Annotated in this window: 48 protein-coding genes, 1 pseudogene and 1 riboswitch (1 of these 50 running past the window's edge); of the genes and pseudogenes, 27 read left to right on the top strand and 22 right to left on the bottom strand. The window is 60.2% G+C overall.

Going from position 1 to position 57,671, the window contains the following annotated elements; translation table 11 throughout:
• The 4 genes from MLC59_RS11495 to MLC59_RS11480 all read right to left on the bottom strand — a co-directional run.
• Window positions 1–3,109 carry the 5' portion of an efflux RND transporter permease subunit gene (locus tag MLC59_RS11495; RefSeq protein WP_248234398.1) on the bottom strand. 113 nt of this gene lie to the left of the window's left edge, so 3,109 of the gene's 3,222 nt are visible here — the first part of the coding sequence; its start codon is at window positions 3,107–3,109; its stop codon lies beyond the left edge, outside the window.
• Between the two features lie 10 nt (window positions 3,110–3,119).
• Complete coding sequence (locus MLC59_RS11490; RefSeq protein WP_248234396.1) at window positions 3,120–4,454, bottom strand: efflux RND transporter periplasmic adaptor subunit; 1,335 nt, start codon at window positions 4,452–4,454, stop codon at window positions 3,120–3,122.
• A gap of 18 nt (window positions 4,455–4,472) precedes the next feature.
• Complete coding sequence (locus MLC59_RS11485; RefSeq protein WP_248234394.1) at window positions 4,473–5,735, bottom strand: TolC family protein; 1,263 nt, start codon at window positions 5,733–5,735, stop codon at window positions 4,473–4,475.
• 537 nt (window positions 5,736–6,272) lie between these two features.
• Window positions 6,273–7,181, bottom strand: a complete 909-nt coding sequence (locus MLC59_RS11480; protein WP_248234392.1) for a cation diffusion facilitator family transporter — start codon at window positions 7,179–7,181, stop codon at window positions 6,273–6,275.
• A gap of 194 nt (window positions 7,182–7,375) precedes the next feature.
• Between MLC59_RS11480 and MLC59_RS11475 the strand changes: the two genes are divergently transcribed.
• Complete coding sequence (locus MLC59_RS11475) at window positions 7,376–8,242, top strand: CYTH domain-containing protein (protein ID WP_248234390.1); 867 nt, start codon at window positions 7,376–7,378, stop codon at window positions 8,240–8,242.
• A 27-nt stretch (window positions 8,243–8,269) separates the two neighbouring features.
• On the opposite strand, the gene mgtE is transcribed toward MLC59_RS11475, so the two are convergent.
• On the bottom strand, window positions 8,270–9,640 hold the full coding sequence (gene mgtE / locus MLC59_RS11470) for a magnesium transporter (RefSeq protein WP_248234388.1): 1,371 nt from the start codon (window positions 9,638–9,640) through the stop codon (window positions 8,270–8,272).
• 31 nt (window positions 9,641–9,671) lie between these two features.
• Window positions 9,672–10,829, bottom strand: a complete 1,158-nt coding sequence (locus MLC59_RS11465; protein ID WP_248234387.1) for a potassium channel family protein — start codon at window positions 10,827–10,829, stop codon at window positions 9,672–9,674.
• A 193-nt stretch (window positions 10,830–11,022) separates the two neighbouring features.
• Here MLC59_RS11465 and glnE point away from each other — a divergent pair, with 193 nt between their 5' ends.
• The 3 genes from glnE to MLC59_RS11450 all read left to right on the top strand — a co-directional run bounded on the left by glnE (window position 11,023) and on the right by MLC59_RS11450 (window position 15,423).
• Window positions 11,023–13,920 carry a bifunctional [glutamate--ammonia ligase]-adenylyl-L-tyrosine phosphorylase/[glutamate--ammonia-ligase] adenylyltransferase gene (gene glnE / locus MLC59_RS11460; RefSeq protein WP_248234385.1) on the top strand — a complete coding sequence of 966 codons (2,898 nt, stop codon included), beginning with the start codon at window positions 11,023–11,025 and terminating at the stop codon, window positions 13,918–13,920.
• 77 nt (window positions 13,921–13,997) lie between these two features.
• Window positions 13,998–14,924, top strand: a complete 927-nt coding sequence (locus MLC59_RS11455) for a branched-chain amino acid transaminase (RefSeq protein WP_248234384.1) — start codon at window positions 13,998–14,000, stop codon at window positions 14,922–14,924.
• A gap of 91 nt (window positions 14,925–15,015) precedes the next feature.
• Window positions 15,016–15,423, top strand: a complete 408-nt coding sequence (locus MLC59_RS11450) for a DUF6165 family protein (protein ID WP_248234382.1) — start codon at window positions 15,016–15,018, stop codon at window positions 15,421–15,423.
• A gap of 194 nt (window positions 15,424–15,617) precedes the next feature.
• Here the strand turns inward: MLC59_RS11450 and MLC59_RS11445 are convergent, their stop codons facing one another.
• A complete protein-coding gene (locus tag MLC59_RS11445) occupies window positions 15,618–16,625 on the bottom strand; it encodes a glycosyltransferase family 9 protein (RefSeq protein WP_248234427.1) in 1,008 nt (335 codons plus the stop codon).
• A gap of 200 nt (window positions 16,626–16,825) precedes the next feature.
• Here MLC59_RS11445 and MLC59_RS11440 point away from each other — a divergent pair, with 200 nt between their 5' ends.
• The 12 genes from MLC59_RS11440 to MLC59_RS11385 are packed head-to-tail and all read left to right on the top strand — an operon-like array spanning window position 16,826 to window position 30,158.
• On the top strand, window positions 16,826–17,497 hold the full coding sequence (locus tag MLC59_RS11440; RefSeq protein ID WP_248234380.1) for a 3-deoxy-D-manno-octulosonic acid kinase: 672 nt from the start codon (window positions 16,826–16,828) through the stop codon (window positions 17,495–17,497).
• Window positions 17,494–18,849, top strand: coding sequence for an O-antigen ligase family protein (locus MLC59_RS11435; protein ID WP_248234379.1), 1,356 nt, complete (start codon window positions 17,494–17,496; stop codon window positions 18,847–18,849). Before MLC59_RS11440 ends, MLC59_RS11435 begins: the two co-directional genes overlap by 4 nt.
• On the top strand, window positions 18,846–19,532 hold the full coding sequence (locus MLC59_RS11430) for an acylneuraminate cytidylyltransferase family protein (protein WP_282450960.1): 687 nt from the start codon (window positions 18,846–18,848) through the stop codon (window positions 19,530–19,532). Before MLC59_RS11435 ends, MLC59_RS11430 begins: the two co-directional genes overlap by 4 nt.
• Window positions 19,532–21,145, top strand: coding sequence for an aldolase catalytic domain-containing protein (locus MLC59_RS11425; protein WP_248234377.1), 1,614 nt, complete (start codon window positions 19,532–19,534; stop codon window positions 21,143–21,145). The genes MLC59_RS11430 and MLC59_RS11425 overlap by 1 nt, the downstream gene beginning before the upstream one ends.
• A 50-nt stretch (window positions 21,146–21,195) precedes the next feature.
• Complete coding sequence (locus MLC59_RS11420; protein ID WP_248234376.1) at window positions 21,196–22,464, top strand: hypothetical protein; 1,269 nt, start codon at window positions 21,196–21,198, stop codon at window positions 22,462–22,464.
• On the top strand, window positions 22,464–23,204 hold the full coding sequence (locus tag MLC59_RS11415; RefSeq protein ID WP_248234375.1) for a protein kinase family protein: 741 nt from the start codon (window positions 22,464–22,466) through the stop codon (window positions 23,202–23,204). The genes MLC59_RS11420 and MLC59_RS11415 overlap by 1 nt, the downstream gene beginning before the upstream one ends.
• Entirely contained in the window at window positions 23,201–24,277 is a 1,077-nt protein-coding gene (locus MLC59_RS11410) for a glycosyltransferase (protein ID WP_248234373.1), read from the top strand. The genes MLC59_RS11415 and MLC59_RS11410 overlap by 4 nt, the downstream gene beginning before the upstream one ends.
• A 28-nt stretch (window positions 24,278–24,305) precedes the next feature.
• Entirely contained in the window at window positions 24,306–24,944 is a 639-nt protein-coding gene (locus tag MLC59_RS11405) for a hypothetical protein (RefSeq protein ID WP_248234372.1), read from the top strand.
• 40 nt (window positions 24,945–24,984) lie between these two features.
• Window positions 24,985–25,650 carry an HAD family hydrolase gene (locus MLC59_RS11400; protein WP_248234371.1) on the top strand — a complete coding sequence of 222 codons (666 nt, stop codon included), beginning with the start codon at window positions 24,985–24,987 and terminating at the stop codon, window positions 25,648–25,650.
• On the top strand, window positions 25,631–28,747 hold the full coding sequence (locus MLC59_RS11395) for a PEP/pyruvate-binding domain-containing protein (protein ID WP_248234370.1): 3,117 nt from the start codon (window positions 25,631–25,633) through the stop codon (window positions 28,745–28,747). The genes MLC59_RS11400 and MLC59_RS11395 overlap by 20 nt, the downstream gene beginning before the upstream one ends.
• On the top strand, window positions 28,747–29,391 hold the full coding sequence (locus tag MLC59_RS11390) for a gamma-glutamyl-gamma-aminobutyrate hydrolase family protein (RefSeq protein WP_248234369.1): 645 nt from the start codon (window positions 28,747–28,749) through the stop codon (window positions 29,389–29,391). The genes MLC59_RS11395 and MLC59_RS11390 overlap by 1 nt, the downstream gene beginning before the upstream one ends.
• Window positions 29,379–30,158: a phosphocholine cytidylyltransferase family protein gene (locus MLC59_RS11385; protein WP_248234367.1), complete on the top strand. Its 780-nt coding sequence runs from the start codon at window positions 29,379–29,381 to the stop codon at window positions 30,156–30,158. The genes MLC59_RS11390 and MLC59_RS11385 overlap by 13 nt, the downstream gene beginning before the upstream one ends.
• A 16-nt stretch (window positions 30,159–30,174) precedes the next feature.
• Here the strand turns inward: MLC59_RS11385 and MLC59_RS11380 are convergent, their stop codons facing one another.
• The 7 genes from MLC59_RS11380 to lpxL all read right to left on the bottom strand — a co-directional run bounded on the left by MLC59_RS11380 (window position 30,175) and on the right by lpxL (window position 36,867).
• A complete protein-coding gene (locus MLC59_RS11380) occupies window positions 30,175–31,104 on the bottom strand; it encodes a sulfotransferase (protein ID WP_248234366.1) in 930 nt (309 codons plus the stop codon).
• On the bottom strand, window positions 31,101–32,258 hold the full coding sequence (locus MLC59_RS11375) for a glycosyltransferase (RefSeq protein WP_248234364.1): 1,158 nt from the start codon (window positions 32,256–32,258) through the stop codon (window positions 31,101–31,103). The genes MLC59_RS11380 and MLC59_RS11375 overlap by 4 nt, the downstream gene beginning before the upstream one ends.
• 3 nt (window positions 32,259–32,261) lie before the next feature.
• Complete coding sequence (locus MLC59_RS11370; protein WP_248234363.1) at window positions 32,262–33,119, bottom strand: glycosyltransferase family 2 protein; 858 nt, start codon at window positions 33,117–33,119, stop codon at window positions 32,262–32,264.
• A 109-nt stretch (window positions 33,120–33,228) separates the two neighbouring features.
• Entirely contained in the window at window positions 33,229–34,140 is a 912-nt protein-coding gene (locus MLC59_RS11365; RefSeq protein ID WP_248234362.1) for a lysophospholipid acyltransferase family protein, read from the bottom strand.
• Window positions 34,141–34,218: 78 nt separating this feature from the next.
• The gene (locus tag MLC59_RS11360) at window positions 34,219–34,887 is read right to left on the bottom strand and encodes a YrbL family protein (protein ID WP_248234361.1); all 669 of its coding nucleotides are present in this window, start codon (window positions 34,885–34,887) and stop codon (window positions 34,219–34,221) included.
• The gene (locus tag MLC59_RS11355) at window positions 34,884–35,891 is read right to left on the bottom strand and encodes an ELM1/GtrOC1 family putative glycosyltransferase (RefSeq protein WP_248234360.1); all 1,008 of its coding nucleotides are present in this window, start codon (window positions 35,889–35,891) and stop codon (window positions 34,884–34,886) included. The genes MLC59_RS11360 and MLC59_RS11355 overlap by 4 nt, the downstream gene beginning before the upstream one ends.
• A complete protein-coding gene (gene lpxL / locus MLC59_RS11350) occupies window positions 35,884–36,867 on the bottom strand; it encodes an LpxL/LpxP family Kdo(2)-lipid IV(A) lauroyl/palmitoleoyl acyltransferase (protein WP_248234359.1) in 984 nt (327 codons plus the stop codon). The genes MLC59_RS11355 and lpxL overlap by 8 nt, the downstream gene beginning before the upstream one ends.
• A 130-nt stretch (window positions 36,868–36,997) precedes the next feature.
• Here lpxL and waaA point away from each other — a divergent pair, with 130 nt between their 5' ends.
• Window positions 36,998–38,290: a lipid IV(A) 3-deoxy-D-manno-octulosonic acid transferase gene (waaA, locus tag MLC59_RS11345; RefSeq protein WP_248234358.1), complete on the top strand. Its 1,293-nt coding sequence runs from the start codon at window positions 36,998–37,000 to the stop codon at window positions 38,288–38,290.
• 6 nt (window positions 38,291–38,296) lie between these two features.
• On the opposite strand, the gene MLC59_RS11340 is transcribed toward waaA, so the two are convergent.
• The gene (locus MLC59_RS11340) at window positions 38,297–39,700 is read right to left on the bottom strand and encodes a TolC family outer membrane protein (RefSeq protein ID WP_248234355.1); all 1,404 of its coding nucleotides are present in this window, start codon (window positions 39,698–39,700) and stop codon (window positions 38,297–38,299) included.
• 137 nt (window positions 39,701–39,837) lie between these two features.
• Window positions 39,838–39,951, top strand: a riboswitch (TPP riboswitch).
• Window positions 39,952–40,031: 80 nt separating this feature from the next.
• Between MLC59_RS11340 and thiC the strand changes: the two genes are divergently transcribed.
• The 7 genes from thiC to MLC59_RS11305 all read left to right on the top strand — a co-directional run bounded on the left by thiC (window position 40,032) and on the right by MLC59_RS11305 (window position 46,855).
• Window positions 40,032–41,909, top strand: coding sequence for a phosphomethylpyrimidine synthase ThiC (gene thiC, locus MLC59_RS11335; protein ID WP_248234354.1), 1,878 nt, complete (start codon window positions 40,032–40,034; stop codon window positions 41,907–41,909).
• A gap of 534 nt (window positions 41,910–42,443) precedes the next feature.
• Window positions 42,444–43,079 (top strand): NUDIX domain-containing protein, encoded by a 636-nt coding sequence (locus MLC59_RS11330; RefSeq protein WP_248234353.1) that lies wholly within the window; start codon window positions 42,444–42,446, stop codon window positions 43,077–43,079.
• On the top strand, window positions 43,076–43,579 hold the full coding sequence (locus MLC59_RS11325; protein WP_248234352.1) for a DUF1249 domain-containing protein: 504 nt from the start codon (window positions 43,076–43,078) through the stop codon (window positions 43,577–43,579). The genes MLC59_RS11330 and MLC59_RS11325 overlap by 4 nt, the downstream gene beginning before the upstream one ends.
• A gap of 147 nt (window positions 43,580–43,726) precedes the next feature.
• A complete protein-coding gene (gene cpdA, locus MLC59_RS11320; RefSeq protein WP_248234351.1) occupies window positions 43,727–44,563 on the top strand; it encodes a 3',5'-cyclic-AMP phosphodiesterase in 837 nt (278 codons plus the stop codon).
• Window positions 44,564–44,618: 55 nt separating this feature from the next.
• Entirely contained in the window at window positions 44,619–45,221 is a 603-nt protein-coding gene (locus MLC59_RS11315; protein WP_248234350.1) for a YqiA/YcfP family alpha/beta fold hydrolase, read from the top strand.
• A gap of 35 nt (window positions 45,222–45,256) precedes the next feature.
• Entirely contained in the window at window positions 45,257–45,646 is a 390-nt protein-coding gene (gene gcvH / locus MLC59_RS11310; RefSeq protein WP_248234349.1) for a glycine cleavage system protein GcvH, read from the top strand.
• 12 nt (window positions 45,647–45,658) lie between these two features.
• Window positions 45,659–46,855, top strand: a complete 1,197-nt coding sequence (locus tag MLC59_RS11305; RefSeq protein WP_248234348.1) for a class I SAM-dependent rRNA methyltransferase — start codon at window positions 45,659–45,661, stop codon at window positions 46,853–46,855.
• A gap of 7 nt (window positions 46,856–46,862) precedes the next feature.
• Here the strand turns inward: MLC59_RS11305 and MLC59_RS11300 are convergent, their stop codons facing one another.
• Window positions 46,863–47,519: a histidinol-phosphatase gene (locus MLC59_RS11300; protein ID WP_248234347.1), complete on the bottom strand. Its 657-nt coding sequence runs from the start codon at window positions 47,517–47,519 to the stop codon at window positions 46,863–46,865.
• A gap of 165 nt (window positions 47,520–47,684) precedes the next feature.
• Here MLC59_RS11300 and MLC59_RS11295 point away from each other — a divergent pair, with 165 nt between their 5' ends.
• The 3 genes from MLC59_RS11295 to MLC59_RS11285 all read left to right on the top strand — a co-directional run bounded on the left by MLC59_RS11295 (window position 47,685) and on the right by MLC59_RS11285 (window position 51,869).
• Window positions 47,685–48,215, top strand: coding sequence for an RNA pyrophosphohydrolase (locus MLC59_RS11295; protein ID WP_248234345.1), 531 nt, complete (start codon window positions 47,685–47,687; stop codon window positions 48,213–48,215).
• Between the two features lie 16 nt (window positions 48,216–48,231).
• A complete protein-coding gene (gene ptsP / locus MLC59_RS11290; protein ID WP_248234344.1) occupies window positions 48,232–50,541 on the top strand; it encodes a phosphoenolpyruvate--protein phosphotransferase in 2,310 nt (769 codons plus the stop codon).
• Between the two features lie 98 nt (window positions 50,542–50,639).
• Entirely contained in the window at window positions 50,640–51,869 is a 1,230-nt protein-coding gene (locus tag MLC59_RS11285) for a patatin-like phospholipase family protein (RefSeq protein ID WP_248234343.1), read from the top strand.
• Window positions 51,870–51,882: 13 nt separating this feature from the next.
• On the opposite strand, the gene MLC59_RS11280 is transcribed toward MLC59_RS11285, so the two are convergent.
• The 6 genes and pseudogenes from MLC59_RS11280 to MLC59_RS11255 form a co-directional block, all read right to left on the bottom strand.
• On the bottom strand, window positions 51,883–52,275 hold the full coding sequence (locus tag MLC59_RS11280) for a gamma-butyrobetaine hydroxylase family protein (protein WP_248234342.1): 393 nt from the start codon (window positions 52,273–52,275) through the stop codon (window positions 51,883–51,885).
• Window positions 52,276–52,335: 60 nt separating this feature from the next.
• Window positions 52,336–53,664: an ATP-dependent protease ATPase subunit HslU gene (hslU, locus tag MLC59_RS11275; protein ID WP_248234341.1), complete on the bottom strand. Its 1,329-nt coding sequence runs from the start codon at window positions 53,662–53,664 to the stop codon at window positions 52,336–52,338.
• 13 nt (window positions 53,665–53,677) lie between these two features.
• Window positions 53,678–54,208 (bottom strand): ATP-dependent protease subunit HslV, encoded by a 531-nt coding sequence (gene hslV / locus MLC59_RS11270; RefSeq protein ID WP_248234340.1) that lies wholly within the window; start codon window positions 54,206–54,208, stop codon window positions 53,678–53,680.
• Between the two features lie 86 nt (window positions 54,209–54,294).
• A complete protein-coding gene (locus MLC59_RS11265) occupies window positions 54,295–54,942 on the bottom strand; it encodes an SPOR domain-containing protein (protein WP_248234337.1) in 648 nt (215 codons plus the stop codon).
• 18 nt (window positions 54,943–54,960) lie between these two features.
• Window positions 54,961–56,649 (bottom strand): arginine--tRNA ligase, encoded by a 1,689-nt coding sequence (gene argS / locus MLC59_RS11260; protein WP_248234336.1) that lies wholly within the window; start codon window positions 56,647–56,649, stop codon window positions 54,961–54,963.
• 601 nt (window positions 56,650–57,250) lie between these two features.
• Window positions 57,251–57,592 (bottom strand): annotated as a pseudogene (locus MLC59_RS11255) (mercury(II) reductase); the annotation flags it as partial.
• Between the last annotated feature and the right edge of the window lie 79 nt (window positions 57,593–57,671).

Raw genomic sequence — 57,671 nt, 5'->3', positions numbered from 1 at the left:
ATGCCAGCGGGCGCTGAACGTCAGAGCCAATCCCTGACGCCATCAGCATCGGTATCAGGCCCAGTGCAGAGGTGAAGGCTGTCATCATCACCGGCCGTAACCTTGTAAGGGCTCCCTCAAAGGCAGCTTCCGCTGGAGGTAACCCTCCCTCGACTCGCTGGTTGATCGCGCTGATCATGACCACGCCATTGAGTACAGCCAGGCCGAAAAGCGTGATGAAGCCGATAGAGCTCGGTACAGACAGGTACTGCCCCGTTATCCAGAGGCTCACCACCCCGCCGATCAGGGCAAGGGGTACGTTTAGCATGATCAGTAGCGCCTGCCCCACTGAGCCGAAGGCAAAGTAGAGGAACAGGAAAATCAGCGCCAGTGAAATGGGAACAACAATCATCAATGTCTGCTGAGCCCGACGCTGGTTCTCGAACTGACCGCCGAACACCACCGAGTAGCCCGCCGGCAGGTCCACCTCTTCCGCAATCCGGCGGTCAAGTTCGGCTACCACGCCGCCCATGTCACGACCCTCGATATTTGCCTGAACGACTACCCGGCGCTGAACGTCATCCCTGCGGATCTGCGGCGGACCTTCCTCAATCGCCACTTCAGCGACGTCTTCCAGCCTGACCCAGGCACCGTTGGGTGCCTGAAGGATCAGTGAGCGAATGCTCTCCGCACTGTTTCGGTACTGCTCAGCCAGGCGCACGTAGATGTCGTACCGTTCATTGCCCTTGATCACCTGGCCGGCACTCTGGCCACCGATCGCGTCAGACACCAGTTCCATGACCTGTGCGACTGAAATGCCATAGCGGGCGAGGCGATCCCGGTCCGGGCGGACGATCAGTTGAGCCTCCCCGGCGATCTGTTCCATCTGAACATCGCGGGTGCCTTCAACGGACTTGGCAAGGGTTTCGATGGCCTGGCCCTTCTCGGCAAGAATGTCCAGGTCGGGCCCGAACAGCTTGATGGCCAGCTGCGCCTTTACGCCAGAGAGCAGTTCGTCCACGCGGTTGGCAATGGGCTGGGAAAAGTTAAGGATAAGACCCGGATGAACTGAGAGCTCCTCCTGTATCAGTGCCTGGAGCCCTTCCCGGTCCTCGGCCGACTCCCACTGTTCCGCGGGCTTTAACCCGATATACATCGCGATGTTGGATACGGGTTCGGGGTCACCGCCCAACTCGGCACGACCAATGCGGCTGGTCACATAGGTCACCTCCGGGAATTTCATGATTCGCTTTTCCAGCTTGGGCGCAATTTCCACCGCGGCATCGACGTTGACCGAGGGAGCAAGCGTCACCCGCACCATCATGGTGCCTTCCTCCATCTCCGGCATGAATTCGGTACCGAGCCTGGGAATGAGGAAGATGGCAAACGCCAGCATGACGATTGCTGTACCTGCGACAATGCTCCGAAACCGTATGGCGCGGTCCAGCAACCAGCGATAACCGGCTTCCAGCGGCTTCAATATCGGACTCGGACGATAATGGATGCCCCGGCGGAAGAAGTAGCTGGCCAGTGCCGGCACAACCACCAGCGCTGTACCCAGTGCGGCGAGCTCCGCGAGTACAATGCTGATTGCCATCGGCGTGAACATTTTCCCTTCCACTCCCTGGAGGGTAAACAGTGGCAGGAACACCACGACGATAATCATGACGGCGAAAAACACCGATCTGGCGACCTCCTTGGTGGCTTCCGCGATACGTAGCGATACACCTTGCGGATCGTCCTGCTCAGCCTGGTCGTGGTCGATTTCCGTTCCGCTGTCGTCAGGGGTGAGCTCTCGCCTCCGTTCGGAGTCGTGGAACCGGTCCGGGCGGGATATATGGCTGAAGATGTTTTCCATGACCACGATGGAGCCATCCACCATCATACCGATGGCAATGGCCAGCCCTCCGAGGGACATGAGGTTCGCCGACATGCCGAAATAGCTCATGACCATCAGTGCCAGACCTACCGAAATGGGAATCGATAGCAGCACCAGCAGAGAGGCCCGAAGATTCAGCAGGAACAGGGCCAGGATGATGACGATAAAGACGAATGCCTGCAGCAGTGCATCCACCACGGTGTCAACGGCACTGAACACCAGATCCGATTGGTTGTAGTAGGGCTCGATCCTGACACCTTCGGGCAGTGCCTTCTGGATGGTGGGAAGCAGTTCTTCAATATCGGTAATCGTTTCCGCGGTGTTGGCCCCGAAACGTTTGAGCACGATGCCGGCGACCACTTCGCCCATGGCCTGAACCTCGCCATCGGCGGTTCTCTTGGTCATGGTGACAGCGCCCTGACGTATCTCACCGCCGTAGGCCACCTCGGCAACGTCCCCGACGGTGATGGCTGTACCATCAACTTCCTTGACCGGTACGTTTGAGATATCCCGCAGGCCATCTTTACCGCTCCGGACCCAGCCAACGCCGCGAATGACCAACTGCTCGCTGCCGCGGTTGACATACCAGCCGCCGGCATTGCGGTTACCCGCATTGATGGCTTCGGTGACGTCATCAGCGGTCAGGTCGTAGGAAAGCAGCTTGGCCGGATTCAGCTTGACCTGGTACTGGCGGACTTCTCCACCGTATGAAAGCAGCCCCGTGACACCTTCGACCGGCATCATCAGCAGTTTCACCACCCAGTCATTGAGGCTTCTCAGTTCCATGGGGCCGTACTTTTCCGGATTCTCGCTGGTCAGCACATACTCATAGACCTGGCTGAGGCCACTGGTATTCGGGCCCATCTCGGGCTGTCCCACGCCTTCGGGAATCTGCTCCCGGGCAGCCTGAAGCTGTTCAAAGACAAGCTGTCGGGCGAAGTAGATGTCGGTGCCTTCCTCGAAGACAACGGTGATCACTGACAGCCCCGTACGTGAGATCGACCGGACCTCCTCGACGCTTGGCAGCGAGTAGATGGTCGCTTCGATGGGGAAGCTGATAAGCTGCTCCACCTCCTCGGCGGCCAGCCCCGGCGCCTCCGTGTTTATGACGACCTGGACATTGGATACGTCCGGGAATGCATCCAGGTTAAGTCGGGGGATGGTGAAAACAGCTACTATGACGGCCGCGAACAGGCCGATCACAACCAACAGGCGGCTTCTCACCGCCCAGTCGACAATGGCGTTAAGCATGAGGTCCCCTTTAGTGGTTGTGTACGGAGAAACCGCCCTTGGCAATTTCGGAATTAAGGTAGAACGAACCGTCAGTCACGACGGTGGTGCCAGGTTCAACGCCAGCGATCTGTACTTTTCCGGAGAGCTCTTTCAATCTCCGGATATCGACCTGCCGATACTTGCCCGGAGCTTCCTGTACGAATACCACCCATTCACCGGCGCTGTTACGATTCAGTGCCCGTTCAGGAACCAGCAGGCCGGGTTCACCCTGATCCGCTTCTATGGCCACTTCAACAAATTCACCAGGGTGGGGTGAGTGCTCCTCGTCAAGCTCAAGCTCAATGCGCACGCCCATGGTGCGGGTGCTTTCGTCCAGTCGATGATGTTTCTGAACCACCTTACCCTGATGCCACTCTCCCCCTATGCGGACCCTTGCCGGTTCGCCGGGTTCGATGGCACGCGCGGCCAATGACTGAACCGTTGCCTCTACCCAGACGCTGGATTCGTCAGTGATCATGAAGAGCGGTGTTCCGGTCTCCACATACTGGCCCACCACGAAATCATCCTCGATAATGGTGCCCGCCACTGACGCAAGCAGCCTGAACTGACCAAGTTGAAGCTCGTCTTCGCCGCGCAAAAACTGAGTAACCTGGGTTTCGGTCATGCCGTAGGCCTGGAGTCTGGACTGTGCCTGCTGGAACGCGACACGGGCCTCTATATAGCGCGCCTCTCCGACCACGGACTTGCCGAGTTCGCGAACTCGGTACCACTCTCGGGCGGCGATCTGAAGCTTGCCTTGGGCTTCGGCCATTTCAACACTGGTCAAAAGTACAAGGGGGGCGCCTTTTTCGACCACGTCGCCCAGTTCCGCCATCCGTGAAACGACTTGAGCCGGAATCCTTGTACTCACGCGGGCGGAACGATAGTCATTCAGCTGGACTTCGCCGGGGGCCGTGACGATTTCCGGCACTGGCTGAAGTTCAAGCTTTCTGGTCTCGATATTGGCCATGCGCTGCGATTCGCTGCTCAGCTCCACCACGCCCGGGGGGGCCTCATTGTGGCCTTCTTCGGCATGTCCTTCCTCTTTATGTTCTTCTTCATGTCCATCGGCGTCATGCCCTTCTTCTGAGGCCCTTTGCTCGTGCCCCTCACCTTCGTGTTCGCCCTCCTCTTCGTGGCCTGACCCCTCATGGCCGGGCTCCTCATGGGTTTCTTCGGACATTTGGGCGCTAGCCTGGCGCTGGCCCTCCTCGGCGGCATGATCGTGCTCGCCGTTTTCTTCGTGATTGGTTTGAGCCCCGACTGGAGCGCCTGCAAGCATTGCTACGAGTGTCAATGTAAAAAACTGAAACGGCATGTTCATGCAAATCTCCGTTAAACGTTAAAGCCCAAGTTCGCTCAATCCGGCCTGCCAGTCGCCACTGACAACAAGCCAGTTGGTCCAGCTGCTCCAGGTCTGTGCCTGCAGGCGTAAACCGGAGGCGCGGGTATCCAGGCGTTGTTGAATCTGCAACAGGTACTCGGTGGCATTGAGCTCACCCACCTGCCAGAGCCGCTCCAGAAGATCCAGACCTTCGTCCAGGCGTCCACTGACGGCCTGGTTCCAGTCCTGCAGAGCATTTCGGCTGCCCTGGTAGTTTTCCAGCGCTGTTTTCAGCTGGGCCTGCAGACGTTCGTATTCGGCGTGCATCCGGGCTTCCACCGCGAGGGCGTTACTGGCGGCACTGTCCACTTCGTCGCTGTAGTCATTGCGAACGTACAGGGGGATGCTGAAATTGAGGCCCACGATGTCGTTCTCGCCGTCTCTCGAGACACTGGCGCCAATAACCGGGTCAGCGTTACGGTTGCTTTTGGCAACATCGATTTCTGCCTGAGCAGCGGCTAGCTTGCTGCGCAGGGCAGCGATGCGGGGGTGGCGCTTGGCGAGCTCGTCCAGCCCGGCGCTTTCTATCGGTGGTGGCAGATCTTCGGGTAATCCGGGCCAGCCCCGCGGCGTACCGCTCGCAAGTTCTCGAACGGACTGCAATGCTTCGTTGGCCTGAACTCTCTGCTCGGCCAGGGTGCTTTGGCCTTCCGCCAGTGCAAGGCGTGCCAGGTCGAGATCCGTCTGGCCAATATCGCCCGCCCGCTTGCGGTCCTCAGACAGATCGACAAAACGTTGCAGTACGTCAACCCGGTTCTGGGCAAGGTCGACAAGTTGCTGGGATGTGCGGTAGCTAATCAGCGCCTTCAGTGCCTTAGCCGCAATCTGCTGTTCTACCAGAGAAAGCTCCGCCTTTGCGCTCAGAACAGCGCCTTGAGCGGCCAGAGCACGAACCTCGCGTTTGTCGCTCCAGTCAATGGTTTGGCTGATACCGACGCCCAGTTTGCTGACTTCGTCACCGAAAGCCGCCTGTTCGCCTCCGCTTTCGGCCTCGAAGTTTAGCTCGGGGTTGTAGAGAGGCTGGGAAGCCGCGTTTTGTCGGCTGATGGCGGCGTCTACCTCTTCGCGTGCGGCACGGACATCGAAGTGTTCTGCCGTCACCGATTCGGCAAATTCGAGCAGGGTTGTTTCCGGGCTTGTAGTCTGGGAAGCGACCGCAGACCATGGGCTTGCCATTCCGCAGGCGAGGCCTATGGTTGCGAGCCATGTTCGATATGACATGGATGACTCCTGGGTGTATTACCTGAGACGTAGTTTTGGAATGCTGTGCAGAGAGAGCGCGTCAGGCTCTGGGAGGCCGTTCGGGGGGCGCTATGAAGCGTGAGAAAAGAGAGCTGGTGTAAATCGCGGGGGGGGGGGGCGCACCGCGACACGTTGTCGTCAGCCTGGACGAGGGGAGTGCAAGACCATGAATCACTGAATGGCAGTTCTGGTCGTGTCCGGTTTTGGCTTTCGAGTAATCTGTATTGTCGGCGTTTTCGCTCAACTCAATACTTGAGTGCTCAACAGGAGACACGTGTCCTGACGCCAAGTCAGTTGCCCAGCCCATGGCTGACACCAGCAAGAAGAAACATAAGAGGATTACTGGGAGTCTGTGTCGCACGGTCAAACGTATCCTGTTTGCGTTTCGGCGCTATGAGCGAAAAGCATGGTATTGCAACCTTTCGGCCTATGCAACCTCGACCCTGATTTTACGGTTCCGGACAGGGGGGAATTGTCCCGGACCGCTAGCGTCCACCGCAGGTGGTGTTGGGGCGGTCAGCCGTGGCCATAGATTCTCGCGCCCTTGTGAGTATGGTCGGGATGTTCAAACTCCAGTGTTGAATGGTTTATGTCGAACTCCTGCTCAAGTACCCGCTTTATCCGGTATTTGGTGTTCTCGAGCTGGTCCCACAGGCTGTCTTCCACGACCACATGGGCCTCCAGCGAGGAATCATGTTCTCCCATCTGCCAGAAGTGTACATGGTGGAGGTCGATGACACCCTCAATGTCCAAGAGCGTCTGGATCACCGCATCGGTATCAATGTTCGTGGGACTGGCCAGCATAAGCGTTCTGATCGTGCCTCCGATTTCCGTCAGACCGAGATAGAGAATATAGCCGGCGATTCCTATGGTGATGGCAGGATCAACCCATCTCATGTCATAGAGCAGGATAAGGACCCCGGCAATAACCACGGCAACCGAGGCGAGAGCATCCGAGAGGTTGTGGAGGAACAGCGCCCGGATATTGATGCTGTCCTTCTGCATGGAATAAGTCAGCAAGGCGGTCAGTGTGTCCACCACCAGAGCGACACAGCCGAGCCAGACGACCCACCAGCCCTTGATATCCGGTGGGTCGATGATGCGCATGCCGCCTTCGTAGACCAGGTAGAGTCCGATAATGATCAATGACGTGTAGTTGATGAGGGCCGCGACGATCTCGATCCGACCGTATCCGAAGGTCATGCGTGCGTCAGCCGGACGGCGTGCGATTTTCCGGGCGGCATAGGCGATCACGAGCGATGCCATGTCGGAAAAATTATGCAGGGCGTCGGCAATCAAAGCCAAGCTGCCGGCAAAGATACCGCCAGCGATCTGTGCCAGAGTCAGGGTGGCGTTCGCCCAGATGGCCAGCGCAACCCGTTTGTCTCGGGAAGACGGATCAATGTGGGTGTGATCATGACTCATTACGTCAGGCTCCGAAAAAAATATCGTTAGACTATAGATGTTTGTTGGTCGATCTGCCAATGCATGGTTGGTAGGTCCGGCATGCCTTTAATGTTTGATTGACACCTCTCCTCCAAATTCAGGTCGTGGCTTGCCTTCTCTGGTAGTCTGGCGATCGGCGATAGACTTCGGTTTTCTCTTGAGTGGTGGAAAAGATGGCAGAAGAACTGGAAATCAAGCTGAGTCTTACCCCGGTTGCCCTGAACCAGGCCGCAGAGTGGCTGTCGGCCCAGACCGGTGTCAGTATAGGCGCTGAGAAGACGCTGATTAACCGTTACTACGATACCCCGGCCGGAGACCTCAACCACCAGAAAGTGGCCCTGCGCGTTCGTCAGGCAGGTGACAAGTATATCCAGACCCTGAAAACCAAGGGTGAGTTCGTGGATGGTGCTCATCGGCGTCAGGAGTGGGAGTGGCCCCTGACCGGCACAGAACTGAACCTCGGGCTGATTGCCGATACCCCGGTGGGGGAGGGAATTAACCTGGCCGAGCTGACACCGGTGTTCGAAACCAACTTCCGGCGCCGGGTGGTGATGCTTGAGAACGCTAAGGCCACCATTGAGTGCGCCCTCGATCAGGGCACCATAGAGGTTGGCGGCCGAAGCCGGGACCTGTGTGAACTGGAGCTGGAGCTGAAAGAAGGTAGCCCCGATGCGCTGCTGGCCTGGGCGCGGGAGCTGGCGGCCCAGGTGCCGGTGTTCCTGAACCTGATCAGCAAGGCGGAGCAGGGCTATGCCCTTGCCGGCCTGTACCAGCCGTCTGCCCTGCCGGATAGCGAGCCACTGGTAAACCGGGTGTTCCATGGCCTGGCCCGGGCCTGGCTTTCCGGCTCCACGGACCGTGAACTGGAAGCGGACCTTGATACCCTGGCTGCCCGTCCGGGGTTCCCGGCCAGCCTGGCCAGGGATGTGACGTGGCTGCGAGATCAGCTACAGGCCGGAGAGAGTGTTGCAGGGCTGGCCAGGAAGTCCGTACGCCTGGGTCAGTTCCAGTTAGCTCTGTTGGCCAAGGGTGAGGAGTGATAGCAGGGCTGGCTGTGGTCGGACGTCTCAGGGGCCGGCACCAAGGCCAAGTACGGCGGTGGCAATACTGAAGTAAATCAGCACACCGCTCACGTCCGCAATGGTGGTAATCAGCGGTGTGCTGGCGGTTGCCGGGTCGAACTTCAGCTTGTCCAGCAGGAAGGGCAGCAACATGCCCACAATGCTGCCGATCAGCACCACCAGGACCATGGAAATGGCCACCACCATGGCAATGGCCGGCCCGGCCCGGAACAGGCCAACCACCATGACGGCAATCGCCATGGTTACCCCCAGGGCCGTTGCCACCAGGATATCCTTGCCCAGCAACATCCCCCAGTCCCTTGTGGATACGTCGCCGGTGGCCATGCCCCGCACCATCAGGGTGGCGGACTGGGCGCCCGCATTACCTGCGCTGGCCACCAGCAGGGGCATAAAGAACAACAGCGCGATGTGTTCGGATATGGTCTGCTCGAAATAGGCGATGCCGGCCCCGGTAAAGATATTGGCGAACACCAGGATCACCAGCCACTGCACCCGGGACCGGTACAGGGAAAAGGGCGAGGCGGTTTTCAGGCCGGTTTCCAGCTTGCCTACCGTTGCCCCCTTGTGAATGTCTTCGGTGGCCTCGGCTTCCGCTACGTCCATGGCGTCATCGTAGGTCACAATGCCCACCAGGCGTCCGTCGTCGTCGGTGATGGGCAGGGCAATCAGGTCGTAGCGGGAAATGAGCCGCGCGACTTCCTCCTGCCCGGTTTGGGTCTGGGCAGATACCAGGCCCGTGGCCATCAGGGAGTCCACCAAGGCACCGGGTGCGCTGGTGATCAGGTTACGCAGGGAAATAGCGCCCAGCAGGCAGTGGTCCTTGTCCACCACATAGGCCTGGTAGATGGTTTCCTTGTCCGGCGCGGTGTTGCGCAGCAGGGCGAGGGCAGAGGCGACGGTCATGCCTGAGCTGACCACTGCATAGTCCGAGGTCATCAGTGCCCCGGCGGTGCCTTCCTCGAAGCTCGCCAGGCGCCGTAGGTCTTCCCGTTCGCGGCTGGCCAGGGACTGGAACAGGGCGTGCTGCTGGTTCTCGTCGAGGATGTTGAAGAAGTCGGCCCGTTCGTCCGCCGACATGTCGGTAACGATCCCGGCCAGTTCCCGGTTCGGGATCAGGCGCGCGAAGATGCGCTGCATGTCCGGGCCGATGTAGCCGAATACCTTGGCCTGCAATTCCAGGGGCAGGCTTTGCAGCAGCTTCAGGCCGTGGTCGCCGTCCTCGTCATGGGTGTGTTCGATGAACTCGGCCAGGTCAGCCGCGTTGAACGCCGACGCCGCAGCACGAATGGTCTCCGGCTCGCCGGAAACCAGGGCGCTGTGGAGCGGTTGAAAAAAGTCCGAGTCCAGGAATGCCACGCTGCACTGCCTCTGCTGAAGCCCGAAGGCGTTATCGGGGAGGTGCCGGGTTCGCGGGCGGCTCGTGCATCGCGTGCCACTTTTCCAGGAACTGCCGGTATCGGGCGAGGGCTTCCTCCACCACCGACACGTCCGGGGTTTCGCTGGATTTGACGAGTACGATCAGGCCCTGGCCTTCCACCTCTTCATTGGGTTCGGGGTGGCAGACGACGTTATCGTCGTTGTCGATATAGGCCAGCGCAGTGCCGATGCCATGGCGAATCAGGGCGCTGACTATATCAGACCAGATCAGGTCGTCCAGTGTCAGGTTATACCTATGTGGATGATCCTGCTCGTAATTGAACATGTCCTCGAGCACCTTCTCGGTACCCGGGGACACCACGCCCCGAACCATGATTTCCGGGTAGGTACGTACCGGGCGGATGGTCGAGCGCACACCGATGGCCCGGAAGCGCTGACGGTTGTCATCCCGCACACATTCCACGGTGGTCTTGCCGGCCAGGTTGAGCTCGCTCAGGCGGTGGGCGATATCAAAGGTATAGCTGTCAGACGCCGGGTCTGTTTCATCCAGCGCCAGCACCAGGATATGACGGGCCAGGCCGGCATGGGCTGCCTTCAGGTCGGTTTCGCTGGCGCCGGTGCCATGGTAGTGCACCAGTCCAATATCGCGGAGTTCCGGCGGCAGCCCGGAGGGGTACTCCTGGGTCAGTATCATGATGGGAACGCTCTCGTACCCCGGCACGGCACGAAGCTGGGTGGCGATGCGCATGAAATACTGCTCGCCGCCGCGTCTGGGGGTGTTGATAATCAGCACGTGGTTTTTCATGTCGTATCTCCAGCGGCCGGTCAGGATTCGCTCCCGGCGGTAGAATCGGTATTCAATATAGTCACTGATAATCAGTGTCAGCAGGGTAATGGCGGTTACATACATCAGCGCGATGGTGCTGATACGACCGATCAGTGTAGACGGCGCCACGTCCCCGAAGCCCACGGTAGTGAGGGTTGTCATGGCCAGCCAGATGGATTCGGCCAGGCTCAGGGGCTCCGCAGCCCACAGGATAAGCGTGTGCACCACGACCAGGGAGAACAGCAGCATGAACAGGCGCTTCAGCCGGTTACGGATGATGCCTGACATGGGCAGGTGGGTCAGTTGATGCTCCGGGTTCAGGGGACGGCGGTTGGGCAGCATTAGTGTCCCTTAACAGATGTTCGCGGCGGTTCAGAGTGCCATACGGAACCCCTGGCAAGGCGCGGCTCGCCGGGGATGCTCAGGGCTGCATACGGATAGCCCATGCCAGGAGCTGCAACACAGCCAGGGGTTGTGCGCCGGCTCCTTACGTATAGAGTAGACGGAATATAACAGAGATACAGGGGGTTGCGTTATGTCAGAGCCGTGGAGCAGTCTGCCGGAACCATTGGCGGCGGAAGTTGCCGCTGCCTGGGAGCATGTATTTCCGGATGGGTTCCCGGCCTGGCTCGGGGACTCGGGCGTGGGAGAAGCGGACGTTGCCGGCGCCGTTGCCCGCAGCCTGTTCCTCAGGGAGACCTTGCAGCGTCACAGCGAACTGGTGGAGCAGGCAGTGGCTGCCCGCGCCCTGACTGAGCCCACCACCGGGGAGAGTCTGCGCGGGCGCTGGTTGCAGTACCTGGAGGAGGTTTCCGACGAGGCCTCCCTGCACCGGGCTTTGCGTCGATTCCGTCGGGAAAGCCAGTTCCGTATGATCTGGCGGGATGTGACCGGCCTGGCGGATTATCACGAGACCGTCGCCGCCGCCAGTGACTTCGCGGACACCTGTATCCAGGCCGCCCTGGACTGGCTGTACCCCCAGGCGTGCGAACAATATGGCACGCCATACGGTATCGACCCGGCCACCGGCGAAGAAGCGCCCCAGCGCATGGTGGTGCTGGGTATGGGCAAGCTGGGCGGCCATGAGCTGAATATCTCCTCGGACATCGACCTGATCTTTGCCTTCCCCCGCAAGGGGGAAACCCGGGGCGGGCGCCGGTGCCTGGATAACCAGCAGTTCTTTATCCGCCTTGGGCAGAAGGTGATCCAGGCACTGGACCAGATCACCGCGGACGGGTTCGTTTTCCGGGTGGATATGCGCCTGCGGCCCTATGGCCAGAGTGGTGCCCTCGCCCTGAGCTTTGCCGCGCTGGAAACCTACTACCAGGACCAGGGGCGTGAGTGGGAGCGCTACGCCATGGTCAAGGCCCGGGTCGTCGCGGGCGACCAGAAGGCAGGCAAGGTATTGATGGAAAGCCTGCGCCCCTTTGTCTATCGCAAGTACATCGACTTCAGCGCCTTCGAGTCGCTGCGTTCCATGAAGGCCATGATCAACCGCGAGGTGCGGCGCAAGGGGCTGGAGAACAATATCAAACTGGGCAGTGGCGGTATCCGTGAGATTGAGTTTGTGGTGCAGGCCTTTCAGTTGATCCGCGGGGGGCGCGACCGGGAACTGCAGCAGCGGGAACTGTTAACCATACTCGCTGAGCTGGAGGCGCTGGAATTGCTGCCTTCACCTGTCGTCAGGGAGCTGCGCGATGCCTATATCTTCCTGCGTAACCTGGAGCACGCGCTGCAGGGTATGGAAGACAAGCAGACCCAGCTGTTGCCGGAAGACGATCTGAGCCGGGCCAGGGTGGCGCTGATTCTGGGCTTTGAGAGCTGGCAGGCCTGCCTGGAAGCCCTGAACGAACACCGGGACAGGGTGGCCAGGCACTTTGCCGACATCATAGCCCTGGAGGATGAGGAGGACAGTGCCACGGACCTGGATGAGGGCTGGCAGGAGCTGTGGCTGGCGGAGATAGAGGAAGAAGAGGCTGCCGAGTGGCTTGGCGGGCAGGGCTTCGAAGACCCGAAGGCGAGCCTGGGATCCCTGAAGGACCTGCGGGAGAGTCGCACGGTCCAGGTTATGCAGAGCCAGGGCCGGCAGCGGCTGAATCAGTTTATGCCAGTGTTGCTGGAGGCCCTGAGCCATGTGGAGAAACCGTCAGAAACCCTTGAACGGGTGTTGCAGCTGGTAGAGGCCATACTCCGGCGCACCGCGTACATGGTGTTGCTGCTGGAAAACCCCGGCGCCCGCAAGCAACTGGTCTGGCTGTGTAGCGAAAGCCCGTGGATTGCCCGTCAGCTGGCGGAAACACCATTGCTGCTGGACGAGTTGCTGAACGCCGAGAATCTGTACAGCCCCCCGGCCCGGGCCGAGCTTGAGGACGATCTGCGCCAGCAGATGCTGCGGATTCCCTTCGAGGACCTGGAAGACCAGATGGAGTCCCTGCGGCACTTCAAGAAGGCCCACATCCTGCGAGTGGCGGCGTCCGAACTGCACGGTACCCTGCCGCTGATGAAAGTGAGTGATTACCTCACCTGGATTGCCGAGGCCGTGCTGGATCATGTGGTGGACGTGGCCTTTGCCAACCTGGTTACCCGTCACGGTTACCCGCGCCGCGCTGATGGCTCTGCCTGCGATACGGACTTCGCCGTCATTGGTTATGGCAAGCTCGGCGGGCTCGAGCTGGGCTATACCTCGGACCTGGACCTGGTGTTTATCCACGACGCGGACCCGGAGGCGTCTACCGATGGCGACAAGCCCATCGACAACGCCGTCTTCTATACCCGTCTCGGGCAGCGTATTGTCCATATTCTCAGCACCCAGACGCCCTCCGGCCAGCTTTACGAAGTGGATATGCGCCTGCGTCCCTCCGGTAACTCCGGGTTGCTGGTCAGCACCGTAACGGCGTTCGACAAGTACCAGCGCAACGACGCCTGGACCTGGGAGCACCAGGCCCTCGCCCGGGCGCGGGGCGTAGCCGGCTGTGAGCAGACCCTGGCCAAGTTCGAGGCCCTGCGCCACGAGATCCTTTGCCAGTCGCGTGACCCGGAGCAATTGCGTAAGGACGTTGTCGACATGCGCGAGAAAATGCGCGCGAGCCTGGGCACACCGGAATCCCGTCAGGGGGAGGTGTTCCACATCAAGCACGATACGGGGGGCTTGATCGACATCGAATTCATGGTGCAGTACCTGATGCTGAGCCAGTCCCATGACCATCCGGAGCTGACTCAGTGGTCCGACAATATCCGGCAGCTGGAAGAGCTGGGCCGGGCAGGCGTGTTGCCGGTGGAGGATACCGAAAAGCTGCGGGAAACGTTTATTACCCTGCGGTCGACCATCCACCGTCGGGCCTTGCAGAACCTGAACAGCCAGGTGTCTGGCGACGCCTTTCCGGAGGAGCGGGAGTATGTGCGCGGCATGTGGCAGAAAGTAATCTGTAGTTAGCTTGCTATACTTCTTTTCGGCGATTTTTCCTGATAGACTGCCGTTTTTCCGAAAAACGTTTTCCAGGAGTAAGAACAATGTCAATGGCTGATCGCGATGGCCTTATCTGGCTGGATGGTGAGATGGTTCCCTGGCGGGAGGCCAAGACCCACGTCCTGACCCATACCCTGCACTACGGCCTGGGCTGTTTCGAGGGCGTGCGGGCCTATAATACGGACCAGGGCCCGGCTATTTTCCGGCTGAAAGAGCATACCGATCGCCTGTTCCGCTCGGCTCATATCCTGAACATGAAGATGCCGTTCACCAAGGACGAGCTGAACGCAGCCCAGCGAGCGGCTGTCCGTGAGAACAACCTGGACGAAGCCTACCTGCGCCCGATGGTTTTCCTGGGCTCCGAAGGTATGGGCCTGCGCGCCGATAACCTGCAGGTGCACGTCATGGTCGCCGCCTGGAGCTGGCCGTCGTACATGTCGCCGGAGGCCAAGGAGCTGGGCATCAAGGTGCGGACGTCGTCCTACACCCGCCACCACGTGAACATCACCATGTGCAAGGCGAAGGCCAACGGTAACTACATCAACTCCATGCTGGCCCTGAACGAGGCGATCTCCGGTGGAGCTGAGGAGGCCCTGCTGCTGGACAACGAAGGCTACGTGGCGGAAGGTTCCGGTGAGAACATCTTTATCTACCGCGATGGCGTGCTGCATACCCCGGAACTGACCTCCTGCCTGGAAGGCATTACCCGCCAGACCATCCTGGACTTCTGCAAGGAAGAGGGCATTCCGGTGAAAGAACGTCGCATCACCCGCGACGAGGTTTACATCGCTGATGAAGCCTTCTTCACCGGCACCGCAGCCGAAGTGCTGCCGATTCGCGAGCTGGACGGCCGCATTATCGGCGAAGGCAAGCGTGGCCCGCTGACCGAGAAGCTGCAGGGCCTGTACTTTGATGCTGTGAAGGGCAAGCTGCCCCAGCACCAGGAGTGGCTGACGCCGGTCAAGGATTGATCCACAGGTATGATACCCCGAGCCGCCGTTGGCTTTACCAGCCCGGCGGTTTTGTTATTTATGAGATTCTTTTTTTCAAAGGACCAAGACCATGGCAGACGTTATCAGGGTTCCCGTTTCCTTTGGTGAGGTGCTGGACAAGATCACCATCCTTGAGATCAAATCCGAGCGCATCAAGGACGAGGCCAAGGTAAAGAACGTGCGGCTTGAGCTGGAAGAGCTCAGCAAGACCTGGGATGAGGCTGTTGGTGACAAGGCGGCTGATATTGCTGAACTGCGCAGGCAATTGAAGGCCGTTAACGAAGAACTGTGGGTCATCGAAGACGATATCCGCGACCAGGAAGCGGCCCAGGACTTCGGTTCGAAGTTTATCGAGCTGGCCCGGGCGGTCTATGTAACCAACGACAAGCGGGCGGCGATCAAGAAAGACGTCAACCTGGCGCTGGGGTCGCGGTTTGTCGAGGAGAAGTCGTACCAGGACTATACTGCCCGGAGCTGATTTTTTTTGGCCACGAAATCCACTAAAACTACGAGATAAAAGATTTTCAGCCACGGAATCCACGGAAGAACACGGAAATAAAAGACGGTACAAAAACCGGTTTTCTTTGTTTTATTTTTCCGTGTTCTTCCGTGGATTCCGTGGCAAATTCAAATTTTCTTTTCGTGGTTTTCGTGGATTTCGTGGCCAAACAATCAACCCCGTTCAGCCACCCAGCGGTCCAGCATTGCCGTCGCGTCTTCCACCGTCACCAGCTCCATTGTCCCCTCATACTCCGCCTTGGCCCCCCAGCGGGTTTCGTCCACGGTTTTGCCCGTGAACTTTTTCAATGCTTCCGGGTACCGGTCTACGCACCATTCCAGGGAATTGTAGGGCCCTGAGCGGTTCGGGTTGCTGGCTGCATACAGGCCCAGGACGTCGGTGCCGACTGCGCTGGCGATGTGGGCCGGGCCTGTGTCCGGGGCTACCAGAAGGTCCGCGTGTTCGAGCAGGGCGGTGAGCTGTTTGAGGGTGTCTTGGCCACAGATATTGTGAGCCGTCTCTTTCATGCTGGCTTCGATAGCGTGGCAGTACTCCGCTTCGAAGGGTGCCGGGCTGCCCACCAGGATGACTTTCATGCCATGTTGCTGGATCGCATGGTCCGCCAGCCGGGCGTATCGTTCAGCGGGCCAGTTGCGCAGGGTGTGGCTGGCGCAGGGGCTGATCACCAGGTTGCGGCGGTCACTCGCAAGGTGGGTGCGGGCGAACTCGTGGTCTGACTCACTGAGCGGAATTTGCCAGCGGGGCGGCGCAGCCTCAAGGCCCAGGGGTTCCAGGAAGCTGGCCAGGCAGTCCCGCACATGCTGTTGCGGGGCCGGGGCAATGCGGCGGTTTACGAACAGTCCGTGCAGGTCTTTGCTTCGGTCCCGGTCGTAGCCGATCTTGATCCTTGCGGGAATCAGGGCGGCGGCCAGGTTGGCCCGGAAGGCCACCTGCATGTGCAGCAAGGCATCGAACTTCCGGTTCTTGAGCTTCTGCCGCAACTCCCGGTAACCCTGGCGCCCCGCCTTCTTGTCAAAGACGATGAATTCCACGCCAGGCAGGTCGCCGACGAGTTTTGCCTCGATCTTACCGATAATCCAGGTGATCTTAACGCCGGGCAGCTGTTGCTGCAGGCTCAGTACAACCGGAATGACATGGGTGACGTCGCCGATGGCGGACATGCGCAGTATGCAGATGGACTGGGGCAAGGGTTTACCTGTAATACGTGTTGGCTGTAACAGTCTTTAGCGGTGGTAATGTGGTCCGGCGATGATGCCAGTGGAGCTGGTCCCCCGGGCCCTGTTAAACTGCGGCCATTCTAGCCTAATCCGGGGGGGTGCGTCTGCGCAGATCGCCGGAATCCCGGTCGCAAGGTTATCCGATGCTGCTTACAAATCCTGTCTACAAGGGCGTTACCGAAGACTGGTTCAATCCCGAATGGTGGGGTTTCCGGGCACAGCCCGTTGCGGCCGGTGGGAGGGGCAGTGCCTGGTTCCTGGATACCGACCAGGGCGACATGGTGTTGCGGCACTATCGTCGAGGCGGCCTGGCCGCAAGGCTTTCAGAACGCAGTTACCTGTATACCGGTTGGGGCCGGACACGGGCGGTGCGTGAGTTTGGCTTGCTGGAGCAACTGTACGGCCGGGGCCTGCCAGTACCTGAGCCCGTCGCTGCCAGGGCGGTACTGCACGGGTTGTTTTACCGGGCAGCTATCATTATACGACGCATCCCTGCCGCGGCTCCCTGGCCGGACGCCAGCCGGCGCCTGGAAGGAGAGCTCTGGCGCTCCATAGGCGCAATGATCCGACAGTTCCACGAGGCGGGCCTCGACCACGTTGATCTCAATTGCGACAACATCCTTGTTACCAGCGCCGCTGTTTATCTGATTGACTTTGATCGGTGCCGGATGCTTCCCCCCGACACGACGGCCAGGTGGCGTAGTGGTAACCTGAGTCGCCTGAAGCGATCCGTGGACAAACGGTTTTCAGACCTCGCCGATAGTGACCGGGAGCGACTCTGGAAGAGCCTTGAACAGGGATACGCCAGGTCGTGACCTTGTTCAGAGATGTCTGCGGGAGTGCGTCACATCCCCTGCAACAGGTTGTCGCATGTCTGGTCATGCTGTCTGCCGGAGCCTTCTTTACGCTCTACGTGGTTTCTCCCCTGGGCTACAGGGTGGGCCCGGCGCTGTTACTTATCACCTCCCTTACCGTGCTCCTGTTCCGGCCCGGGGCTTTATGGACCCGGCCGGATAACGCCAGTGGCTGGCTACTGGCATCACTGCTGTTCTACACCCTGTGTCTGGCGGCGGTACTGTTCATACACCAGGCGGATTCGTCGGAGTTTGACCTTCCACTTCGCTACCTGGCGGCCGGTTTGGTGCTGTTGCTTCTGCTGCAGTTTCCGGTCAGCCCCAGGCTCCTATATGGCTCGGCAGCACTGGGGGGCGTTGTTGCAGCGGGAGTGGCCTTATACCAGGTTAGCGCAGTCGGCATGGATCGGGCCCAGGGCTTTGATAACCCAATCCATTTCGGAAATGGCGCACTGGCCCTTGCCGCCATCAGTGCGGCGGCCCTTGGCTGGGCTCGGTTTGAGCGTCACAGGGCGATATGGATGACCTGGTTGCTGGCCGGTATGGTTGGCGGACTGGTGGCATCGCTGATGTCCTGGACGCGGAGCGGATGGGTGGCGCTGCCATTTATGCTGATACTCGGTTTGCTGGCCTGGCGGGGCCGTTGGTCCGGGTGTGGTCGTAACGGGGGCACCGCCCTGGCTGTCGTCACTGCGGCGGTGTTGCTGGGGGCCTTGTTCCAGGTGGACACTGTCCGGTACCGGTTCGACCAGGCGGCCCAGGAGTTGGTGGGGTATTTCGAGCGGGGGCAGAACGATACTTCCATAGGCCTCAGGCTGGATATGTACCGGGCGGGCTTAACGGCTTTCAGTCGGGAGCCCTTGTCTGGTGCCGGGCCGGATGGTCTCGGCCAGGTCATCGATGAGTTGGTGGTGGCCGGTGAGATCCATCCGGACGTGGCGGGTTATCGCCATTTGCACAATCAGTACATTGATAACCTTGCCAGGTATGGCCTGCCTGGGCTGGTGTCGTATCTGTTACTGCTGGGAGTGCCCCTGACCCTGTTTTTCCTCAAGGCCAGGTCAGGGGATGCCAGGGTCAGTGCTGCCGGGTCGGCGGGTGTCCTGTTTGTGTCCCTGCATGTCGTCGTCAATCTGACACAGAGTATGCTGGAACGAAATATTGGCGTCATAATGTTTGTGTTCGGGGTTGTTTTCATTTGGTCGGCCCTGAAGTACGAGGAGGCCAGAGGCTCTGAAGCCTCTGTATCGCAACCCGGGTCAAAGGCAGACACCGGTTCAGGTTTACAGGACGGACAGCGAGGCGTGTTTTGACGATTACCTGCTTTTTACCTTGCCGCAAAGGCAGCGAGCGCGTGCCCAAAAAGAACATTCGGCCGTTTGCTGGCTATCAGTCCGGCCTGCTGGAAATCAAGCTGAAACAACTGCTGGGCTGCCGCAGGATCGATCATGTGGTGTTGTCGACCAATGATCCGGACATCATGGCCTATGCCCGCACCCTCAAGAGCGAGCGGCTGGAGGTCAGGCCGCGTGAGGACTCCCTGGCGTCGAGCAGCACCAGCACAGATGAGCTGATCGAATACGCCGGTGAACAGGTGCCCGATGGCGACATTCTGTGGACCCACGTCACCTCGCCGTTTCTGACCGCTGAGGACTACGACGCCATCATTGAAACCTGGCTGGACAAAAGGTCGCAGGGTTATGATTCGCTGATGACCGTGTCCGAGATTCGCGGATTCATCTGGAACGCCTCCGGTCCGGTCAACTATGACCGCAATGTGGAGAAGTGGCCCCGTACCCAGACCCTCGATCCGCTCTACGAAATCAACAGTGCTGTGTTCCTTGCTCCGTCAGACGTATACCAGCGCTGTCGGGACCGGATCGGGGAGCGGCCCTATATGTATGTGCTGGACAAGGTCCAGGGGGTGGATATCGACTGGGAAGATGATTTTGCAATGGCACAGGCCATGCTGACGGCAGGGCTGGGGAGAGTCTGATGGGCCGTACCTCGCTGACCTTCCTGGATTGCACGCTCCGGGATGGTGGTTACTACAATAACTGGGACTTTGACGCGGACCTGGTCCGGCGCTACCTGCGGGCCATGACTGCGGCTGGTGTGAATGTGGTGGAAATGGGGCTGCGTTCCTTGCGCGACGATGGCTTCAAGGGCGCCTGTGCCTATAGCACGGATGAGTACCTTGCCTCGCTTGGCCCGCCACCGGGTCTCGACATTGGCGTCATGGTCAATGCTGCAGAGCTCGTTGGTGGCGACACAGTGGCAGAACCGTTGGCCTTGCTTTTTCCGCGCCCCTGTAGTGAATCGCCCGTGGACCTGGTGCGTATCGCCTGCCATGTGCATGAATTTGGTGAAGCCCTTGAAGCGAGCACCTGGCTCAAGGACCGGGGCTACCGTGTCGGGTTCAACCTCATGCAGGTGGCTGACCAGGGTGAAGCTGAGATCGAGGCGTTGGCGCAAATGGCGTCCCGTTATCCGCTGGACGTGCTGTACTTTGCGGACAGCCTTGGCAGCATGGGGCCGGAGCACTCCTGCCGTATCGTGGGCTGGCTGCGCCGCCATTGGCAGGGTGAGCTGGGCATCCATACCCACGATAACCTGCGCATGGCACTTCAGAATACCCTGGCCGCCATGGATGCCGGTGTCACCTGGGTGGACTCTACGGTGACCGGTATGGGGCGTGGGCCGGGGAATGCCCGTACCGAGGAACTGGCGATTGAGATCGCTGCTGCCAGGGGCGAAGGCATTTCTCTGGTTCCACTTATGCAGGTTATCCGGTCGGATTTCCGGCCCATGCAGGAACGATTCGGGTGGGGTACCAACCCGTTCTATTACCTCGCCGGACGTTACCGTATTCACCCTACCTATATTCAGGAGATGCTGTCTGACTCGCGGTACAGCGAAGAAGATGTGCTGGCTGTTATCGAGCACCTCCGGGTCAAGGGTGGGAAAAAATTCAGCTTTGACGCCCTCGACAGTGCCCGGCATTTCTATCGGCAGACCGGAGAGGGGCGCTGGCAGCCCCGGTCGCGGCTGGATGGCCGGGAGGTGCTGTTACTGGGCACCGGGCCTGGCGTTAGCCGTCACCGGTGGGCCATCGAAAGTTATATCCGCCGGCATAACCCTGTGGTTATCGCACTGAACACCCAGGCGGAAGTGGACGCGGGCCTGATCGACCTTCGGGTCGCCTGCCACCCGGTGCGGCTGCTGGCGGACCAGCAGGTTCATTCACGCTTGCCTCAACCACTGATCACGCCGTGGTCGACGCTCAGCGATGAGCTCAGGGCTTCGCTTGCGGATAAGGAGGTCCTGGATTATGGCCTGCGGGTTGAGACCGGTCGATATGAGTTTGGCGCAACCAGCTGTACCCTGCCCACCTCACTGGTGGTGGCCTATGCCCTGGCTATCGCATCCGGTGGTAATGCTTGCCGCGTCCTCATGGCTGGTTTCGATGGTTACAGCGCTGATGATCCGCGCACCAGGGAAATGCGGGAGTTGCTGACCCTGTATCAGCAGACCCCTGGCGCCCGGGAATTGCTGGCGGTCACGCCGACCCGGCATGAAATTCCTGAGCGGTCCATATACGCCATGTAATCGGCGAATCGCTTATACTGCGACGCACCTCTGGCAGACGTCTGGCAACTATGTTTGGTCAATTTTTCTATCGACGAAAACGCAAGGACCGCTGGTGGCGCTACCTGGTCCTCAGGGATGCCTTCGTGGCAGCCAGCGAGGCCGGTAGGCCGGATGCTGTCCACAACAGGCTCGGGTGGGCTGCCCGGCGAACCGGTATTCCGTTGTCAGGGCCGGTCTGTGATTTCTGGGGCGAGCTGGTCGCGGTAAGCGCGGCGAGAAGCCCGGTCCTGGATGACAGGGCAGTTGAGGCTCTGCAGGCCAATGGGGCCGGGCTGTCTCCGGACTTGCTTCCGGCATCCGCCTGGCTGGATCTGTTTCGGTTAGCCATGGGGATCGGCCTGTTCTCGGTTGCCAGCAGCCTGCGGGAAAAAGCCCTGGACAGAATGATTGCTGATGGCGAAACGCCAGGTGCTGACCTCGCGATCCTTACGCTGGCCTGTTATGCGGACCTGGAGCGGGGTCAGGTCAACCGTGCCGTTCACTGGCTGGACCAGATGTCAGAGGCCGGCTGCGATCAGTCGCGCCTTTTGCAGGCAGGCTGGTTCCTGGCGTTGATGTCAGGTGATCGGGAACCGGTGGACGGGTGTCCGCTGCGTAAGGCCTCTCCGGAGGACATGGCATTTGGCAAACTGGTTGAGAGCCGTCGCGTGGCACTGGTCGGGCCGGTGGCCTCGGAGGTGGAACAGGGGGCTGAAATCGATGGCCACGACCTGGTGGTCAAGCTGGGCTACCGCGGTGGTAGCCATGGTTGTGAACCCGCAATGCAGGGAAGACGGGTCGATATCAGCTACTACAACAATACCCAGGCCCGGTCACTGTCACAGACTGAGTTTGGCGATGTGTTTGCGGTACTCCGCTGGGGAGTCTGTCATAACCGGAAGGGTTCATCCTGTTTCAAGCCGGCCCCGGCCAATCTCAGGCAATTACGATCCCTGCAGTGGCTCTTGCCGGATACCCACTTCAATGCCGGTCCCAATGCGATTATCGACCTTCTGCGCTTCTCGCCTGCCGGTATCCGCGTTTTCAATACCGACCTTATGCTGTCATCAGGCCGTTTTGCCGGCTATCGGGAGGCAGGGGATGAGGAAACCGATTACACCCGCTCCTTTATCAAAACCCATGACCCGATATTGCAGTACCGGGTTATGCACCGGTTGTGGTCCCTGGGCAGAATTGATGGCGATAATCGTTTTGAAGAGGTTATGGCGATGGGGCTCGAGGGCTACCTGAGCGAGCTGCAAAAAGCCTATGGTGCAACGGAACGGGCGCTGTTGTGATGGGCGCCAGGTATTCCTTCCAGAATGGCTGGCAGGTCCTCTCGGCCCTTGGCGAGCAGCAAAGCCACCACCTGTGTGCTGACATTCTCGATGACAACCTCGTCCGGCAGCATGTGTTCCGGGATAACTGGCGTACGCTCAGTGCCAATGTCCGGGTGAACGACAGGTCGCTGCTGCTGAAAATCCCCCGCGCCCGCAACGGGCGACGCTGGGAGCGGATTCTTACCATGTTTCGCGGTAGCGATGCCTTGCGCAGCTTTCGTCATCTGGAGATGATGTCGGAGTTGGGGCTCAGTGCGCCTGAACCGGTATTGGCGGCGGAGTTCCGCAGCCATGGCATGGTGACAGACTCCTTTGTCTGCTATGACTTTGTGGAAGGTCGTCGGCCTGATATCGAGGATGCCCCGGCGATCCTCGATGCCCTCAGGACACTGCACGGCAAGGGGTACCTTCGAAACGATGCCCAGTTGGCAAACTTCCTGATTCGTGGGGATGGTGAGGTGGTGTTCATCGATTTTCGCCTCAAGCGCCCTCGTTTACTGCCGGCGCTGCAGAAAGCCCGGGAGCTGGACCGGTTTCTGAGAAGCTGCCCGGAGGCCAGGTCAGAGCTGACACAGGCTGAGGCTTCATCGATCTGGTTTCGCCTTGCCCACGCCCTCGAGAATCTCAGCTTTGCACGTCGTCGATGGAAACGGTACTTTCGGGACCGCCGCAAAGCCAGAGCAGGTCACAGGTCATGAACACTGCCGTACTTTTCTGCCCCTCCAAAGTCTGGGGCGGCATTGAGAAAAACGTCTTGCTGCGTGCCCGCTTTCTCGGGGAAAGTGGTGTGCAGGTCTATGTGGTGTTGCTCAAGGGCTACTTCGCAGACCGGTTTGATGGCCTTGAGAATGTCTCGGTGATCGAGGTGAAGTCCCGCGGGGGCGACTTCAACGTTTTCGTTGTCGCCAATTACGTGAGGATTCTGCGACGATTGCGGCCGGATGTGGTCTTTGCGGCACTGAAGAAAGACTGGTGGCTGGTATCGCTATCGGCAAGGCTGGCAGGGGTTGATCGCATTGTGCTCTATCTCGGGATTGCCCGTCGTGTGAAAAGCCCGGTGAAGTTCTTCCTTATTTTCCGGGTATTCAGGGCGATTCTGATGGTCAACAGCGACTCGCTCCGGGATGACATGCTGAAGTACCCGAAGTTCTTTGACCGTAATAACGTGGTGCGGGTCTACAACGGTTTTGCCAGGCCATCCGAGGAAGCGGACGCGCTGGATTTTCGCACCATGTTCGATCTTCCTCAGGAGTCAGTCATCGTGGGTTGTGCCGGGCGATTCAGTCCCATGAAAGGCTTCGATCAGCTGCCAGACATACTGGCCAGGTTGCCGGAATATGTTCACGTCGTCCATGCCGGTGAAGGCGAGTTCGAGCAGGAGATTCGCTCGGCGATCGAGCAGCGCCCGGAATCCCGTCGTATCCACTTCCTCGGTTACCGAAAGGACATGCACCGTTTCTTCAAGGGGCTCGACCTGTTCCTGCTGTGCTCCCGCAACGAGGGCATGGCGAATGTGCTGAATGAAGCCCTGAGTCACGGCGTTCCGGTGGTTTCAACGCGGGTGCCCGGTAGCGAGGAACTGCTGGGGCATGGCCGTTATGGCGTGCTGGTCGATATCGATGATATCGAAGCCATGGCCGCTGCGATTGATTCACTGATCCGGGGCGAACAGCGGTTTGATGAAAGCGAGCTGCGGTCCTGGATCGAATCAGAATTCGGGATGGATCGGATGATCCGGGAAACCACCCGGCTGTTTTTCGGCCGTGGCTGAAATCGAACCCATGTTATAAGGGCGTCATTTGTCTCTGAAATACCAGCTCCGTGCATTCTGGATTGATGGCTTTAACCGGCTCCGCTATGGTGCGCAAGCGCCCCGCTATGCAGAGCGAGTATGGATCCAGCCGTCAGCATGCCACCGTTATATCGAGGCCGCAGACCTGGCAAAGCACCTTGGGTCCCGGGTACGGCAGATGTCGGGCAAGGTTGTCCAGAAATGGCCTTCCGAGCTGGAGCAGCCTTTTGAGAACCATCCGAAACTGACCTATTGCTGGAATCACTGGCGTGATGGCCAGGATTGGAACGAGGCCGGTGCCATCGGGTTCATGCTCAGCCGTATTGCCGTTTCACCCACGGGTGTTACCGACCATTGCCGGACGCCTGAAGATGTCCAGGCCCGTTTTGATAACCTGGACCGTATCCGGGACGATGTCTTGCAGCGTGGGCGTTTCCCGTCACGGCAGGAGCTTGATCCGGGCAACTATCGTGAGGTGGGTGGCATACTCATGCACCTGGGGCCGGAAGGCGAGCCGATATTTTCCGGAGCGGGCTGTCACCGTTTTGCGATTGCCATGTTGATGGACCAGCCTTTCCCGGCGCAGCTTGGCTGCGTCCATGAGTCAGCCCTGCAATACCTGCCAGGATTGCGCCGGACGCCCTGAGCTGCCAGGACCTGCGCCCTCATCAGCTATCGGAGAAGTTATGTCGTCATTGAAAGCGTATTCAACCTGGGTCTTTGACTGTGACGGCGTGCTGCTGCATTCGAACCGGGTCAAAACCGATGCTTTCTATCGCGCCGCCGAGCCCTACGGTACGGACAAGGCCAGGGCACTGGTCGACTACCATGTCATTAATGGCGGAATCTCCCGCTACATCAAGTTCCGGACCTTCCTCTCTGATATTGTCGGCCGAGAGCAAGTGGATGAGGAAGAGCTCGACACCTTGCTTCAGTGCTACGCCGGCTCTGTCTGGGAGGGATTGTTGTCCTGCGATGTGGCGCAGGGGCTGGAGCGGTTGCGGACGCTGACCCCGGATGCCTCCTGGCTGGTGGTTTCCGGTGGTGACCAGGCGGAGTTGCGGGCGGTGTTCGCAGAGCGTGGCCTGGCGAAGTACTTTGACGGGGGTATCTATGGCAGCCCGGACACCAAGGACGAGATCCTGTCACGAACCATCCAGTCTGGTGTTCTCCGCAAGCCTGCGCTGTTCGTAGGCGACAGCCGCTATGACATCGAAGCGGCAACCCGGGCGGGGCTGGACTTTGTATTCCTTAGGCGCTGGAGTGAGTCCGACCATGACTTTGCCGGCGCATTGTTAAAACTTGAGGGAATTGACTCCATCGTGTCCCTCCTTGAGCAGAAACATGGGTGAGTGTGTGGTGAATACCTCCGGCAAGGCTGTAAATAACCGCCTGATCATCCTCGGTGCCGGCAAGCCGTTTCGTGGCGAGCAGCACAGCGTTCTGAGGGGCACGACTGGCCACCGGCGGGTTCTGGACTGGTTGCTGCATGCCATGGCCAGTACGGACCCGGAGATTCACTTTGTCGGTGGCTACCAGCTGGATGAGGTGGCCCAGTGCTACCCGGATCTCCACTATGTGGTTAACGCCAACTGGGCAACTACCGGCGCTGCGGCATCACTGCTGGAAGCGCCACTGAATGACCGTTTCACCCACTATGTTTCCTTTGCCGACATTCTGTTTCGTCAGTCGTCTGTGGGCGCGCTGGCTGACAATACCGCCGATATCGCTATGCTGGTGGACACCCACTGGCGGTCGCGGGTGGACCGCACAGGCGACGACCTTGTCCGGTGTGAAAAGGTCAATCTTCACGGTTCCCAGGTGACCCGGCTGGGGCGTGATATTTTACCGGAGTTGGCGGATGCGGAATTTGTGGGGTTGGTGAAGCTGTCGCCCCGGGTTGTGGCATACCTTGACCAGCACCGGGACCAGCTCCCCGGGGCCTTCCGCAGCGGCAGCCTTTCGCAGCTGGTGGAATACTTGCGGGTCAGGGGCTTTTCCACGGAAGCCGTGGACGTGGCTGGCGACTGGGCGGAACTCAATGACCCCAGTGATCTCAGCCGTTTCATCCTGGGAACCAAGGCCCAGACCCTGCATCGGCTACAGGGGATGGTGAGTTGCAGTCGTATTGAGGACCAGGTCAGCTTCACGGTGTCAGCCTGGCAGGAAAATCCGTCTGACATTCTCTCAGACATTTCCCGCCGCCTTGCTGATTCCGACCGGTTGGTTGTGCGCAGCAGCGCCCTGTCGGAGGATGGGTTTGGTGTGTCCAACGCCGGCGCCTATACCAGCCTGCTGAACATTGAGCGGGCGTCGGCGCAGGCGCTAAGTGCTGCGATTGATGAGGTGATTGCGTCCTACCCGGACGGACATCCGGAGAACCAGGTGCTGGTGCAGCCGATGCTGGAGAGCGTGGTTGCCAGCGGTGTGGCATTCACTCGCGTACTGGCGACCGGCGCACCCTATTATGTGATTAACTACGACGATATCACCCGCAGCACCGAGTCCATCACCAGCGGCTCGAGCCGCGAGCACAAGACACTTTTTCTGCACCGCAGTGCTCCGGACGGGCACTGCAATATTCCCGATAACCTGGCAGGCCTGGTACCCGCGTTGCGGGAGGTGGAGTCGCTGTTGGATTTCGATTCGCTGGATATCGAATTTGCCATTTCCGAAGGCGGTTTGATCCATATCCTCCAGGTGCGTCCCATTGCGGTGCAGCATGAACTGGACAGCGCCGATGCGGCCGAAGAGGCCATGATGCGGGCACAGGCACGCTTTGCGGAGCTGCAGGCGCCCGGTCCTTTCCTGGTCGGTCGCAGGACGATGTTTGGCGTGATGCCGGACTGGAATCCAGCCGAGATTATTGGCACCCGGCCAGGTCGCCTGGCCGCAAGCCTCTACCGTTACCTGATCCTTGACGATGTCTGGGCCCGGCAAAGGGCTGAATACGGTTACCGGGATGTGCGCCCGCAACCGTTACTGGTCCAGTTTGCAGGCCATCCCTATATTGATATTCGTGCCAGCTTTAACTCCTTTGTTCCGGCCACCCTGAGCGATGACCTGGCGGGGCGGCTGGTGGATTTCTACCTGGACTGGCTGCAGGCCCATCCCCACTTGCATGACAAGGTTGAGTTCGAGGTCGTCCCTACCTGTTACTCCCTTGACTTCCAGCACTGGCGCGAGCGCCTGCAAACCCATGGGACGTTCAGTGCCGGAGAGCTTGACGAAGTGTCTGAGGGGCTTCGGGCCATAACCACTGCCGCATTTCACAGGACGGAAGCTGACCTGGCCGCAGTGGATGGGTTCAGGCAGCGCTTCGAGCGGCTGCGTGGGACCGCCTTGCCGCCCCTGGACAAGGCGTTGGCATTGCTGGAGGAGTGTCGGCGGTATGGCACCTGTACCTTCTCACACCTGGCCCGCAGTGCCTTTGTGGCGGTGACGTTATTGCGCTCAGCGGTGTCCGAGGGGGTGCTGTCGGGGGCGGCGATGGAGGCTTTCATGCAGTCGATCCGCACTGTCTCTCACCGGTTTACCGAGGATGCGGAGCTGGTTCGGCAAGGCAAGCGATCCTTTGCGGAGCTGGTGGAAACCTGGGGGCACCTGCGCCCGGGCACCTACGATATTACCTCGGCCAGCTACGGAGAGTTGCCGGATACCTACTTGCGCCCGGTGGTGGAACGTGGCGGTCATGGTGCATCGGGCCGGGCCAGCCAGGCGACCCCGGATCTGTGGCAGGCTGAGCGCAATACGTTTCTGGAGGCCCTGGCACAGTCAGGCTTGCCCTCCGAACCCGGGCTGGTGGAGGGGTTTCTGCGCGGCGCGATTGAAGGTCGTGAGCTGGCAAAGTTCGAGTTTACCCGCCATCTTTCACTGGCCCTGGACTGCCTGGCGGAGTTTGGCGCTGGCCATGGTATTGACCGCGAGCAAATGGCCCGTATTCCTGTCGAAGCCCTTTCAGCGCTGAGGGCGGGCACCGCGGAAGTGAACGATGTCGGGCGCTGGCTTGCACAGCAGGCGGAAGAGGGATATGAGGCGGCTAGGGGGGCGGCCCTGGTGGAGTTGCCGCCATTGCTGACCTGCCAGGAGGACTTTCAGGGCTTTTTGTTTGCGGATAGCCATGCCAATTATATTGGTGCCAGCCGGGTTCAGGCGGAATGCGTGGACCTGTCATCGGACGGACTGGCGGCCGAAGCAGATCGCCCGTCGCTGGCCGGTCGCATTGTCCTGATTCCCCAGGCTGACCCGGGATACGACTGGCTCTTCGGCCATGGCATTGCGGGCCTGGTAACCCTGTATGGTGGCGCCAATTCCCATATGGCGATCCGCGCTGCAGAGTTTGGCCTGCCCGCCGCCATTGGTGTCGGTGAGGCGCGGTATGCCCGCCTGGCGGGTGCTGCGGTAGTGGAGCTCGATCCGGCCAACAAGCGGCTGGAGGTGGTTCACTGATGCGGATTGCCATTACCCAGCGGGTGGAGGTCGTTGCCTCCCACGGCGAACGCCGTGACTGCCTGGATCAGCAGTGGGCCCCCTTCCTGGAGGCGCTGGGGCTGGTGGCCTTGCCGGTTCCCAACAGCCTGCGGTCGCCGGAGCAGTGGCTGGATGGCCAGGCCGTGGACGGCGTGGTACTGACCGGCGGCAATGATCTTTCCAGTCTGGTCGGCGGCAGTAACCAGGCCCGGGAACGGGACCGGACGGAAGCGGCATGTCTGTCCCTGGCCCGCTCCCGACGGATTCCGGTGCTTGGGGTCTGCCGGGGCATGCAGATGCTCAACCACTGGCTCGGTGGTCGCCTCGAGCCCGTCCCGGGGCACACCGCTGTTCGCCATCAGCTCCAGGGCACGCCATCTGAAATCGCTTTCGACGCCTTTACCGAGGTGAACAGTTTCCACGACTGGGGTGTACCGGCCGGTGGCCTCGCCCCTGAACTGATCCCCCAGCTCTTCAGTGAAGATGGCTTTATTGAAGCCTTCACTCACAAATCCCTTCCCTGGGCTGGGATCATGTGGCACCCGGAGCGGGAGACGCCTTTCCGAGAGGCAGACAAGGCACTTTTCAACCGAATTTTCAGAGAAGGTTTATGCAGACACTGATTCTGGCGGCGGGGCAGGGTACCCGGCTTCGTCCCTATACCAATGACCGTCCCAAGTGCATGGTAGAGCTCGCAGGCAAACCCTTGCTCCACCGACAGCTGGCCGCCATGACCCGTTGCGGCGTTGAGTCCGGCATCACCGTTATTGGTGGCTACCGGGCGAATGACCTGGACGCTCCTGGTTGCGACATAGTGATTAACCCGCGCTTTGACCAGACCAATATGGTGCTGACCTTGTTTGCGGCCCGTGACCGGATGCTCGATGGCGAAGACCTGCTGATCAGTTACGGGGATATTGTCTATGAGCCCCGCGTCCTGCAGGCGGTGCTCGACTGCGATGCTCCGGTCTGCCTGGCCGCGGACCGGGAGTGGAAACGACTCTGGAAACTGCGCATGGATGAGCCGCTGGATGACGCCGAAACCTTCCGGATGGACGATAAGGGGCAGGTTATGGAGCTTGGCAAGAAACCAGAAAGCTATGACCAGGTCCAGGCTCAATACATGGGTTTGATAAAGATACGTGGTGACCAGGTGGCGGCGTTCAAGGCATTCTTCGACGGGCTCGACCGAGAGGCCCGCTATGATGGCAAGGATTTCGATAATATGTACATGACCAGCCTGGTGCAGGGACTGATCGATGCCGGGTGGCTGGTACAGGCCTGCCTGGTGAATAACGGGTGGCTGGAAGTGGACACAGCCGAAGAGCTGAAAGCCTATGAGGCCATGGCGGCCTCCGGCAAGCTGGACACCTATTGCCTGCTTGACTGAACCTGCGGCCGGGCGATCATTCCTGGAGTTGTTCCCGAAGCGCGTATAGCCGGTCCACCAGTGGCCGGTAGGGCTTCAGCATGGACTGAATCTTTTCTTCCTGGCCAATGCCGATGTTTTTGATGGACTGGCTGGGGTCGAAGGGGGCGTCATTGCCCTGACGATTTTCCAGGCCCAGGTACCGGGTGATGCGCTCCGCCTCACGGGAGTGGTCTTTTACGAAGGTTTCAAAGTTGACGGTTAACAGGTGGCCCATAGGCAAGGTCTGTTCCAGTGCCTTCAGGTGCGCCATTTTTGCGGCAATCCCCTTGAGAACATAGGCAATATCGTCCTGTTCCGAGTCGTCGAAAGCTGGATCGGACTTACGTTTGCCAATCTTGCCCTGGCGCACTACCTCCGCAAACTGGTCCTGCGGGTCCCGGTGAACGACCACCAGCCGGTAGGGGCTGAACACACCAGGCCAGCATGCCTCGTGCTTGCCTACCCAGATGGGCTGGTTCCAGACCACGGCCTGGTGGTTACCGGCCAGCCTTGCGCTCAGCGCCTGAAACCACTGGTTCCACACGCTATCGTCGGAGGGTGCACCGCCCGCAGCAAGGTGGGCGCGATACTGCTTCAGGTACTCAAGTTTCAGGCGGTTATGAAACATCTGCTCCTTCAGCGGCAGTTCTGAGGGGGCACTCACCTTGCGCTGCTTCCACGCAGCGGCAGGCAGCTTGCCAAGGGCGGTTTCAAGCCACATCCGGCGTGCCAGTTGTCGGGCCTCTTTGCCCGACGCTGCCTCGAGCATGCTGCCAATCCGGCCCTGACGCTTGAAGTCGGTAAACTCGCCCCGGGGTACAACGCAGTCTGGGTGGCCTTTCAGGTAGTCCACGACCGCCCCTGAGCCGGACCAGTAGATACCCGCGACCAGGATGTTCAGAGGCAGGGGCGACGCTGTCTTCATGTCTGTGACTCCCCAGGTGCTGTAAGGAATGCACTGACCACCACGTCACTGCGGAAAGGTGCCAGCCACTCAGGCCTGATCGTGATGGGGAGTTCGCTAATGGTGCGCTCCAGTCCCGCCGCCAGGCCTTCCGGCGTTGGTGGGGTCAGGTACAGCTCAAGTTCACCCTGGAAAACGAACCGGACGCCGCCGCGGCTGTCTGTGGAGAGAATGGGTGTTCCACACGCCAGTGCCTCGGTCAGCACAATGCCCAGCCCCTCGTATTCAGAGGCCAGCACGAACAGGTCGGCCCTGCGCATCCAGGGGTAGGGGTTACGGCGCTTGCCGGCGAACAGAACCCGGTCGGCAATGCCGAGATCCCTGGCTTTCTGCTCCAGCTCTTCCCGCAGGGGGCCTTCGCCGACAATGACCAGTTGATGAGGGATATCGGCCCGGGCGAAGGCTTCCATCAGCAAGGCGTGGCCCTTCTGGGGTACCAGGCGGGCGACGTTGACGATGTAGGGGGTGTCAGGGATATCCGGGTCGCTTTCCTGGGCCAGGGCCTGGATCGATTCCACCGGGCAGGGGTTGGTGATCACCCTCAGGCTTTTGGGGCTAATCCTGCCCAGGGCAAAGGCCTCCTCAGCGGATTCCATAACACCCGATGACACGCAGACCAGGTGACGGTTATCGAAGACCAGCTTCCACTCCCACCGCTTCTGCCATAACGGTCGGTCATAGTGGATGACATTTTCCAGCACGTAGACGCAACGATCATCCCGAAAAGACCAGAAATACTTGAAGGTACCCAGGCCCCGGAAAATGATGCGATCGAAGCGACCGTGCTGCTTCTCCAGCTTCCGGATATGTTGTTTCAGCAGCCACCCCTGCAGCCAGCCTACCCACATGAAATGGGAGCGGGGCAGTATCACGCCCAGCAACAGGCGAGAGAGCAGGAACACGGGGATACCGATGACCGAAGCCATCAGGTGCCTTAGCTGGTCCCAATGGTGCAGGGTAACCCGGTTGTCGGCCGGTTTCAGGTCATTGGGGCGGTCACGGCAGGCCAGCAGGTGGCTGTCATGGCCCTGTTCGGCAAAGGCGTCGGCCAGGTTCACTGCGACCCGCTCCATGCCGCCCATTTTCAGGCTGTGGATAACGACCAGGGTTCTCATGGGTCAGGCGCCGGCAGACTCAGAGCGTGATTTCTCGATACCGTTTTCGGCCCACCAGGTTTTCTGCTCCTTGACGGCCTTGCGGATGGCCCGGTTCTTCTCCCAGATCTCGGGTTTGGAATAACCACGGGCGTGGTCCAGGTGCAGGCATACGGTGCTGTAACGGATCTGCCTGGACTTGTGACCGTAGTTCCACAGGCGCTCGCCCAGCTCCCGGTCAAGGCCACCGTATTGCATGTCTTCGTTGAAGCCGTTGACGGCGACCAGGTCGCGGGTCCAGGTGGAGCTGTTCATGCCGTTCCAGCTTGCCGCTGCCGGGGTAACAGCATTAAGCAGTTTGCGGAACCCCTTTGAGGGGGACAGCTTCCAGAGTTTATGGCTCTTCGGTTGGCCATTGGCAACCAGCCACTCCGGCTTGAAAATCACGCCGCTGCGAATATCGTCGTCAGTGATCTTCTCGGATACCGGCATGGTGAGCTTGATGTAACCGCCGGAAAGGAAGTGCCCCGGCTCCGCCAGCCGCCGGTGGGTGGCAATAAAGCCCGGTTCGGGAATGCAGTCGCCATCGGTGAAGACCAGGTAGTCGCAGTCAGTCTCGCGGATGGCCTTGTTCAGGATCTGGCATTTGCGGAAACCGTTATCCTCATGCCATACATGGTCGATCGTGAGGATGCCACGCTCACGGAAGCGCTCGATCAGCTGCCGCGTCTCGTCGGTTGAGCCATCATCCGCGATGATCACCCGGAAGTCCTTGTCAGACTGGCTCTCATAGCCGGTCAGCACCTTTGCGAGCCAGGCAGGGGAATTATAGGTGGTGATTACCACGCCTATGGATTGCGGTGTTACTGGGTGCTGGGACATAGGTACCGACATCGTTGCTCTGAGAACAGCACAGGATTATACACAGCCGACGCACCGCCTGCCTGTCAGGGATTAACCTGAGACGGCTGCGAACCGGTAACAGGGCAGCTTACTTGCAGACTCTGCCCGGGTCATAGGGATGGGGTTCGCCGGGGGTGAGGTGGCGGAAGCGCTTGTATTCCCACTGATACTGCTCGGGTATCTCCCGAACGCATTTTTCCACTGACTGATTGAGGGCGGTGACCGCTTCCACCGGGTCGCTGCTGTCGATGCCTGGCTCGGTGGGACGGATGATGATACGGAAGCCCCGGCCGTCCTTGAGTCGTTCGGCAAAGGTGGTAAACGACGCAGCCCCGGACCTGGCGATCAGCTTGGAGGCGAGGGTCATGGTGCGCACCTTGTGCCCGAAGAACGGGCCGTGGGCGTAGCCACTGTCCCTGTGTGGGCTCTGGTCCGGCAGGATACCGGCAATGCTGCCGCTTTTGAGGATGCTGACCATTCTGACCAGTCCGCGGCGATCTCCGCGAACCAGGGTGGAGCCTGCCCGCTCCCGCACCCGTATCATGTAGTCTTCGAACCCGGGCATGTTCGGCGGACTGTAAAGTGCCGCCATCTGGTAGCGGGACGAAAAATAGATGCCGGCCAGCTCCCAGTTTCCCAGGTGGGGGGCCAGCAGGACCACACCGCGGCCTTCCGCCAAGGCGCTGTCAATCAGCTCGAGGCCTTCCACCTCCTGTATCAGGGCCAGGCAGTCCTCCACTGGCCACTCCCACATCAGTGGGATTTCCAGGAAGGTCTGTCCGGTGTGCCGGAGGCTGGAGCGGACCAGCCGCTGACGCTCGGTCTCGGTCAGCTCGGGAAAGCTGAGGTCGATATTGATGGTGGTGACCTTCCTCGAGCGTGTTGGTAACCACCAGCTCAGGGTGCCAAGCAGCCGGCCCACACGCTGTGCTGCCTTCAGTGACAGCTTGCCAGTGATACGAAGGGCAAAGAGGGCCAGGGACGATTTGGTCAGCGCCATGGGCTTGATGGATCCTGTCGCACTAATGGACCGGAGGAAGCTATCACCAATGGCCGTTTGCGGCAAGTTCGCCTGGCTTCAGAGCTTTCCGGCCAGTTTCCAGTCGGTTGTGCGCCCCGAGGCTTCCCATTCAAGGCGCAACCAGAAGCGACGGATTCGGCGATCCATGTAACGCCTGCGCCACCAGGGCATCACTGCCAGCCTGTCCGGTATGGTCGGTGCCCCCAGTCCGTCAACAATAATCAGCTCCCACTGGCCGGTTCGGTCCGTCATCACCAGGTTCTGGGGCAACAGGTTGCGGGTGAGTATGCCGGTCGTTCTCAGCCACTGGCAAAGTCGCTCGGCGGCCTCCCTGGCGGGTTGGTCCAGGCCATGTTTACCGAGCCAGTGCTCCAGGGTGGGGGCGGGCTGGCCGCTCGAATCCAGGATCAGCTCACAGTCGTTGGCAACACCCAGTGAGGTTTCAGTACAGCCATGGAACCTGGGCAGGTGCTGCCACAGGAGTTGATCTTCCCGGGCTGCCGATAACCTGCGAATCGCTGACTGGTCGTAGGCTCTCTGCTCCTGGAAGTTGTCGCTCAGGCGCCGCCTGCCCAGTAGTTTTTTCAGCAGTGTTTGTTCAGCAGCACGGGCCTGGATCGCGCCAGGTTGAAGCACCTTAAGGCAACGATCCGGATTGTCCGGATGCCGGTAGCAGTCGCGGTTGGCGCCGGAGCCAAAGGGTGTATGGCCGGTCAGATCGATCACTGCGCTTCATCCCCTGATTGGTGCGGATTAACGTTGCTTTTGTGCTGCCCGCCGGGCGTTGTCGGGCGTTTCCCCGGGGTCCCTGCCCCGGCCGGTAACAGGCCGCGACTGAGCAGCCACCTGGCGGCCCGGTCGGCCTCCCAGAGCTGGGGCCGGCTGGGGTCAGACTGATTCATGGTGGCAAGCCCCGCCTGCCAGGACATGGCGAGGCCCTCATCCTGCATGTCGCTAATACCGCTGGCTACCCGGCTTCCCGGGCGAGAGTTCAGGGTGAACAGCGCGGTAGGCACACCGGCGGTGATGGCCTCGCTGACCATGGTGCTGGAGTCCGGGGTTACCCAGACAAACCGGGTTCTTGTCAGCTCCCGGGCGAGCCAGCCGGGTTCGGTCTGATCGTGGGTTACCAGCGTCACCGTCGGGTTACAAAGTTGTTTCAGCCTGGCAGTCGCCGTGGTGGGCGTCCTGCGGGAATCGCTGATGGTCCACTGCCACTGCGGGTGGCTCTCTATCAGGTGTTGCAGCTGGGTCGCGACCTGGTCTTCATTCCACTCAAAGTGGCGAGAAGGGCCCCCGATGAGTACCAGTGCCCGTTTACAGCGGGTCAGCGAAGGCTGGGGCTCCATGGCATTCAGGGTGCCCGTAGTCTGGAGAAGGTTCCGGCGGGGCCTGGGCCTGTCGTGCCGGGGAGTTATAACAGCGTCTACCAGGCTTATCGGGAAGCCCGGCTTCATCAGGACAACCGTGGGTGCCAGCCGCCTCACGCCCAGTAACAGGCGGTGGGTACCACTCCCGGCAGCGATGATCAGCCCGGGTGTGGGGTAGGCCGGTTGCCTGGCCCGGCCCAGGACTGCTCGCCACAGCGGGGTGTGAACAGCGGTGGCCGTGATCCAGTGACAGCATGCACCGGCATGGTGTTCCAGGCGCCGGGCGAGTCCTTCAAGCTGGCTGCGGTGTCCCGGCTTGTTGTCGGTCAACAGCCAGACGACGGGGCCTGGCTCAGTCATTGCGTTTTCGGCGTTTGCGACGGCGCTTGCCCCGACCTCCGTACAAGTCCGGGTCCTCCCGGTTGGGTCGGGTCCGGAAACGCCTGTGCATCCACAGGTATTGGTCGGGTTGGCGCCGGATTTCCTGTTCAATAATCCGGTTTACCAGGGTGGCATCGGCGACGTCATCCCCGCTTGGGAACGCCTCCAGTGCGGGATGGAAGTAGATGTCGTATCCGGGTTCCCCTTCACGCCGGAAGTGGCTGAAGGGTACGACGGCACAGCCGCTGCGCTCGGCAATACGGGAGGTGGCGGTAATGCTGCTGGCCGGGACGTCGAAGAAGGGCGCAAAGACGACGTCCTTGCGGCGATAGTTCTGGTCAGTGGCGTACCAGACAGTGTGGTTGGCCTTGAGGCTTCTGAACAGACCGCGCAGGTCGCGGGCACTCAGCACCTTTCCGTAGCGGCGCTCCCTGGCCCGGGTCATGACTGCGTTCATCAGCGGGTTGTTATGGTCCCGCTGCATGACGTCTGCTTCGATTACCTCGGTCGCCAGGCTGCCACCCAGGTCGAGGGTGCTGTAATGGCCGCCCAGAAGGAGTACCCCCTTGCCCCTGGTGAGCGCCCTGTTAAGGTGCTCCAGGCCGTGTATCTCGGTGATTCCGGCAAATCCGGCAGGATCGCGAAACCAGGCGACCCCGGTTTCCAGCATCCCGATACCGTTGGCATGGAAGCTTTTACGTGCCAGTTGGGTCTGTTCAGCTTCAGAAAGCTCGGGGAAGCAGAGGCGGATATTGGTCAGGGTGATGTGCCGGCGGCCCGGCAGCATACGCCAGGCCAGTTCCCCGATCACTTTGCCCATGCGCCATTGCCACCCCAGTGGTAGCTGAGCGATAAGCCACATGGCCGCCACGGAGCACCACGTGGGCCACCAGCGGGGGTGCAGGTAGTGGCTGTAATCAAGGTCGCGTTCTTGTTTCCGGTGCCTGGCTTTCACGGTTGCAACTGGGTTCCTGAAGGTGGCGGGGTGGTTAACCCGCAAGTTTATCAGGGCGTTGATGATTGTGTCAGTGGCAGTACGGCTGCTATTGGTTAGAATGGCCAGCGTTCCGGGACATGGGGTAGGCATGCTTCAATTCTTGTATTCACAATGCTTTCGGCTTTTGTTGCCGTTCGTACTGATTCGTTTGTGGTGGCAGAGTCGTCGGCACCCGGGCGCGGGCAGTAACTGGCTTCAGCGCCTGGGCTATGTTGATGTCGGTGTTGAGCCGGTGGTCTGGGTGCACGCGGTTTCCGTTGGTGAAACCATAGCCGCGGGCCCCCTGATCAAAAGCCTGCTGGAGCGCCAGCCAGGCATACGTATCCTGTTAACGGCAATGACAGCCACCGGGGCAGAGCAGGCAAGGGCGATGTTCGGAGACCGGGTCTGCTACGCCTACTCACCCTATGATACGCCGGGCGCCGTGAAGCGTTTTGTCCGGCGAATCAGGCCAAGGGCGCTGGTGATCATGGAAACGGAACTCTGGCCAAACATGATCCGTGAAGTCAGTACCCGCCAATGCCCGATATTCCTGGTGAATGCCCGGCTTTCAGAGCGATCGGCCAACGGGTATCGGCGGGTAGGGAGTTGGGTGCGCTCCATGCTGAACCAGATCGACTGGATTGCAGCCCAGGCGGATGAGGATGCGGCCCGGTTCCGCAGGCTTGGCGCCAGGGCGGGGGCGGTATCGGTCACCGGTAGCATAAAATTCGATGTGTCGATTCCTGAAAAAGTGCGTCAGCAGTCTGCTGTATTGCGAACAGAACTCGACGGAAGGCCGGTCTGGATAGCGGCCAGCACCCATGAAGGGGAGGATGAGCAGCTGCTGGAGGCCCACCGAAAGGTCCTGGACCGAATACCGGACGCCCTGTTGCTGATTGTGCCCCGTCATCCTGAACGATTTGACTCGGTAGCCAGCCTGGCCCTGAAAAACGGGTTCTCGTTAGCGAGGCGCTCCCTTGACGATTCCGTCAGTGAAGCAGAAGTCTACCTGGGCGATACCATGGGCGAGTTACTGATGCTCTATGGCGCGTGTGACGTTGCCTTTGTCGGAGGCTCACTGATCGAGCGGGGAGGGCACAACCCCCTGGAGCCGGCTGCCTGGGGCGTGCCGGTCATTACGGGCACCCACGTGTTCAACTTTGAAACCATTTACCAGCAACTCGAGGCCGGGGATGGTCTGGTGCGCGTCAGTGGAAGCGACGAGCTGGCCGGGGCCCTGGGTAGCCTGTTGTCCGATTCCGCACAGCGCTCTGCGTTAGGGGGGGCTGCACGGAAGGTAGTGGAAGCCAACCGGGGTGCCCTCAACCAGGTGGTAGAGGGCGTTCTGGAACGGCTGGCCCCGGTGGGTGATGAAGCAGCGGACCAGGTCAGGGCCTGATCCTGCTTATTCCATCGGGTTGTCGAGGGTTTCTTCCTCATTGGCCAGCGCCTCGATGCCCGGCGCCGTCTCGCTCAGCCAGTTGTTCAGTTCCAACAGGTCCTGCGGGCTCAGGGTGCCGGCCGCCTGTTTCAGTTGCAGGGTATTGACCACGTAGTCGTAGCGGGCGTTGGCGTAATCCCGCAGGGCAACGTAGTAAGCCCGCTCCGCATCCAGTACTTCCACTATGTTCCGCGTACCTACTTCATAGCCGGCCCGGGTAGCGTCCAGTGCGCTACGGCGGGAGATGATGGTTTGCTCGAAGGCGTTGGCGGTTCCAATATTGTTGTTCACCGTCAGGAACAGGCTGCGGGTATTCACCCGTACGTCCCGGCGCACCGTATTCAGGTCCTGTTCGGCGGCGGTGAGCAGCGAGCGCTGTTCCCGGACGCCGGCCTGGGTGCCGCCGCCCGTGTAGAACGGGATGGTCAGTGACAGTGAGACAATCGATTGGTTGCCTTCTTGCTGAGTAAAAAGGGCGTTCTCCAGACTGGTTTCCTGGTAGGAGGCGCTCAGCTCAAGAGTTGGTAAATGACCGGACTTTGCCGCTTTCAGGCTGGCTTCGCTGGCATTGAGTTGCCTCAGGGCCGCCTGAATAGACCAGTTTTGCTCCACCGCGGTTGCTTCCCACGAAGTTGGATCCATAGGCTCGGGGCGCCCGAGCGGAAAATTCTGCCTGAGATTTTCCATGGCGTCCGGATATTCTCCGGTTAACCGGGCCAGTTGTTCTTTGGCCACATTGAGGTCGTTGTCGGCGGCGATGCGCTGGCTTCTGGCATCGTCGTAGCTGGCACGCGCCTCATAGACTTCGGTGATGGCAATGAGCCCCACGTCAAACCGTTCCTGGGCCTGTTCGTACTGGCGCTGGATGGCCGTTTCAGTTGCTTTGGCGGTTGTGACGGTGTCTTTGGCGCGCAAGACATCGAAGTAGGCGGTTGCTACATCAAGAATCAGCTGTTGCTGGGCCAGGTTGTACTGGGCCTCGGCCGCCTCGGTCTGGAACTGGCTGGCTTCGTAGCTGAACCAGTCTTGAGCCCGGAACAGTGGCTGGGTCAGCTCGACGCCGTAGCGGTAGGTTCGATAACTGTCTCCCGAGAAGAGTTGCCGCGTCAGCTCATCGGCGTTTGCCCCCCCGGGTATATTCCTGGGCTCGAAACGTGTGTAGCTTGCTGACCCAACCGCCGAGATTTTGGGCAGCAGGGCGCTCTTGCTGACATCGCTGGTTGCCTGCTGTGCCTGGAACTGTGCCATGGCAGAGGCAATGCCGGAGTCATAAGACAGGGCTTTCTCGTAGGTTTCCATCAGATCCAGAGCAAGCGCAGGCTGGGCTGCGAGCAGGGTGATCAATCCTGGAAGTAAACGTTTTTTCATTGGTTCTCCTGAAATACTGACTCCGGGAATCTGCCCGGCAATGACCCAAAGGTATTGGTTGACCATTATGGACAATAATCGTTCCCGTCTCTAGACTTGCTAAGTCCACGTATTTTGTGGGCAAACCAATTCAGAATCGCGTCTTGACGGGGTGCTGATCTGCCGGAAACCGGCGATCGGCTGAGATTGCAGCGCAGAACCCGCGACCTGATCCGGATAATACCGGCGTAGGGATTAAGACCAGATGAACCGCGACACCATGCCTGTAGGGCAATTTGTCGCAACTCCGTCATACGCGACCCGATACCACAAGAGCAACCGGGAGCATTTCATGACGGACTTACCAGCATACCTCAGCGACTCCGCAAAAGTAGACTCCGCAGCAATCAAACCATTACCAAGCTCACGAAAAATATACGTGCAGGGTAGCCGACCTGATCTACGGGTGCCAATGCGGGAAATTACCGTGGGCGACACCCCCACTGAAATGGGTGGCGAAAAGAACCCGCCGGTGGTGGTGTACGACACCTCCGGGCCCTACACAGACCCGGAAGCCACTATCGATCTGCGTAAGGGCTTGCCGCCGGTTCGTGCCGCCTGGATTGCCGAACGGGGCGATGTAGAGCAACTGGAAGGCTACACCTCCGAATTCACCCGCCGCCGCATGAAAGACCCTCAGCTTGATCCCCTGCGGTTTATGGACGAGCGAAAGCCACTGCGCGCCAAGCCCGGAAGAAACGTATCCCAGATGCACTATGCTCGCCAGGGCATTATTACGCCGGAGATGGAATACGTTGCCATCCGGGAAAACATGAAACTGCAGGAAGCCCGGGCCAACGGCTTGCTGGCGGACCAGCACCCCGGCCAGTCCTTCGGTGCCAACCTGCCGCCGGAAATCACACCGGAGTTCGTGCGCGACGAAGTGGCCCGGGGCCGGGCGATCATCCCTGCCAACATCAATCACCCGGAAACCGAGCCCATGATCATCGGGCGTAACTTCCTGGTGAAGATCAACGGCAACATCGGTAATTCAGCGGTCAGTTCCTCTATCGAAGAAGAGGTGGAAAAACTCACCTGGGGCATCCGCTGGGGTTCGGATACGGTGATGGATCTCTCCACCGGCAAGAACATCCATGAAACCCGCGAGTGGATCATCCGCAACTCCCCGGTGCCCATTGGTACGGTACCCATCTACCAGGCCCTGGAGAAAGTTGGCGGCGTGGCCGAGGACCTGACCTGGGAGATTTTCCGCGACACCCTGATCGAGCAGGCGGAGCAGGGCGTGGACTATTTTACAATCCACGCCGGTGTGCGGTTGCACCATGTGCCCCTGACAGCGAACCGCACGACGGGGATCGTTTCCCGGGGCGGCTCCATCATGGCCAAGTGGTGCCTGGCCCACCACAGGGAGAGCTTCCTGTACGAACACTTCGAGGACATCTGCGAAATCATGAAGGCCTATGACGTGTCCTTCAGCCTCGGCGACGGCCTGCGCCCCGGCTCCATCGCAGACGCCAACGACGCCGCCCAGTTCGGTGAACTGGAAACCCTGGGTGAGTTAACGAAGATTGCCTGGAAGCACGACGTGCAGTGCATGATCGAAGGCCCGGGCCATGTGCCCATGCATCTGATCAAGGAGAACATGGACAAGCAGCTGGCGTGCTGTGACGAGGCGCCTTTCTATACCCTCGGGCCGCTGACCACGGATATTGCGCCGGGGTATGACCACATCACCTCCGGTATCGGCGCGGCGATGATCGGCTGGTTCGGGTGTGCCATGCTCTGCTATGTGACTCCCAAGGAACACCTGGGTCTGCCCAACAAGGATGATGTAAAAACCGGCATCATCACCTACAAGATCGCGGCCCACGCGGCGGACCTGGCGAAGGGCCACCCTGGTGCCCAGATCCGGGACAATGCCCTGTCAAAGGCCCGTTTCGAGTTCCGCTGGGAGGATCAGTTCAACCTTGCCCTGGACCCGGATACGGCCCGCTCGTTCCACGATGAGACGCTGCCCAAGGAGTCCGCCAAGGTGGCACATTTCTGTTCCATGTGCGGTCCGAAGTTCTGTTCCATGCAGATTTCCCAGGAGGTTCGGGACTATGCCCGGGAGCATGGCCTGGATGAGGTATCTGCCGTGGATGCTGGTATGCAGGAGAAGGCCGAGGAGTTTGTGGCCGCTGGTGGGAAGATCTACGACCGGGTGTGATCGGTTTGGTAATTCTCCAGCCTGTTAATTGGGTGCCGGGGGCAGCAGGCCGATAACGTTTTTCGGGAGACGCCCCGCAAGTACGTCCCTGTAGGGCTCGACGGCAGCCATCCCTGGCTGCCGACGCTCCCGAAAAACGTTCTCAACCCGCTACCCCTTGAACTCCGAGATATCGTTACAAAAAAATCTTCACAAGTCCGTGTAGGCAATGGAGCTGATAGTCGGAGCAGAGCTAATGCCAGGCAAAACCTGGGGTCAGTTCATGACGGTGTAACTGCAAGCCACGCGATATCGGGAGGATAGACGGGGGCTGGGCGAGGATGCTTTTCGGGACCTTCAAAAACATGGACGTTTTTGAAGAGCCTACAGGGACGTATTCACGGCGTGTCCCGAAAAGCATCCTCGTCCGGCCACCGCTGGCACCGCAACCTGAAAGCTGCGTGATACAGCCCCCCAAAACCGAACTTGCAATACCAAACCCCGAACGGCTATCGTTCACCATCACGCCATACCACCGGAAACCCCAGAACCACCATGACCGAAAAGAAGCCCGAACCCTTCCAGTTCAAGGCCAGCGACGTGCAGGTCCACAAGCGGGAAACCGTCTTTAAAGGCTTCTTCCGCATGGACAAGCTGTGGCTTACCCACCCGCGGTTTGACGGCACCACCATGCCCGAATTTACCCGTGAACTGTTCGTTCGCGGTGACGCCACCTGCGTACTGCCCTACGACCCCGAACGGGACGAAGTCGTCCTGCTCGAACAGTTCCGCCTGGGCGCCATCGGCCGTGATCAGAGCCCATGGTTGCTGGAACTGGTCGCCGGTATGAATGAAAAAGGCGAGAGCCCCGAAGAGGTAGCCCATCGGGAGGCAGAGGAAGAAGCCGGGTTAAGCTTTACCCACCTCGAGAAAATCTGCGAATACCTGGTATCCCCTGGAGGCACCACCGAACTGGTTTACCTCTACGCCGGCCGGGTCAGCACCGAGAACGCCGGTGGCTTGTATGGGCTGGACCATGAGCATGAGGATATCCGCGCCCATGTATTCAGCGCCGACGAAGCCTTCGCCATGATCCGGGATGGCCGTATCAATAATGCGGCAGCGATTATGGCCATCCAATGGCTGCAGCTTAACCGTGACCGCCTGCGGCGGGAGTGGGGGCAGTGGTGAGCGCCGTGACCCTGCGCCGGCAGCGCTACGTACCCGACTTGCAGCGGCTGGGCGCACTGTGCGAAGGCAACTACCAGCGCCTGCGCCGGCTTCGCCGGGTACAGGGCGGAGACCTGGACGTGCTTCAGTTTGACCTGCACCGGGAGGCCCACTACCTGGGGCGGGTGAGTATTTCCGTGCTGCAGCAGACGCGCTACACCGAAACCCTGCTCCTGGAGCAGGTTCACAACAGTGGCCGCTGGCTCAATAATCCCGAACTGACCGTCAGGGTCTACCACGATGCCAATATGGCGGAAGTGATCAGTTTCTATGGTAATCGCCAGGTTGCGGCTGTGAACGACTACCCCAACCGGTTCATGCATCACCCGGATGAAAAGGTGCAGCTCAATGGTTTTGTGGCGGACTGGCTGGACTACTGTCTCAGGTTTGGTCATGTCACCCCTGAGTCGGGATCCTGGGGATACAGGGGGCGCCAGGAAGGCTCTGAATCGATCCGCTGAGGCCTGGTTTGCCGACGAAAAATCCAGGCCGGGTAAAATGTTGTTAAAGGTGGCGGTTTACTACCTGTGACTTGTGACTCAGGTAGACGTTGCGCGCGTAAAATCGGTCTAGTATCTGAATGCTCAGTCGCTGGATGAAAACGCGTAATGTCATACTCTGAACACGGGCCACCCGTTTCCATTGCCACTGCGGATGCCGCCAAAGCCCGGGTGCTCCAGATCACCGACCCTCACCTCATGGCGGACGACAGTGCCACCTTGCTGGGTGTTCGTACCCGTGACAGTCTGAACGCCGTTGTTCAGGCCGCCGGGGCCCTTCGGCCGGCCCCGGACTTGTTGCTGGCCACTGGTGACCTGGCCCAGGATGCCTCCGAAGCGGCGTACCACGAGTTTGGTCGTCAGGTTGGTGTGTTCGGCTGCCCGCAAAGCTGGGTTGCCGGTAACCACGACAACAGTGAGGTTCTGAACCGGGTGGCTGCCCGCTACCAGGCGACCGGGCGTCATTTTTTGCTTGCGGGCTGGCAGGTCATCCTGCTGGATTCGTCGGTTCAGGGCCAGGTTTATGGCCGGCTGGGCCAGGGGGAGCTGCGTTTCCTGGCGGATGCCCTCGCCGCTTTTCCGGATCGCCCCGCGCTGATCAGCCTGCATCACCACCCGGTCCGTATCGATGCGGAATGGATGAACGCTATAGGCCTGCAAAACCGGGATCAGTTCTGGCAGGTGGTTGACCGTTTCCCGCAGGTGCGGGCGGTGCTCTGGGGACATATCCACCAGCACCTGGACCTGTATCGGGGTGACGTGCGCCTGCTCGCTACGCCATCCACTTGTATCCAGTTCCAGGCAGGCTCGGATGACTTTGCGGTTGAGCCGCTCGCCCCCGGCTTCCGCTGGCTTGACCTGTATAGTGACGGAACCCTGGATACCGGTGTGGAACGGGCGACCGACTTCCAGTATCAGCTGGATACCGACAGCAACGGCTATTGAGGCGCCCCTCTGAGCGCTATACTGACGGCCTCACTTTCAGCTTTGCGGTATTGTCATGCCCCCCAGTAATAAACACCCGGTGTTGGTCTACCTCCACGGTTTCAACAGCTCGCCTCGTTCCCAGAAAGTCTCCGAGTTGCGGGACCTGCTGCCGGCAATGGCACCTGATGTTGAGCTGGTGGTGCCGGAGCTCGGCTTTGACCCCGAGCAGGCCCTGCAGCGTGCCATTGCTGCTATCGAGTCTGCCGGCGACCGGCCAGTGGGGCTGATTGGCAGTTCCATGGGGGGATTCTATGCCTCGGTTCTCTCGGCGAGGTTTGGCCTGAAGGCCGCGCTCATCAATCCGGCGGCCTGGCCGTACCGGCTGTTGCAGTCCCATCTGGGCCCCCAGCACAACCCCTACACCGGTGAGGACTACGAGCTGACCTCCGGCCATATGGCAACCCTGAAGGCCATGGAGCCTGGCGATGCGGTCACACCAGCGAATCTGTTTATCCTTGTGCAGACAGCGGATGAAACCCTGGACTACCGGGAAGCCCTGGCCAAGCATCCGGGGGCGCGTACCTGGATCCAGCCGGGGGGAGATCATCGTTTCCAGGACTTTGAGCGGGTTGTGCCTGCCATCCTGGCGTTCCTGTTTCCGGGCAGTTTCCGGTAAACTGCGGCAAATTTCCCAGCTAATGGATGTGCGATATGAGTGAAATTCCTGCAGACCTGAAATACATCGAGACTCATCAGTGGGTGCGGGTAGCGGATGACGGTACCGCCACGGTGGGTATTACCGACTATGCCCAGGAGCAACTGGGAGACGTGGTCTACATCGGTTTGCCCGAAGTGGGCGATACCGTAACCGGCGGCGAGGAAGCGGGCGTGGCCGAGTCGGTCAAGTCCGCCTCCGACGTGTTCAGCCCGGTCACCGGCGACGTTATCGAAATCAATGAAGCCCTGGAAGACGAGCCGGAGATGGTGAACGAAGACCCCTACGGTGGCGGCTGGTTGTACCGCGTGAAGCTGGCAGACAAGGGTGAGCTGGACGGACTGATGGACGCCGCTGCCTATGGCGAGTCGCTGGCCGATGCATAAGGGCCGGTATTAATGGACTTTCCTGTTCTCTACCTTCGCAAGGGCGCTGAACGTCGCCTGAAAGCCGGGCACCTTTGGGTCTATAGCAATGAGGTGGATACCCGCCGCTCGCCGCTGACGGAGTTCGAGGCTGGCAGCCAGGCCCAGTTACGTGCGTCCAATGACAAGTCTCTGGGGACGTTGTTCGTTAATCCCCATGCCTTGATTTGCGGGCGGCTGATCAGCCGCAACGCCAGTACCGGGATGACGCCGAAGCGGCTGACGGACCGGCTGGAAGCGGCGCTCACGCTCCGCGACCGTGTCTTTCCCGAGCCGTGGTACCGCTGGGTCTATGGTGACGGAGATGGCTTGTCGGGCCTGGTGATTGACCGGTTTGGTGACGTGGTTGTGGTGCAGATTTCCACCGCCGGCATGGAATCCATGAAAGAAGCCATCGTCCGGGGCGTACAGCGCCTGGTCCATCCTGCAGCCATCATTCTCAAGAACGACGGTAAGATGCGCTCGGTGGAAGGGTTGCCGTCCTATGTGGAGCAGGTCGAAGGCGAGCCGGTGGACCTTCTCCAGGTTCGCGAAAACGGCGTGCGTTTCGAGGTGCCGCTCAGTGGTGGACAGAAAACCGGCTGGTTCTATGACCACCGCATGAACCGTGCCCGCCTGCAGCAGTACAGCCCGGGGTGCCGGGTGCTCGATGTGTTCAGCTATGCCGGTGGCTGGGGCTTGCAGGCCGCGGCTGGTGGTGCCAGCTCTGTCACCTGCGTGGACAGTTCCCGGCAGGCACTGGCCTCGGTGCACCATAACGCTGAGCTCAACGGCTTCGCTAACGTGGACACCCTGGAGGGCGATGCCTTCGAGGTGCTCAAGGGCCTGGCAGATGACAAGCAGAAGTTCGATGTCGTGGTACTGGACCCGCCGGCACTGATCCCCCGGCGCCGTGACCAGAAAGCCGGCGAGCAGGCCTACGCCCGCCTCAATCAGCTGGGTTTGCGGCTGCTTGAGCGAGACGGCTTGCTGGTCTCGGCATCCTGTTCCATGCACCTGTCCCGGGACAAGCTGGTGGATATTGTCCGCGGCAGCGCCCGCAAGGTGGATCGCTTTGTGCAGCTTCTGGAACAGGGCTACCAGGGGCCGGACCACCCGATGGTGCCCGGTATCCCTGAAACCGACTACCTGAAAGCCTGCTTTGTCCGCTCCCTGACGGAGTTTTTCTAGTTCCTATCTAATCCCTCAGGGACATGATGACCCAGTCCTGCTCCCTGGCATATTGCGCCAGGGTCGGGTCCGGGTCCACCGCCACGGGGTTGTCGACCAGTTTCAGTAGCGGCAGGTCATTATGACTGTCGCTGTAGAACCAGGCTCCCTCGAGGCTTTCCCCGTGTTCCTCCAGCCATTCCCTCAGCCTGACGACCTTGCCGTCCTGGTAGGTTGGCACGCCGACAATATCCCCGGTATATCGCTCGTTGACGACCTCCGGCTCCGTGGCCAACAGGTGTTCGATACCCATGGCCTCGGCGATGGGGCCGGTCACAAAACGGTTGGTGGCGGTGATGATCATCAGTGTGTGGCCCCGGGCGCGGTGGCTGGCGAGCAGTTCGTCGGCCTTGCGCTGGTACAGGGGTTTTATCCGGCTGTTCATGAAGGCCTTGCGCCAGGCGGCTACTTCCTGCGGGTCCCGACCGGCGATGGGGGACAGGGCAAACCGCTGGTAACGGCGAATGTCCAGCTCACCGTTCAGGTAGTCCTGGTAGAACTGGTCGTTCTGCTGCCGGTGGCTTTCGGCATCCACCAGTTCTGCGTCTACCAGGAACTCGCCCCAGGCGTGGTCGCTGTCACCGGCCAGCAGGGTGTTGTCCAGGTCAAAAATGGCCAGGGTCAAGGTTGTTCTCCTTTAAAGTATGCTTTCAAGGGGCATTCTAACATGCTGAAAAAGAATGCCTGCTTCGTTTGCCGACCGGTAGGCTTTCTGTAAGAATGGAGTCAATCTGGAAGAAAAGTCTCTTGTGTAAGAGGCTTCCGTAACATTTTAAGACAGGACTGTGCCGTGATCGATTCAGACGGTTTCAGACCCAACGTCGGAATCATTCTGGCCAACCACAAGGGCGAGGTCTTGTGGGCAAGGCGGATCGGGCAGGACTCCTGGCAGTTCCCACAGGGTGGCATCAAGCACAACGAGTCACCGGAACAGGCTCTCTATCGGGAGTTGGCCGAGGAAGTCGGCCTGGGCGCAAGCGATGTGGAAATCATCAGCTGTACCCGGGGCTGGCTGCGCTACCGCCTGCCACGACGAATGGTGCGCCATAATTCGCGCCCCGTCTGCGTAGGTCAGAAACAGAAATGGTTCCTTCTGAGGATGCTTTCACCGGATGCATCCGTGCGGGTAGACCACACGGATTCACCGGAATTTGATGGCTGGCAGTGGGTCAGCTACTGGTACCCGCTGGGGCAGGTAGTGTCCTTCAAGCGGGAGGTCTACCGCCGTGCCTTGCGTGAGCTGGCCCCGCGGTTGTTCAGTACGGTAGATCAGTGGCAGCGTGCCGAAGAAGTACAGCGCCGGCAGGACCAACAACAATGACGGATTGACACCCGATATGCTCGGTATCTTGCGAAGTATTGTTCAGGAAGTAAACAGTGCCCGCGACCTGCAGGAGGCGCTGGGCATTATCGTTTCGCGGGTACAGGCATCCATGAACACCGAGGTGTGTTCCGTCTATTTGCTGGATCCGGTCTCCAACCGTTATATCCTGATGGCCACCGAGGGCCTGCATAAAAAAGCCGTCGGCAAGGTCAGCCTGGCCCATTCCGAGGGCCTGGTTGGCCTGGTGGGTTCCCGGGAGGAGCCCATCAACCTCGAAGACGCGCCTTCCCATCCCCGTTACCGCTATTTCCCCGAGACCGGCGAGGAGCGCTTCCGCTCGTTTCTCGGGGTGCCTATTATTCACCACCGTCGTGTGCTCGGCGTGTTGGTGGTTCAGCAGCGGGAGGCTTCCCGAAGCTTTGACGAAGGGGAAGAAGCCTTCCTGGTAACGGTTTCAGCCCAGCTAGCGGGTGTGATTGCCCACAGTGAGGCTACCGGTGCCATCAGCGGTATGTCCCTCACCGGTGAGGAAGCGCGGGACGTTTCCTTCGACGGCGTGCCAGGCGCTCCTGGGGTGGCCATTGGCACCGGCGTCGTGGTCTACCCGCCGGCAGACCTGGATGCGGTGCCGGAAAAGGCATCCGAGGATCCCGACGCAGAGCTGGTTGCATTCCGTGAGGCGGTCAGTGCCGTGCAGGAGGATATCCGGCGGGTGTCCGACCGGCTGTCTGACCAGTTGCGCCCGGAAGAACAGGCCCTGTTCGATGTTTACCTGCGCATGCTGGGTGATAACGCCCTGCCAGGGGAGGTAGCCAACCGCATTCAGGGCGAAGGGCTCTGGGCACAGGGGGCGCTCAAGCAGGTGGTGAACCAGTATGTGCGCCACTTCGAGATGATGGATGACCACTACCTGCGGGAGCGCGCGGTGGATATTCGCGACCTGGGTCGCCGTATCCTCTCCCACCTGCAGGAAGGGGACACCCGCGAGGTGGATTACCCGGAAAATACCGTGCTGGTCAGCGAGGAGCTGACCCCGGCGATGCTTGGTGAGGTGCCCCGGGGCCGGCTGGTAGGGCTGGTTTCCGTGCGCGGTTCAAGCAACTCCCATGTGGCGATACTGGCCCGGGCCATGGGCGTGCCCACGGTGATGGGGCTGGTGGATATCCCGGTCAACCAGCTCGATGGCAAGGAGCTGGTGGTGGATGGCTTTGAGGGCCAGATCTTTGCGTCACCTTCTGCCGAGCTGCGCAATTTCTATAAGGAAATCTGTGACGAGGAAGATGCCCTTTTCCGGGGCCTGGAAGCCCTGCGTGACAAGCCCTGCGTGACGACGGACGGCCATCGCGTGTCACTGCTGGTCAACACCGGCCTGATGACCGATGTGGTGCGTTCCCTCAGCCATGGTGCGGAAGGTATCGGGCTCTACCGCACGGAGGTGCCCTTTATGATCAAGGAGCGCTTCCCCTCAGAGCAGGAACAGCGGGAATATTACCGGGAGCAGCTGGAAGCCTTCGCTCCCAACCCGGTCACCATGCGCACGCTGGACATTGGTGGCGACAAGTCCCTGACCTACTTTCCCATCAGCGAGGAAAACCCCTTCCTGGGCTGGCGGGGTATCCGCATAAGCCTGGACCATCCGGAGATTTTCCTGGTGCAGGTGCGGGCCATGCTGAAGGCCAGTGAGGGCTTCAATAACCTGCAGATCATGTTGCCGATGATCAGCAACATTTCCGAGGTGGAGGAGTCCCTGCACCTGATCTACCGGGTCTACCATGAGGTTCGGGAAGAGGGCTACGAGATCCACATGCCCCGGGTCGGGGTAATGATCGAAGTGCCGGCAGCGGTCTACCAAGTCAGGGAGCTGGCCGAGCGGGTGGACTTCCTGTCGGTGGGCTCCAATGACCTGACCCAGTACCTGCTGGCGGTGGACCGGAACAATCCCCGGGTGGCCCAGCTTTATCACTCCTACCATCCGGCCGTCCTGCAGGCTCTGGTACGTATCGCCCAGGACGCCCATGCGGTTGGCAAGCCGGTAACCATCTGCGGTGAGCTGGCCGGAGACCCCGGTGGCGCCCTGCTGCTGATGGCCATGGGGTACGACGCCTTGTCCATGAACGCGGCCAGCCTGCCCAAGGTGAAATCGGTGATCCGCAGTATCAGTCGGGAATGGGCCGTACAGTTGCTGGAAGATGTTCTCTTGCTGGACTCCCCCCACGTGATCAAGAGCTGTGTCGACCTGGCCCTGCGTAGTGCCGGCTTTGCCCGTTACCTGAGGCCGGGCCGTGGTGCTGTGCCAGTGACCAGCTTCGAAAGCTCCCAGTAGGGTGAGCATTCTAATTCCGGCTGCTAGGATCCTTGTGAACATGGCTTGTGATCGGGCAGGCCTGACAACATAAGCCTGCTGTCACGCCGGAGGACAATATGACGACAGAACCGACCCAGCTCCGACCCTCACCCCGCATCGGCCTGGCGCTTGGCGGCGGCGGGCCATTGGGTGGCATCTACCAGATCGGTGCCCTCCGGGCCCTGGACGAGGCACTGGATGGCCTGGATTTCAATAACCTGGACATCTATGTGGGCGTCAACGCCGGGTCGTTCGTGGCGGCCAACCTGGCCAACCAGTTGACCACCGCGCAGCTATGCCGGATCTTCGTGCGCCACGAGTCCGAGGTGCACCCGTTTCACCCGGAAGTCTTCTACCGTCCGGCCCTGAAGGAAATGGGCCGTCGGCTGCGGGCGGTGCCGGGACTGGTGGGGAGCGCGGTGTCCCGCTTTGTTCGCAACCCACACGACCAGAGCTTCCTGGAAGCCATGACCACCCTGGCCCAGGCTGCCCCGGCAGGGCTGTTTGATAATACGGCCCTGGAGCGCTACCTGCAGCAGGCCTTTACCACTTCCGGGCGTACCAACGATTTCCGGGAACTTCGCCGTCGGCTGTACGTCGTTGCGGTGGATGTCGAGACCACCGATGCGATCTGCTTTGGTGAACCCGGGCTTGACCACATACCGGTGTCGAAGGCGATCCAGGCCAGCATGGCCTCCCCCGGGCTCTATGTGCCTGTGGAGGTGGAAGGCCGGTATTGCGTCGACGGCACACTCCGCAAGGGCCTGCACGCCTCCGTCGCCCTGGACCGGGGCGCCGACCTGGTACTGGCCATTAATCCCCAGGTGCCCCTCGACGCCCGCGCGGCGGAAGTAGCGGGAACCATGGCCGCGGATGAACTGACCGGCTCTGGTATGCCCAACCTGTTGTCCCAGATGCATCGCACCATGGTCTATTCCCGCATCCAGAAGGGCATCGCCCAGTACGCCAGGGACTATCCGGACCAGGATGTGGTGCTGTTCGAGCCTACCCGGGAAGATGCCGTGCTGTTCAATTCCAGTGTGTTCAGCTTCCGTTCCCGCCGGCAGGTGTGTGAACACGCCTACCAGATGACCCGGCGGGACCTTCTGCGCCGGGCCGATGAGCTGGAGCCGTTGCTGGCAAAGCAGGGCCTGCGCCTGAACCGGGAGGTGCTGGAAGACAGCGAACGCACCATCAGCACGGCGCTTTATGGCGAAACCCTGCCGTTGTATGTGGCCAGGAAACGTAAGCAGAAAGAAAACCGGGGTATGCTGGGAAGTGTGACCCGGATGTTGCACCGGGCCTGACCGAAGGGCTGGGTCAGCCGCCCTGGGGGCCGCCAAAAAGCTGCGGCCCGCCGGCTTCCCGACTGCCGCCCGAGGCCTCCAGGCGCTGCAGGTAATCCTGCCAGTAGGCTTGCTGGTTCTGCCCCAGGTCCCACAGGTAGTCCCAGGTAAACAGCCCGGAATCGTGGCCATCACTGAAGTTGAGCTTCAGGGCATAGTTACCCACCATGTCAGCACCGGTCACCACGACATCCTTCTTGCCCGTCTGCAGTGTTCCAGAGCCCGCGCCGTGCCCGCGTACCTCCGCTGACGGCGACCAGACCCGCAGGAACTCGAAGGGAAGTTCGAAGCGGGTACCGTCGTCGTAATCCAGCTGCAGCAAGCGGCTCTGTTTACGGATGCGAATATCGGAAGGGCGTTGGGTCATGGCAGATTCCGCAGTTTCCGGGCGCCACAACGCGGGCGCCCGGGGCTTTTGGGTGGTGGGTTACAGGATGTAGCGACTGAGATCCTCGTCTTCCGACAGGTCACCCAGCTTCTCGTCCACGTATTCCGCGGTTACTTCAAAACCGTCGGTTACCTTGTCACCGGCATCGTAGGACAGGCTTTCCAGCAGGCGTTCCATCACAGTGTGAAGGCGCCGGGCACCGATGTTCTCGGTGGTTTCGTTCACCTTCCAGGCCACTTCGGCCAGGCGGCGGATAGCATCGTCACTGAAGGTGAGTTTGACGCCTTCTGTGCCCATCAATGCCTCGTACTGTTGCACCAGCGAGGCATCCGGCTCGGTCAGTATGCGACGGAAGTCTTCCGGTGACAGGGCCTGCAGCTCCACCCGGATGGGCAGGCGCCCCTGCAGCTCCGGGATAAGGTCCGACGGCTTGGACAGATGGAATGCGCCGGAAGCGATGAACAGGATGTGATCGGTACGCACGGTGCCATACTTGGTGCTCACGGTGCTGCCTTCGATCAGCGGCAGCAGGTCCCGTTGGACGCCTTCGCGGGAGACGTCGGCGGAGGCATTCTCGGAGCGCTTGGCCACCTTGTCGATTTCATCGAGGAACACGATGCCGTTCTGCTCGACGGACTCGATGGCTTTCTGCTTGATCTCTTCCTCGTTGACCAGCTTGGCCGCTTCCTCATCCTTGGCATGGCGCATGGCATCCACAACTTTCATCTTGCGCGTTTTCTTCCGGTCCTGTGAAAGGTTGGAGAACATGCTCTGCAGCTGGCTGGTCATCTCTTCCATGCCTGGCGGTGCCATGATTTCCACCCCACCGGCGGAGTTGCGCAGGTCGATTTCGATCTCCTTGTCATCCAGCTCGCCTTCCCGCAGTTTCTTGCGGAACAGTTGCCGGGTGGAGGAGTCTTCCCGTGGCTGGCTGTCTTCCTGGAAGCCACGGGGCGGTGGCAGCAGGGCGTCAAGGATACGGTCTTCCGCCGCATCCAGGGCGCGGTTTTCGTGGCGCTTCATTTCCTTTTCGCGGAGCATCTTGATGGCCATGTCCGCCAGGTCGCGGATAATGGATTCCACGTCACGGCCCACGTAGCCCACCTCAGTGAACTTGGTGGCCTCCACCTTCAGGAAAGGCGCGTCCGCCAGCTTGGCCAGCCGGCGGGCGATCTCGGTCTTGCCCACACCGGTGGGGCCGATCATCAGGATATTCTTGGGCGTAATTTCATCCCGCAGGGTGCTGTCGAGCTGCATCCGGCGCCAGCGGTTACGCAGGGCAATAGCGACGGCGCGCTTGGCTTCATCCTGGCCAACGATGTGTTTGTTCAGCTCGTGGACAATTTCGCGGGGAGTCATTGCAGACATGGTAGCTCCGGGTTCAGTCGTTGGCTGAGAGCACTTCAAGGGTGCGATTGTGATTGGTGTAGATGCAGATATCAGCGGCGATATCCAGGCCCTTGTCGACGATGTCGTGGGCGCTGAGTTCGGTGTTTTCCAGTAGCGCCCTGGCGGATGCCTGGGCGAAGGGGCCGCCGGAGCCGATGGCGATCAGGCCCTGTTCCGGCTCGATGACATCGCCATTACCGGTGATGATCAGTGAAGCGGTTTTGTCGGCCACGGCAAGCAGGGCTTCCAGTCGTCGCAGGGCCCTGTCCGTTCGCCACTCCTTGGCCAGTTCCACCGCAGCCCGGGTCAGGTTGCCCTGATGTTTTTCCAGTTGGGCCTCGAAGCGCTCAAACAGGGTGAAGGCGTCTGCAGTGCCGCCGGCAAAGCCTGCCAGCACCTTGCCGTTATAGAGGCGGCGAACCTTGCGGGCGTTGCCCTTCATGACTGTGTTGCCAAGGGAAACCTGGCCGTCGCCGCCCATGGCGACTTCGTCATCACGGCGAACGGAAAGTATCGTGGTCATCGGGGCTCCATTTGCTGAAATCGAAGTGATTTCCGAGATATGGAGCCGACCTCGGGAATTTCAAGGCTCACCGGCTGCGCCGGAGATCACTCCTTGGGAATCTTACGCACCAGGGGCTGGATACTGATCGTTACCAGCTTGTCCACGGCGGAGTTCATCTGGCTGCGGCTGTCAAAGGGGCCCACATTTACCCGGTACCAGGTCTTGCCTTCGCCGGTGGTAATCTGTGACACCTTGGTTTTCAGGCCCTGGAACGCAATCTGTGCGCGTTGTCGTTCAGCGTCCTCGGCGGTCCGGAACGAACCGGCCTGGACCAGGTAGCGGAAGTCCTGGGTGGCGGGGCTGGGCGTATACTCCTCCACGGTGGGTGGTACTACCTCGGACTCCGGCAACATGTCGTAGAACTTGAACCTGGGCTCCTGCCCGGTTTTCGGTTCCGGCTTGCTGGCGGCAGGCTTCGGGGGTTCGCTGACCGCCGGCTGCGGTTGCCCGGGCGCGGCACTCTCCATTGGCTCCAGGGTGTTGAGGTAAACGATGAAGCCGATGAACGCACCGACAGCTGCCAGTGACAGGATCCAGCGCACAGATAATCCTCCGCTTTGTTTGCTGGCCGCCGCAGGGCGGGGAGAGGGTTTGCGGGGCTTTTCCGCCCGCGCACGGGTCTTCCGCGGAGGCGGTGCACTGTTCACCGCCCCCTTTCCGGAGGACTGCTTGCGGGCGTAATCCCTGGCCAACGTCTGATCTCCTGCCGGTTACATTTCTTCCGGCGCACTGATGGCCAGAAGGTCCAGGCCATTGGCGATCACCTGCCTGACGGCCAGGTAAAGGGTCAGTCGGGCATCCCGGAGGTCGGTATCTTCCACCAGTGCCTTGTGGGCGTTGTAGTAGGTGTGGAACTGGCCTGCCAGGTCCCGGAGATAATGGGTCAGGTGATGGGGTTCCCGGGAGGCCGCGGCATTGCGAATCAGCTCCGGATACTTCGCCAGCTGGTTGGCCAGCTCCTTTTCCTCGTCCAGGGTCAGCAGGGACAGGTCGCCGGCCACATCGTTATGGCCACGCTTGATACCGTGCTCTTCGGCCAGCTTGCGTAACACGCTGCAGATGCGGGCGTGTGCATACTGAATGTAATAGACCGGGTTTTCGTTGGTCTGGGAGCGGGCCAGGTCGATGTCGAAGGTCAGTTGGGAATCCACCCGGCGAGCGGCCAGGAAGAAGCGGGTGGCGTCCCGGCCGACCTCGTCAATCAGGTCCCGCACGGTGACGTAGCTGCCAGCACGCTTGGAGATTTTCACTTCCTGGCCGGAACGGGTCACCATCACCATCTGGTGGAGTACGTAATCCGGCCAGCCCTGCGGAATGCCCGCCTTGAGGGCCTGGAGGCCCGCCCGTACCCGGGTCACCGTGGAGTGATGATCGGCACCCTGTTCGTTGATAACGGTAGAGAAGCCCCGCTGCCACTTGTCCAGGTGATAGGCCACGTCCGGCAGGAAGTAAGTATAACCGCCGTCCTTCTTGCGCATGACCCGGTCCTTGTCGTCGCCGAACTCGGTAGTGCGCAGCCACATGGCGCCGTCCTGCTCGTAGGTGTAGCCGTTTTCCTTCAGGCGCTCGACGGTAGCTTCCACCTTGCCGTCCCGGTAAAGGGAGGACTCCAGGAAGTAGACATCGAACTCCACGCCGAAGGCTTTCAGGTCCAGGTCCTGTTCCCGGCGCAGGTACGCGACGGCAAACTCGCGGATAGCCGCCATATCGTCCGGATCCGCCTTGCCGGTGACACCCCGGTCATCGGCGGTCACGGTTTCGCCTTTCAGGTAGGCCTCTGCCACGTCGCGGATGTAGTCACCCCGGTAGCCATCTTCCGGCCAGGAGGCGTCATCCGGCCCCAGGCCCTTGGCCCGAGCCTGGACGGAACGGGTCAGGTTGTCGATCTGGGCGCCGGCGTCGTTGTAATAGAACTCGCGGGTAACATCGTAGCCGTTGGCTTCCAGCAGGCGGCACAGGCTGTCGCCAATGGCTGCACCACGGCCATGGCCCACGTGCAGGGGGCCGGTTGGGTTGGCTGAGACAAACTCCACCTGCACCTTCTCACCCTGACCGTCGTTGTTACGCCCAAAGTCCGCGCCCTGCTGCAGGATATCTGCGGCAATGCCGACGGCGCTCTCGGCGGTCATGAAGAAGTTGATAAAGCCGGGACCGGCAATCTCCACCTTCGCAACAGCCGGGCTCGGCGGCAGACGGTCCACCAGGGTTTCTGCCAGTTGTCGTGGCGGACAGCCGGCGGCCTTGGCGGCCACCAGGGCAATGTTGCAGGCATAGTCGCCGTGGGCCTTGTCTTTGGTGTTGCCCACCTGCGGAGTAAAGGTCTGGTCTGCGGGCAGTGTGCCCTCTGACTGAAGGGCAGCCAGGGCAGACTGGAGAAGTTCGGAAACGGTCTCTTTCATGCTGTCAGGAGGCTCGAGTTGGACGATGGGTTTCGGAGCTGTGCCCGGAAAACGGAGGAGGCGTATTATCAGGGAAAGCGGGTTTTTAATCAAAAAAGCCCGGCTCGAAGGAGTATATAGTGAATTTTGTGTAATTCACTAAGTGAGTGAGTGAATGCCCCATAGGAACTGGCTTATGGGGCATCTTTCGTTTTTACACAGTGTGTAATTCGATGTGTAAAAATAGAAGCGCTCGTTCCAAGGGCTCTGCCCTCTCGCCGCAAGCGACGATTCACCCGAGGTATTTCATGACCAGCGATGTGATCGAGTGAGAGCACAGATAAAGATAACTTCCTTGGGGATGCTTAAAAGTTAGCAGTGGTCGTACCACGATACTCATACTGTAGCTGAAGGTTGCCACAATAAATTGGCCGCCCGTAGCTCTGGTCGCAAAGCGAACATTCGGGTAAAGCAGTCAATGCCAATGCAAGCGTCTGGCCATCACCTCTTGAATGGAGAATCACAAGCTCCACCCAAAAGGATATGCGGACTGATGCCAGGCCAACGCTTGGCCTGCCCACCTTAACGCTGCCCAGTAAATACAGAGCCGCGTTCACATCATTTATCCGGCACAGCAGGACAACTGCTTTACATCCTTGGTGAACGTTTGTGCACAGAGTTTGAGTCCTTCAACCATGGTCAGATAAGGGAACAAGTCATCGCCGATTTCCTGAACGGTCAAACCTGCTCGTAACGCCATCACTGCCGTTTGGATAATTTCACCGCCTTCCGCTGCGACAATCTGCACCCCAAGCAAACGGCCTGAGTTGTGCTCTGCCACCATTTTAATAAAGCCTTGGGTGTCAAAGTTTACTAGCGCACGCGGCACGTTTTCCAAGTCGAGCAACCTGGTGTCCACGCTATAACCCCGAGCAACTGCTTCGGCTTCAGAGAGGCCAACGGTGGTGTTAGTGGCCAATTAAAATGACCCACTACTGGCCATTAATTTTGACCCACCCCCGGGTGGCCGTCAGGCCACAGAA

It is taken from the genome of Marinobacter bryozoorum (assembly GCF_023156245.1).
Taxonomy (GTDB): Bacteria; Pseudomonadota; Gammaproteobacteria; order Pseudomonadales; family Oleiphilaceae; genus Marinobacter; species Marinobacter bryozoorum.
This window is presented reverse-complemented; position numbering and strand designations above follow the sequence as displayed.

What these genes read in the sequence shown, in the direction of transcription:
- MLC59_RS11490 (WP_248234396.1), bottom strand. Translation starts at nt 4,454, where the DNA reads ATGAACATGCCGTTTCAGTTTTTTACATTGACACTCGTAGCAATGCTT.
- MLC59_RS11440 (WP_248234380.1), top strand. Translation starts at nt 16,826, where the DNA reads ATGCTGCTTACAAATCCTGTCTACAAGGGCGTTACCGAAGACTGGTTC.
- MLC59_RS11280 (WP_248234342.1), bottom strand. Translation starts at nt 52,275, where the DNA reads ATGACCCAACGCCCTTCCGATATTCGCATCCGTAAACAGAGCCGCTTG.
- MLC59_RS11285 (WP_248234343.1), top strand. Translation starts at nt 50,640, where the DNA reads ATGACGACAGAACCGACCCAGCTCCGACCCTCACCCCGCATCGGCCTG.
- hslV (WP_248234340.1), bottom strand. Translation starts at nt 54,208, where the DNA reads ATGACCACGATACTTTCCGTTCGCCGTGATGACGAAGTCGCCATGGGC.
- MLC59_RS11445 (WP_248234427.1), bottom strand. Translation starts at nt 16,625, where the DNA reads ATGTCCGCCATCGGCGACGTCACCCATGTCATTCCGGTTGTACTGAGC.
- MLC59_RS11410 (WP_248234373.1), top strand. Translation starts at nt 23,201, where the DNA reads ATGAACACTGCCGTACTTTTCTGCCCCTCCAAAGTCTGGGGCGGCATT.
- MLC59_RS11420 (WP_248234376.1), top strand. Translation starts at nt 21,196, where the DNA reads ATGTTTGGTCAATTTTTCTATCGACGAAAACGCAAGGACCGCTGGTGG.
- MLC59_RS11465 (WP_248234387.1), bottom strand. Translation starts at nt 10,829, where the DNA reads ATGCTGCCCAACCGCCGTCCCCTGAACCCGGAGCATCAACTGACCCAC.
- MLC59_RS11355 (WP_248234360.1), bottom strand. Translation starts at nt 35,891, where the DNA reads ATGACTGAGCCAGGCCCCGTCGTCTGGCTGTTGACCGACAACAAGCCG.
- cpdA (WP_248234351.1), top strand. Translation starts at nt 43,727, where the DNA reads ATGTCATACTCTGAACACGGGCCACCCGTTTCCATTGCCACTGCGGAT.
- MLC59_RS11385 (WP_248234367.1), top strand. Translation starts at nt 29,379, where the DNA reads ATGCAGACACTGATTCTGGCGGCGGGGCAGGGTACCCGGCTTCGTCCC.
- MLC59_RS11455 (WP_248234384.1), top strand. Translation starts at nt 13,998, where the DNA reads ATGTCAATGGCTGATCGCGATGGCCTTATCTGGCTGGATGGTGAGATG.
- thiC (WP_248234354.1), top strand. Translation starts at nt 40,032, where the DNA reads ATGACGGACTTACCAGCATACCTCAGCGACTCCGCAAAAGTAGACTCC.
- MLC59_RS11450 (WP_248234382.1), top strand. Translation starts at nt 15,016, where the DNA reads ATGGCAGACGTTATCAGGGTTCCCGTTTCCTTTGGTGAGGTGCTGGAC.
- MLC59_RS11365 (WP_248234362.1), bottom strand. Translation starts at nt 34,140, where the DNA reads ATGGCGCTGACCAAATCGTCCCTGGCCCTCTTTGCCCTTCGTATCACT.
- argS (WP_248234336.1), bottom strand. Translation starts at nt 56,649, where the DNA reads ATGAAAGAGACCGTTTCCGAACTTCTCCAGTCTGCCCTGGCTGCCCTT.
- gcvH (WP_248234349.1), top strand. Translation starts at nt 45,257, where the DNA reads ATGAGTGAAATTCCTGCAGACCTGAAATACATCGAGACTCATCAGTGG.
- MLC59_RS11330 (WP_248234353.1), top strand. Translation starts at nt 42,444, where the DNA reads ATGACCGAAAAGAAGCCCGAACCCTTCCAGTTCAAGGCCAGCGACGTG.
- MLC59_RS11475 (WP_248234390.1), top strand. Translation starts at nt 7,376, where the DNA reads ATGGCAGAAGAACTGGAAATCAAGCTGAGTCTTACCCCGGTTGCCCTG.
- glnE (WP_248234385.1), top strand. Translation starts at nt 11,023, where the DNA reads ATGTCAGAGCCGTGGAGCAGTCTGCCGGAACCATTGGCGGCGGAAGTT.
- MLC59_RS11480 (WP_248234392.1), bottom strand. Translation starts at nt 7,181, where the DNA reads ATGAGTCATGATCACACCCACATTGATCCGTCTTCCCGAGACAAACGG.
- MLC59_RS11415 (WP_248234375.1), top strand. Translation starts at nt 22,464, where the DNA reads ATGGGCGCCAGGTATTCCTTCCAGAATGGCTGGCAGGTCCTCTCGGCC.
- MLC59_RS11315 (WP_248234350.1), top strand. Translation starts at nt 44,619, where the DNA reads ATGCCCCCCAGTAATAAACACCCGGTGTTGGTCTACCTCCACGGTTTC.
- MLC59_RS11305 (WP_248234348.1), top strand. Translation starts at nt 45,659, where the DNA reads ATGGACTTTCCTGTTCTCTACCTTCGCAAGGGCGCTGAACGTCGCCTG.
- MLC59_RS11485 (WP_248234394.1), bottom strand. Translation starts at nt 5,735, where the DNA reads ATGTCATATCGAACATGGCTCGCAACCATAGGCCTCGCCTGCGGAATG.
- MLC59_RS11425 (WP_248234377.1), top strand. Translation starts at nt 19,532, where the DNA reads ATGGGCCGTACCTCGCTGACCTTCCTGGATTGCACGCTCCGGGATGGT.
- waaA (WP_248234358.1), top strand. Translation starts at nt 36,998, where the DNA reads ATGCTTCAATTCTTGTATTCACAATGCTTTCGGCTTTTGTTGCCGTTC.
- MLC59_RS11370 (WP_248234363.1), bottom strand. Translation starts at nt 33,119, where the DNA reads ATGTCCCAGCACCCAGTAACACCGCAATCCATAGGCGTGGTAATCACC.
- MLC59_RS11375 (WP_248234364.1), bottom strand. Translation starts at nt 32,258, where the DNA reads ATGAGAACCCTGGTCGTTATCCACAGCCTGAAAATGGGCGGCATGGAG.
- ptsP (WP_248234344.1), top strand. Translation starts at nt 48,232, where the DNA reads ATGCTCGGTATCTTGCGAAGTATTGTTCAGGAAGTAAACAGTGCCCGC.
- MLC59_RS11380 (WP_248234366.1), bottom strand. Translation starts at nt 31,104, where the DNA reads ATGAAGACAGCGTCGCCCCTGCCTCTGAACATCCTGGTCGCGGGTATC.
- MLC59_RS11340 (WP_248234355.1), bottom strand. Translation starts at nt 39,700, where the DNA reads ATGAAAAAACGTTTACTTCCAGGATTGATCACCCTGCTCGCAGCCCAG.
- MLC59_RS11400 (WP_248234371.1), top strand. Translation starts at nt 24,985, where the DNA reads ATGTCGTCATTGAAAGCGTATTCAACCTGGGTCTTTGACTGTGACGGC.
- MLC59_RS11390 (WP_248234369.1), top strand. Translation starts at nt 28,747, where the DNA reads ATGCGGATTGCCATTACCCAGCGGGTGGAGGTCGTTGCCTCCCACGGC.
- hslU (WP_248234341.1), bottom strand. Translation starts at nt 53,664, where the DNA reads ATGTCTGCAATGACTCCCCGCGAAATTGTCCACGAGCTGAACAAACAC.